General features: G+C 70.2%; 51 protein-coding genes and 2 pseudogenes (1 of these 53 cut by a window edge). 22 read left to right on the top strand and 31 right to left on the bottom strand.

Features of this window, described 5'->3' with window-relative positions; genetic code table 11:
* The 7 genes and pseudogenes from KIK09_RS53080 to KIK09_RS53050 all read left to right on the top strand — a co-directional run.
* A protein-coding gene (locus KIK09_RS53080; protein WP_250575267.1) for a hypothetical protein crosses the window boundary here: on the top strand, window positions 1-105 show its 3' end. The gene continues 336 nt to the left of window position 1, outside the view; only the last 105 of its 441 coding nucleotides appear in the window; the start codon falls outside the window, past its left edge; the stop codon is at window positions 103-105.
* Between the two features lie 135 nt (window positions 106-240).
* Window positions 241-2,106, top strand: a complete 1,866-nt coding sequence (gene dnaK / locus KIK09_RS53075) for a molecular chaperone DnaK (protein ID WP_214327244.1) — start codon at window positions 241-243, stop codon at window positions 2,104-2,106.
* Window positions 2,106-2,726, top strand: a complete 621-nt coding sequence (gene grpE / locus KIK09_RS53070; RefSeq protein WP_214327243.1) for a nucleotide exchange factor GrpE — start codon at window positions 2,106-2,108, stop codon at window positions 2,724-2,726. The genes dnaK and grpE overlap by 1 nt, the downstream gene beginning before the upstream one ends.
* A gap of 15 nt (window positions 2,727-2,741) precedes the next feature.
* The gene (dnaJ, locus tag KIK09_RS53065; RefSeq protein ID WP_214327242.1) at window positions 2,742-3,917 is read left to right on the top strand and encodes a molecular chaperone DnaJ; all 1,176 of its coding nucleotides are present in this window, start codon (window positions 2,742-2,744) and stop codon (window positions 3,915-3,917) included.
* A 4-nt stretch (window positions 3,918-3,921) separates the two neighbouring features.
* Window positions 3,922-4,218, top strand: a pseudogene (locus KIK09_RS53060) (heat shock protein transcriptional repressor HspR); the annotation flags it as partial.
* A 58-nt stretch (window positions 4,219-4,276) separates the two neighbouring features.
* Entirely contained in the window at window positions 4,277-6,850 is a 2,574-nt protein-coding gene (gene clpB, locus KIK09_RS53055; protein ID WP_214327240.1) for an ATP-dependent chaperone ClpB, read from the top strand.
* 225 nt (window positions 6,851-7,075) lie between these two features.
* Window positions 7,076-7,708 (top strand): hypothetical protein, encoded by a 633-nt coding sequence (locus KIK09_RS53050; RefSeq protein ID WP_214327239.1) that lies wholly within the window; start codon window positions 7,076-7,078, stop codon window positions 7,706-7,708.
* Window positions 7,709-7,814: 106 nt separating this feature from the next.
* On the opposite strand, the gene KIK09_RS53045 is transcribed toward KIK09_RS53050, so the two are convergent.
* Window positions 7,815-8,345: a tetratricopeptide repeat protein gene (locus tag KIK09_RS53045; RefSeq protein ID WP_214327238.1), complete on the bottom strand. Its 531-nt coding sequence runs from the start codon at window positions 8,343-8,345 to the stop codon at window positions 7,815-7,817.
* A 161-nt stretch (window positions 8,346-8,506) separates the two neighbouring features.
* Here KIK09_RS53045 and KIK09_RS53040 point away from each other — a divergent pair, with 161 nt between their 5' ends.
* Window positions 8,507-8,842: a hypothetical protein gene (locus KIK09_RS53040; RefSeq protein ID WP_214327237.1), complete on the top strand. Its 336-nt coding sequence runs from the start codon at window positions 8,507-8,509 to the stop codon at window positions 8,840-8,842.
* An 8-nt stretch (window positions 8,843-8,850) separates the two neighbouring features.
* Here KIK09_RS53040 and KIK09_RS53035 read toward each other — a convergent pair whose 3' ends face one another.
* From KIK09_RS53035 to KIK09_RS53020, 4 genes are all read right to left on the bottom strand, one after another.
* Window positions 8,851-9,519: a TetR/AcrR family transcriptional regulator gene (locus tag KIK09_RS53035; protein ID WP_372455826.1), complete on the bottom strand. Its 669-nt coding sequence runs from the start codon at window positions 9,517-9,519 to the stop codon at window positions 8,851-8,853.
* Between the two features lie 98 nt (window positions 9,520-9,617).
* The gene (locus KIK09_RS53030; RefSeq protein ID WP_214327235.1) at window positions 9,618-11,324 is read right to left on the bottom strand and encodes an SDR family oxidoreductase; all 1,707 of its coding nucleotides are present in this window, start codon (window positions 11,322-11,324) and stop codon (window positions 9,618-9,620) included.
* A 41-nt stretch (window positions 11,325-11,365) separates the two neighbouring features.
* Complete coding sequence (locus KIK09_RS53025) at window positions 11,366-12,445, bottom strand: CapA family protein (protein WP_214327234.1); 1,080 nt, start codon at window positions 12,443-12,445, stop codon at window positions 11,366-11,368.
* A gap of 60 nt (window positions 12,446-12,505) precedes the next feature.
* Complete coding sequence (locus KIK09_RS53020; RefSeq protein ID WP_308164832.1) at window positions 12,506-13,330, bottom strand: helix-turn-helix transcriptional regulator; 825 nt, start codon at window positions 13,328-13,330, stop codon at window positions 12,506-12,508.
* Between the two features lie 109 nt (window positions 13,331-13,439).
* Here KIK09_RS53020 and KIK09_RS53015 point away from each other — a divergent pair, with 109 nt between their 5' ends.
* Entirely contained in the window at window positions 13,440-14,825 is a 1,386-nt protein-coding gene (locus tag KIK09_RS53015) for an MFS transporter (protein ID WP_214327233.1), read from the top strand.
* 47 nt (window positions 14,826-14,872) lie between these two features.
* Here KIK09_RS53015 and KIK09_RS53010 read toward each other — a convergent pair whose 3' ends face one another.
* The 3 genes from KIK09_RS53010 to KIK09_RS53000 form a co-directional block, all read right to left on the bottom strand.
* Entirely contained in the window at window positions 14,873-15,352 is a 480-nt protein-coding gene (locus KIK09_RS53010; protein ID WP_214327232.1) for a hypothetical protein, read from the bottom strand.
* Between the two features lie 256 nt (window positions 15,353-15,608).
* Window positions 15,609-15,833 (bottom strand): DUF397 domain-containing protein, encoded by a 225-nt coding sequence (locus tag KIK09_RS53005; protein WP_214327231.1) that lies wholly within the window; start codon window positions 15,831-15,833, stop codon window positions 15,609-15,611.
* A 52-nt stretch (window positions 15,834-15,885) separates the two neighbouring features.
* Window positions 15,886-16,749, bottom strand: coding sequence for a helix-turn-helix domain-containing protein (locus KIK09_RS53000; RefSeq protein WP_214327230.1), 864 nt, complete (start codon window positions 16,747-16,749; stop codon window positions 15,886-15,888).
* 852 nt (window positions 16,750-17,601) lie between these two features.
* On the opposite strand from KIK09_RS53000, the gene KIK09_RS52995 reads away from it, so the two are divergent.
* The 5 genes from KIK09_RS52995 (at window position 17,602) to KIK09_RS52975 (ending at window position 23,099) form a co-directional block, all read left to right on the top strand.
* Complete coding sequence (locus KIK09_RS52995; protein WP_214327229.1) at window positions 17,602-18,252, top strand: hypothetical protein; 651 nt, start codon at window positions 17,602-17,604, stop codon at window positions 18,250-18,252.
* 285 nt (window positions 18,253-18,537) lie between these two features.
* The gene (locus KIK09_RS52990; RefSeq protein ID WP_214327228.1) at window positions 18,538-20,721 is read left to right on the top strand and encodes a molybdopterin-dependent oxidoreductase; all 2,184 of its coding nucleotides are present in this window, start codon (window positions 18,538-18,540) and stop codon (window positions 20,719-20,721) included.
* A 1-nt stretch (window position 20,722) separates the two neighbouring features.
* On the top strand, window positions 20,723-21,334 hold the full coding sequence (locus KIK09_RS52985) for an HD domain-containing protein (RefSeq protein WP_214327227.1): 612 nt from the start codon (window positions 20,723-20,725) through the stop codon (window positions 21,332-21,334).
* Between the two features lie 63 nt (window positions 21,335-21,397).
* Window positions 21,398-22,270, top strand: coding sequence for a Rieske (2Fe-2S) protein (locus tag KIK09_RS52980; protein ID WP_214327226.1), 873 nt, complete (start codon window positions 21,398-21,400; stop codon window positions 22,268-22,270).
* A gap of 28 nt (window positions 22,271-22,298) precedes the next feature.
* Window positions 22,299-23,099 carry an NAD(P)H-binding protein gene (locus KIK09_RS52975; RefSeq protein ID WP_214327225.1) on the top strand — a complete coding sequence of 267 codons (801 nt, stop codon included), beginning with the start codon at window positions 22,299-22,301 and terminating at the stop codon, window positions 23,097-23,099.
* On the opposite strand, the gene KIK09_RS52970 is transcribed toward KIK09_RS52975, so the two are convergent.
* From KIK09_RS52970 to KIK09_RS52955, 4 genes are all read right to left on the bottom strand, one after another.
* On the bottom strand, window positions 23,078-23,314 hold the full coding sequence (locus KIK09_RS52970; protein WP_214327224.1) for a DUF8836 family protein: 237 nt from the start codon (window positions 23,312-23,314) through the stop codon (window positions 23,078-23,080). The two genes, KIK09_RS52975 and KIK09_RS52970, sit on opposite strands and share 22 nt — an antisense overlap.
* A gap of 30 nt (window positions 23,315-23,344) precedes the next feature.
* Window positions 23,345-24,091 (bottom strand): sulfite exporter TauE/SafE family protein, encoded by a 747-nt coding sequence (locus tag KIK09_RS52965; protein ID WP_214327223.1) that lies wholly within the window; start codon window positions 24,089-24,091, stop codon window positions 23,345-23,347.
* Between the two features lie 43 nt (window positions 24,092-24,134).
* Window positions 24,135-25,058, bottom strand: a complete 924-nt coding sequence (locus KIK09_RS52960; RefSeq protein ID WP_214327222.1) for an SPFH domain-containing protein — start codon at window positions 25,056-25,058, stop codon at window positions 24,135-24,137.
* Window positions 25,059-25,144: 86 nt separating this feature from the next.
* Window positions 25,145-25,933 carry an ABC transporter ATP-binding protein gene (locus KIK09_RS52955; RefSeq protein ID WP_214327221.1) on the bottom strand — a complete coding sequence of 263 codons (789 nt, stop codon included), beginning with the start codon at window positions 25,931-25,933 and terminating at the stop codon, window positions 25,145-25,147.
* A 65-nt stretch (window positions 25,934-25,998) separates the two neighbouring features.
* On the opposite strand from KIK09_RS52955, the gene KIK09_RS52950 reads away from it, so the two are divergent.
* Window positions 25,999-26,718 carry an Rv1486c family protein gene (locus KIK09_RS52950; protein WP_308164830.1) on the top strand — a complete coding sequence of 240 codons (720 nt, stop codon included), beginning with the start codon at window positions 25,999-26,001 and terminating at the stop codon, window positions 26,716-26,718.
* Here the strand turns inward: KIK09_RS52950 and KIK09_RS52945 are convergent.
* Window positions 26,699-27,322 carry a response regulator gene (locus KIK09_RS52945; protein WP_250575266.1) on the bottom strand — a complete coding sequence of 208 codons (624 nt, stop codon included), beginning with the start codon at window positions 27,320-27,322 and terminating at the stop codon, window positions 26,699-26,701. The genes KIK09_RS52950 and KIK09_RS52945 overlap by 20 nt on opposite strands.
* Window positions 27,322-28,437: a GAF domain-containing sensor histidine kinase gene (locus KIK09_RS52940; RefSeq protein WP_214327220.1), complete on the bottom strand. Its 1,116-nt coding sequence runs from the start codon at window positions 28,435-28,437 to the stop codon at window positions 27,322-27,324. The genes KIK09_RS52945 and KIK09_RS52940 overlap by 1 nt, the downstream gene beginning before the upstream one ends.
* A gap of 82 nt (window positions 28,438-28,519) precedes the next feature.
* Here KIK09_RS52940 and KIK09_RS52935 point away from each other — a divergent pair, with 82 nt between their 5' ends.
* Genes KIK09_RS52935 through serB form a run of 3 tightly spaced genes read left to right on the top strand, consistent with a single transcriptional unit; the run spans window position 28,520 to window position 31,403 of the window.
* Entirely contained in the window at window positions 28,520-29,176 is a 657-nt protein-coding gene (locus KIK09_RS52935) for an SDR family oxidoreductase (protein WP_214327219.1), read from the top strand.
* Window positions 29,173-30,159, top strand: coding sequence for an S-adenosylmethionine:tRNA ribosyltransferase-isomerase (locus KIK09_RS52930; RefSeq protein WP_214327218.1), 987 nt, complete (start codon window positions 29,173-29,175; stop codon window positions 30,157-30,159). Before KIK09_RS52935 ends, KIK09_RS52930 begins: the two co-directional genes overlap by 4 nt.
* Before the next feature lie 26 nt (window positions 30,160-30,185).
* Window positions 30,186-31,403, top strand: a complete 1,218-nt coding sequence (gene serB, locus KIK09_RS52925; protein WP_214327217.1) for a phosphoserine phosphatase SerB — start codon at window positions 30,186-30,188, stop codon at window positions 31,401-31,403.
* Here the strand turns inward: serB and KIK09_RS52920 are convergent.
* The 5 genes from KIK09_RS52920 to KIK09_RS52900 all read right to left on the bottom strand — a co-directional run bounded on the left by KIK09_RS52920 (window position 31,393) and on the right by KIK09_RS52900 (window position 37,842).
* A complete protein-coding gene (locus KIK09_RS52920) occupies window positions 31,393-33,402 on the bottom strand; it encodes an FUSC family protein (RefSeq protein ID WP_214327216.1) in 2,010 nt (669 codons plus the stop codon). The two genes, serB and KIK09_RS52920, sit on opposite strands and share 11 nt — an antisense overlap.
* Window positions 33,403-33,420: 18 nt before the next feature.
* Window positions 33,421-33,888, bottom strand: coding sequence for a SixA phosphatase family protein (locus tag KIK09_RS52915; RefSeq protein WP_308164829.1), 468 nt, complete (start codon window positions 33,886-33,888; stop codon window positions 33,421-33,423).
* A gap of 515 nt (window positions 33,889-34,403) precedes the next feature.
* A complete protein-coding gene (locus KIK09_RS52910) occupies window positions 34,404-36,719 on the bottom strand; it encodes a sodium-translocating pyrophosphatase (RefSeq protein ID WP_250575265.1) in 2,316 nt (771 codons plus the stop codon).
* 347 nt (window positions 36,720-37,066) lie between these two features.
* Complete coding sequence (locus KIK09_RS52905) at window positions 37,067-37,489, bottom strand: ATP-binding protein (protein ID WP_214327215.1); 423 nt, start codon at window positions 37,487-37,489, stop codon at window positions 37,067-37,069.
* 2 nt (window positions 37,490-37,491) lie between these two features.
* Entirely contained in the window at window positions 37,492-37,842 is a 351-nt protein-coding gene (locus tag KIK09_RS52900) for an STAS domain-containing protein (RefSeq protein WP_020542579.1), read from the bottom strand.
* Between the two features lie 409 nt (window positions 37,843-38,251).
* Here KIK09_RS52900 and KIK09_RS52895 point away from each other — a divergent pair, with 409 nt between their 5' ends.
* The gene (locus KIK09_RS52895) at window positions 38,252-40,750 is read left to right on the top strand and encodes a DEAD/DEAH box helicase (RefSeq protein WP_308164828.1); all 2,499 of its coding nucleotides are present in this window, start codon (window positions 38,252-38,254) and stop codon (window positions 40,748-40,750) included.
* Window positions 40,751-41,323: 573 nt separating this feature from the next.
* Here KIK09_RS52895 and KIK09_RS52890 read toward each other — a convergent pair.
* From KIK09_RS52890 to KIK09_RS52840, 12 genes and pseudogenes are all read right to left on the bottom strand, one after another.
* Complete coding sequence (locus KIK09_RS52890; protein WP_214327214.1) at window positions 41,324-42,928, bottom strand: hypothetical protein; 1,605 nt, start codon at window positions 42,926-42,928, stop codon at window positions 41,324-41,326.
* Between the two features lie 309 nt (window positions 42,929-43,237).
* Window positions 43,238-44,383 carry an IS607 family element RNA-guided endonuclease TnpB gene (gene tnpB / locus KIK09_RS52885; protein WP_214327213.1) on the bottom strand — a complete coding sequence of 382 codons (1,146 nt, stop codon included), beginning with the start codon at window positions 44,381-44,383 and terminating at the stop codon, window positions 43,238-43,240.
* Between the two features lie 59 nt (window positions 44,384-44,442).
* Window positions 44,443-44,526 (bottom strand): annotated as a pseudogene (locus tag KIK09_RS60455) (helix-turn-helix domain-containing protein); the annotation flags it as partial.
* The gene (locus KIK09_RS52880; protein ID WP_214327212.1) at window positions 44,523-45,098 is read right to left on the bottom strand and encodes an IS607 family transposase; all 576 of its coding nucleotides are present in this window, start codon (window positions 45,096-45,098) and stop codon (window positions 44,523-44,525) included. The gene KIK09_RS52880 and the pseudogene KIK09_RS60455, both read right to left, overlap by 4 nt.
* Before the next feature lie 617 nt (window positions 45,099-45,715).
* Window positions 45,716-46,180 (bottom strand): Rv3654c family TadE-like protein, encoded by a 465-nt coding sequence (locus KIK09_RS60450; RefSeq protein WP_308164839.1) that lies wholly within the window; start codon window positions 46,178-46,180, stop codon window positions 45,716-45,718.
* A gap of 229 nt (window positions 46,181-46,409) precedes the next feature.
* Window positions 46,410-46,724 carry a TadE family type IV pilus minor pilin gene (locus KIK09_RS52870; protein WP_214327323.1) on the bottom strand — a complete coding sequence of 105 codons (315 nt, stop codon included), beginning with the start codon at window positions 46,722-46,724 and terminating at the stop codon, window positions 46,410-46,412.
* 754 nt (window positions 46,725-47,478) lie between these two features.
* A complete protein-coding gene (locus KIK09_RS60445) occupies window positions 47,479-47,739 on the bottom strand; it encodes a DUF4244 domain-containing protein (protein ID WP_308164827.1) in 261 nt (86 codons plus the stop codon).
* Between the two features lie 246 nt (window positions 47,740-47,985).
* Window positions 47,986-48,657, bottom strand: coding sequence for a type II secretion system F family protein (locus KIK09_RS52860; protein ID WP_308164826.1), 672 nt, complete (start codon window positions 48,655-48,657; stop codon window positions 47,986-47,988).
* 236 nt (window positions 48,658-48,893) lie between these two features.
* Window positions 48,894-49,595 carry a type II secretion system F family protein gene (locus KIK09_RS52855; protein ID WP_214327210.1) on the bottom strand — a complete coding sequence of 234 codons (702 nt, stop codon included), beginning with the start codon at window positions 49,593-49,595 and terminating at the stop codon, window positions 48,894-48,896.
* Window positions 49,589-50,722: a TadA family conjugal transfer-associated ATPase gene (locus tag KIK09_RS52850; RefSeq protein WP_214327209.1), complete on the bottom strand. Its 1,134-nt coding sequence runs from the start codon at window positions 50,720-50,722 to the stop codon at window positions 49,589-49,591. The genes KIK09_RS52855 and KIK09_RS52850 overlap by 7 nt, the downstream gene beginning before the upstream one ends.
* Window positions 50,719-51,747 carry a septum site-determining protein Ssd gene (ssd, locus tag KIK09_RS52845; protein ID WP_214327208.1) on the bottom strand — a complete coding sequence of 343 codons (1,029 nt, stop codon included), beginning with the start codon at window positions 51,745-51,747 and terminating at the stop codon, window positions 50,719-50,721. The genes KIK09_RS52850 and ssd overlap by 4 nt, the downstream gene beginning before the upstream one ends.
* Before the next feature lie 608 nt (window positions 51,748-52,355).
* Window positions 52,356-53,081, bottom strand: coding sequence for a Fic family protein (locus KIK09_RS52840; protein WP_214327207.1), 726 nt, complete (start codon window positions 53,079-53,081; stop codon window positions 52,356-52,358).
* A gap of 404 nt (window positions 53,082-53,485) precedes the next feature.
* Here KIK09_RS52840 and acs point away from each other — a divergent pair, with 404 nt between their 5' ends.
* The 3 genes from acs to nth all read left to right on the top strand — a co-directional run bounded on the left by acs (window position 53,486) and on the right by nth (window position 57,049).
* Complete coding sequence (gene acs / locus KIK09_RS52835) at window positions 53,486-55,456, top strand: acetate--CoA ligase (protein ID WP_214327206.1); 1,971 nt, start codon at window positions 53,486-53,488, stop codon at window positions 55,454-55,456.
* Window positions 55,457-55,664: 208 nt separating this feature from the next.
* Window positions 55,665-55,904, top strand: coding sequence for a hypothetical protein (locus KIK09_RS52830; protein WP_214327205.1), 240 nt, complete (start codon window positions 55,665-55,667; stop codon window positions 55,902-55,904).
* 440 nt (window positions 55,905-56,344) lie between these two features.
* The gene (nth, locus tag KIK09_RS52825; protein WP_214327204.1) at window positions 56,345-57,049 is read left to right on the top strand and encodes an endonuclease III; all 705 of its coding nucleotides are present in this window, start codon (window positions 56,345-56,347) and stop codon (window positions 57,047-57,049) included.
* The last annotated feature ends 123 nt before the right edge of the window (window positions 57,050-57,172 follow it).

Here is a 57,172-nt window from a genome sequence, read left to right as displayed (position 1 = left end):
AAGTCCAAGGACGTCTCCTGCATCATGATCGCCATTCAGAAGACCACGATCGTGAAGCTCAAGTCCCCGCTCGGCCACCGCAAGCTCGTGGACGGAGCCAAGTAGAAATAGGTCCGTGTAGCCGGGAATGTCGAGGCGCTCAGGCGGGTTGAGTCGAGTAGGCTCAACTCGTTTGACAGATCCACCTGGCATTCGTAGGTTGAGTCCAACCGACTCAACTTTGACTACAAGGACGTACTCATGGCACGTGCGGTAGGTATCGACCTTGGGACGACCAACTCCGTCGTCTCGATCCTCGAGGGCGGTGAGCCCACCGTCATCGCCAACGCGCAGGGCTCGCGGACCACGCCGTCCGTGGTCGCCTTCGCGAAGAACGGCGAAGTCCTGGTCGGTGAGGTCGCCAAGCGGCAGGCCGTCACCAACGTCGACAGGACGATCCGCTCGGTCAAGCGGGAGATGGGCACCAACTGGTCCCAGGAGATCGACGGCAAGAAGTTCTCCCCCCAGCAGATCAGCGCCTTCGTTCTGCAGAAGCTGAAGCAGGACGCCGAGGCCTACCTGGGCGAGAAGATCACCGACGCGGTGGTCACCGTTCCCGCCTACTTCAACGACGCCCAGCGCCAGGCCACCAAGGAGGCCGGCCAGGTCGCGGGCCTCAACGTCCTGCGCATCATCAACGAGCCCACGGCGGCCGCGCTGGCCTACGGGCTCGACAAGGAGAAGGACCAGACCATCCTGGTCTTCGACCTCGGCGGCGGCACGTTCGACGTGTCCCTGCTCGACGTCGGCCAGGAGGACGGCCACGGCTTCGTCGAGGTCAAGGCCACCTCCGGTGACAACCACCTCGGCGGCGACGACTGGGACCAGCGCGTCGTCGACGAGCTCGTCAAGCGCTTCCAGAACGCGCACGGCGTCGACCTGGCCAAGGACAAGATGGCCCTGCAGCGTCTGCGTGAGGCGGCGGAGAAGGCCAAGATCGAGCTGTCCAGCCAGGCCGAGACCAACATCAACCTGCCCTACATCACGGCGTCCTCCGAGGGCCCGCTGCACCTGGACGAGAAGCTCACCAGGGCCGAGTTCCAGCGGCTGACCGCCGACCTGCTCGAGCGGACCAAGGGCCCGTTCCACCAGGTCATCAAGGACGCCGGCATCAAGGTCTCCGACATCGCCCACGTGGTGCTCGTCGGCGGCTCGACCCGTATGCCCGCCGTCACCGAGCTGGTCAAGGAGCTGACCGGCGGCAAGGAGCCCAACAAGGGCGTCAACCCGGACGAGGTCGTGGCCATCGGCGCCGCGCTGCAGGCCGGTGTGCTCAAGGGTGAGGTCAAGGACGTCCTGCTGCTCGACGTGACCCCGCTGTCGCTGGGCATCGAGACCAAGGGCGGCATCTTCACCAAGATCATCGAGCGCAACACGACCATCCCGACCAAGCGGTCGGAGGTCTTCACGACGGCCGAGGACAACCAGCCGTCGGTGCAGATCCAGGTCTACCAGGGCGAGCGCGAGATCGCCTCGTACAACAAGAAGCTGGCCACCTTCGAGCTGACCGGCATCGCCCCGGCGCCGCGCGGCATCCCGCAGATCGAGGTCACCTTCGACATCGACGCCAACGGCATCGTCAACGTCTCCGCCAAGGACCTGGGCACGGGCAAGGAGCAGACGATGACGATCACCGGCGGCTCCGCGCTGCCGAAGGACGACATCGAGCGGATGATGCGCGAGGCCGAGTCGTACGCCGAGGAGGACAAGCAGCGCCGCGAGGAGGCCGAGACCCGCAACAACGCGGACGGCCTGGCCTACCAGACGGAGAAGTTCCTCCGCGAGAACGACGAGAAGATCCCGGCCGACATCAAGACCGAGGTCAACGACTCGCTGGCCGAGCTGAAGAACGCGCTGGAGGGCACCGACACCGACGCCATCCGCACCAGCGCCGAGAAGCTCGCCACCGTCAGCCAGAAGATGGGTTCGGCGATCTACGCCCAGAGCCAGGGGCAGGAGCAGGCCGCTCAGGGCCAGCCCGGTCCGCAGGATGAGCAGGCCAAGGCCGACGAGGACGTCGTCGAGGCCGAGATCGTCGACGAAGACCAGCCGAAGAAGGACCAGTGATGCCGCCGCGTGATAACGGGCACGAGGAGCCGGTGATCCGCGACAAGCGCAAGATCGACCCGGAAACGGGGCAGGCGCGTGGGGCCTCCGCCACCCAGGAGGCCCCTGCCCCCAAGGCTGAGGAGGCACCGGTCGACGGCGACCTGCTCGCCGAGCGGACCGCGGACCTGCAGCGGCTCCAGGCCGAATACACCAACTACCGCAGGCGGGTCGAGCGTGACCGGGTCTCGATGCGCGAGCAGGCGGTGGCCGGCACGCTGGCCGAGCTCCTGCCCGTGCTCGACGACATCGGCAGGGCGCGCGATCACGGAGAGCTGACCGGCGGCTTCGCGAAGGTGGCAGAGTCACTGGAAGCGGTCGTCACCAAGCTCGGGCTCACCTCGTTCGGACAGAAGGGCGACCCGTTCGACCCGACCGTCCACGAGGCGCTGATGCACAGTTACTCGCCCGACGTGACCGAGCCCACCGCGATCGAGGTGCTGCAGCCCGGCTACCGGATCGGCGAGCGGGTCCTGCGCCCGGCGCGGGTCGCGGTCGCCGAGCCCACCGAGCCCTCCGAGCCGGCCGAGGAACCCGACAGCAGCGCATCCCCCGCGTCTGCGGATGACGACGAGAACTAGGACGAAGGGCCGTAGATGAGCACCAAGGACTACCTGGAGAAGGACTACTACGCCGTCCTTGGTGTGCCCAAGACCGCCACCGCCGAAGAGATCAAGAAGGCGTACCGGAAGCTGGCCAGGCAGTATCACCCGGACACGAACCCGGGTGACACCGCCAAGGAGACCAAGTTCAAGGAGGTCTCCGAGGCCTACGACATCCTGTCCGACAGCAAGCGCCGCAAGGAGTACGACGAGGCGCGCACCCTGTTCGGCACGGGCGTCGGCGGCCAGCGGCCCGGCGGTGGCGGGTTCCCGTTCGACTTCGGCGACCTGTTCGGCGGTACGGCGGGCCAGCAGACCAGCGGGGGCGCGGGAGAGCGCCTCGGCGACCTGTTCGGCGGCCTGTTCAACCGCGGTGGTACCCGCACCACCGGCGCGACCACCAGGCCGCGCCGCGGGCAGGACATCGAGTCCGAGGTCACGCTGTCGTTCACCGAGGCGGTCGAGGGCTCCACTGTGTCGCTCAGGCTGACCAGCTCGGCCGCCTGCACCGCGTGCAGCGGCACCGGAGCCAAGGCGGGCACGACCCCCAGGGTCTGTCCCACCTGCGAGGGCACCGGGGCGGCCAGCCGTAACCTGGGCAACTTCGCCTTCTCCGAGCCGTGCCGCGACTGCAAGGGCCGCGGGCTGCTCGTGGACGACCCCTGCCCCGTGTGCGAGGGCAGCGGCCGGGCCAAGAGCACCCGTACCATCCAGGCGCGGATCCCGGCCGGCGTGGCCGACGGCCAGCGCGTCAAGCTGAAGGCCAAGGGCGCGCCGGGAGAGAACGGTGGCCCTGCGGGCGATCTGTACATCCAGACGCACGTCAAGCCGCACGCCGTGTTCGGCAGGTCGGGCGACAACCTGACCATCACCGTGCCGGTCACGTTCACCGAGGCCGCGCTCGGGGCCGAGATCAAGGTCCCGACGCTCAAGAGCATGCCGGTGACGCTGCGGATCCCGGCGGGCACGCCCAACGGGCGCACGTTCCGTATCCGCGGCAGAGGTGTCGCCCGCAAGGACGGCACCAAGGGTGACCTGCTGGCCAGTGTCGAGGTCGTCGTGCCCAAGACGCTGGACGACAAGTCACGCGAGCTCCTGTCGGAGTTCAACACCGCGGCCGCGGGCGAGGACCCGCGGGCGGAACTCATCCAGCGAGCCAGAAGCGAGTAAGCCGATGGACGCCAACTATTTCGACCTCTCAGACGAGACCCCCGTCTACGTGATCTCGGTGGCCGCGCAGCTGTCGGGCCTGCACCCGCAGACGCTGCGGCAGTACGACCGCCTCGGCCTGGTCTCCCCCGGCCGGACCGCGGGGCGGGGGCGTCTGTACTCCACGCGCGACATCATCATGCTCCGCGAGGTCCAGCGCCTGTCCCAGGAGGAAGGCATCAACCTCGCGGGCATCAAGCGGATCCTCGAACTCGAGAACGAAGCCCTGAGGCTGCGTGAGGAGGTCCACCGGCTCAGGGCCGAGATGCGGATGGTGAAGGCGCTCATTCGTTACGAGCTTCCACCGGGGGCCTGAACATATGGAATACAAGCTCACCCAGAAGAGCCAGGAAGCGCTCTCCGGGGCCATGCGGCGCGCCGCCGCCGAGGGACATCCGGAGATCGCCCCCGCTCACCTGCTGACCACGCTGCTCGCCCAGACGGGCGGCACCGCCGTACCTCTGCTGGAGGCGGTCGGGGCCGACTGGAAGACGCTGCGCGCGCAGACCGAGGAGCTGCTCGCGGCGCTGCCGAAGGCGCAGGGCGCCACCGTGAGCGCGCCGTCCAGCTCGCGCCAGCTGCTGACCGTGATCAACACGGCGGCGCAGCGGGCCAAGCGGCTCGAGGACGACTACGTCTCCACCGAGCACCTGCTGGTCGGCCTGGCCACTGACGGCGGTCAGGCGGCCGAGCTGCTCAGGGCGCAGGGGGCCACGCCGCAGGCGCTGCTCGACGCGTTCGAGAGGGTGCGCGGCCACGCCCGCGTCACCAGCGAGACGCCCGAGGACACCTACCAGGCGCTGGAGAAGTACGGCGTCGACCTGACCGAGCAGGCCCGCGCGGGCAAGCTCGACCCGGTCATCGGCCGCGACTCCGAGATCCGCCGGGTCGTCCAGGTGCTGTCGCGCAGGACCAAGAACAACCCGGTGCTCATCGGCGAGCCCGGCGTCGGCAAGACGGCCGTCGTCGAGGGCCTGGCCCAGCGGATCGTGGCGGGCGACGTGCCCGAGTCGCTGCGCAACAAGCGGCTGATCTCGCTCGACCTGGGCGCGATGGTCGCCGGCGCCAAGTACCGCGGCGAGTTCGAGGAGCGGCTCAAGGCCGTGCTGTCCGAGATCAAGGAGAGCAACGGGCAGATCGTCACCTTCATCGACGAGCTGCACACGGTCGTCGGCGCGGGGGCCGCCGAGGGCGCGATGGACGCGGGCAACATGCTCAAGCCGATGCTGGCCCGCGGCGAGCTGCGCATGATCGGCGCGACCACGCTGGACGAGTACCGCGAGCGCATCGAGAAGGACCCCGCACTGGAGCGGCGCTTCCAGCAGGTCCTCGTGGGCGAGCCCACGGTCGAGGACACCATCGCGATCCTGCGCGGGCTGAAGGGCCGCTACGAGGCCCACCACCAGGTGCAGATCGCCGACAGCGCGCTGGTGGCGGCCGCCGCGCTGTCCGACCGCTACATCACCAGCCGTTTCCTGCCCGACAAGGCCATCGACCTGGTCGACGAGGCCGCCTCGCGGCTGCGCATGGAGATCGACTCGCGTCCCGTCGAGATCGACCAGCTCCAGCGCAACGTCGACCGGATGAAGATGGAGGAGCTGGCGCTCTCCAAGGAGACCGACGACGCCTCCGTGCAGCGCCTGGAGCGCCTGCGCAAGGAGCTGGCCGACCGCCAGGAGGAGCTCAACGCCCTGGTCGGCCGCTGGGAGCAGGAGAAGGCCGGGCTGAACAAGGTCGGTGAGCTGAAGAAGCAGCTCGACGAGGCCCGCGGCGAGGCCGAGCGCGCCCAGCGCGACGGCGACTTCGAAAAGGCCTCCCGGGTCATGTACGCCGAGGTGCCCAGGCTTGAGCAGGCGCTGCGCGAGGCGTCGGCGGCCGAGCAGCCGGCCAACGCCATGGTCAAGGAGGAGGTCGGCGCCGACGACATCGCCGAGGTCATCTCCTCGTGGACGGGTATCCCCGCCGGGCGCCTGCTCGAGGCCGAGACGGCCAAGCTGCTGCGCATGGAGGAGGAGCTGGGCCGGCGCCTCATCGGCCAGTCCCAGGCCGTCCAGGCCGTCTCCGACGCCGTACGGCGCAGCCGCGCCGGCATCGCCGACCCCGACAGGCCGACCGGGTCCTTCCTGTTCCTCGGCCCCACCGGTGTGGGCAAGACCGAGCTGGCCAAGGCGCTGGCGGAGTTCCTGTTCGACGACGAGCGGGCGATGACCCGCATCGACATGAGCGAGTACTCCGAGAAGCACAGCGTCGCCAGGCTGGTCGGCGCCCCGCCCGGCTACGTGGGCTACGAGGAGGGCGGCCAGCTGACCGAGGCGGTGCGCCGCCGGCCGTACACCGTGGTGCTGCTTGACGAGGTGGAGAAGGCGCATCCCGAGGTCTTCGACATCCTCCTGCAGGTGCTGGACGACGGGCGGCTGACGGACGGCCAGGGGCGGACCGTGGACTTCCGCAACACGATCCTGATCCTGACCTCCAACATCGGCTCGCAGTTCCTGGTCGATCCCAAGCTGGAGAACGGCGCCAAGCGCGAGGCCGTGATGGGCGCGGTGCGCACCTCGTTCAAGCCGGAGTTCCTCAACCGGCTCGACGACGTGATCCTCTTCGACGCGCTCGGCACCGAGGAGCTGGAGCGGATCGTCGACCTGCAGGTGCGGCGCCTGGCCGACCGGCTGGCCGACAGGAGGCTGACGCTCCAGGTCACGCCGGCCGCCCGCGACTGGCTGGCCATGACGGGCTACGACCCGATGTACGGCGCGCGGCCGCTGCGCCGCCTGGTCCAGTCGGCCATCGGCGACAAGCTGGCCAAGGCGGTCCTGGCGGGCCAGGTCGTGGACGGCGACGAGGTCAAGGTGGATCTCGGCGACGACGAGCTCACGATCGAGCGCGCCGCCTGAGGTTCCCATCCCCCGTGCCCCGGCCGGTCTTGGTACCGCCGGGGCACGCGTGCGCCCGGGCAAAGGAAGCCTCTCCGTTCGGGCAAGCGGCATGTCGCGCCCTGGGCACCTGACTAGCTTCAGCGTTCGTCGGATCACTGAAAACGATCAGGGGGACGTGAAGTGTCATCTCGGAATGTCCGGAGCATCCTTGCGCTGGCTGCTCTGACCGCGGGGGTGAGCTGGATGGCGACGGCTCCCGCGTCCGCCGACGTGTGCCGGAGCAAGATCCTTCCGGCGAACGTCGCCCCCGTCTGCGGGGAGCTCACCAGCGTCCGCGCCGACACCACCTATGGCCGCAGGCTGGCCACCAGGCCGGGCGGCCTCGCCGCGACCACCGACGAGGTGGCCAGGCGGCTGCACCTACAGGGGCTCAACCAGGCCACCGCGGTGCTGAGCCTGGCCGACCTGGGCGGCGTGGCGGCCGCCACGGGGATGCCCGCGCTGCCCATGACCAAGCCCGGCCGGGCGGGGCTTCCCGACGTGTCGAGCCTGCCCGCGGCCCCCGACGTGCCGGGGCTGCCCGCGATGCCAGCCAGACTCGCCGTGCCCGGCGCTCCTGACATGCCGGTCGGGGCTCCCGAGCTGCCCGGCAGGCTCGCGATGGACGAGCTGCCCGACGCCTCCGGCGTGATCGGCGGCAAGGCGCCCATCTCGCTGCCCCAGCCGGTCGGCGGGGTCAAGAACCGGGTCGACCAGACGCTACAGGCGCCCAAGGTGCTCGACGGCGTCAAGTCGGCGGTGCCCGTGCCTCAGGACAAGCCCGGCGGCGTCGTCGGCAAGCTGCTCGGGAGCCTGCACCTGGGCAGCCTGGGCTGAGCCATCGCATCCGCGGGCGTGACGCGCCACCCGTCCGCGGATCTTCCCGTGGAAAGGGCCGCGACCGGCAGGTCGCGGCCCTTTCGGCGTCCCGAGCAGCCTGCGGTCACGAGACCAGCGCGTCGAGCTCGTCCTCCGGCAAGCCGAGATCGACCCGGATGCGGTAGCGGGTGCGCAGCAGAGCCAGGTGCTCGGGATCGTCCTCTTCGCAGGCCAGGGCGGCCTGGGTCGCCCACTCGTGGCCGGCCTGCAGATCGCCGTAGGCGACGAGCGTCTCGGCGATCGTGTGCGCGGTCGCGGTCTTGATGTCGCCCTCGGCGCGGACGGTCTCGATGACCTGCCGCGCCTCGTCGGGGCGTTCGAGCTCGAACAGCGTGTCGGCGATGCCGGCGCGCGGGTCGATGCCGGCCTCGCCGCCGTCCTCCACGGCACGCTGGAAGCAGTCAAGGGCGCGCGCGGGCTGCCCGGCCGCCCTCCACTCCTCGGCGGCCAGCACCAGGATGGATGCCCTGGAGACGTCACCCGACGAGTAGCCGGAGGCGACCTCGTCCAGCCGCCGAGCCAGCGAACTGTGGTCATCTGCCAGAAGTGCCTGCTCGAGCAGGCGATCAAGGTGCTCACGGGTAACATGCGCCACACCGCGAGACTACCGAGCCCGATAGCGCTTTGCCCGGCCAATGCACATCGCCGATCCCGCACAGGTTTGGCAACGTTTCGCACAAGGCTCCTCACGTTCAGCGTGTCTTCGCAGGGCGACGGGCATATAGGCCTCGCGCGACGGCGACGGAGGGGGATGTGATGGGCAGGCACATGACCTTCTCGCTGGCCTGCGTCGTGGCGCTGTCGGCCGTGGTCCCCGGGGTGGCGGGCTATCTCTCGGCCCGGCTGGAGGCCATCGAGTCGGCCGAGCAGAGCCTGCACGCCACCGAGATGCGGCTCAACGCGCGGCTGGCGCGCGAGAGCCGGCACGCGCGGCCGGTGTCGTTCCCCGCGCCGTGCGAGCAGTCGTCGGTCCCCGGCCAGGTGCCTCAGCCGCTGTTCGCGCAGAGCCCCGAGAGCAAGCAGCATCGCAAGCACGCGCGCCTGCCCGTCGCGCCGCCGCCGTCCTGGCTGCAGAACAGCACGGCCGACTGACGGCCCGGCTAGGTGCCCCTGGGCGACCAGGAGCGCAGCTGGCGCGACAGGAAGCCCCTGATCAGCTGCTTGGCCGCCTCGATGATCTCGGGCGAGCCGTCAGGGTCGTGGCGGAAGGCCAGCTTGAGCACCGCGTCGCCGGCCTCTACCGCCACCAGCACCGCCACGTCGAGCTCTTGGCTGTCGGCCAGCCCGAACTCCTTCAGCAGCAGGCCGCGCAGCCGCCCGGCGATGACCGTGTTGTTGTCGGAGTCGGAGTCGAGCAGGTTGAGGTCGACCACGTCCCCGAAGTGCAGGCTGCGGAACCCGGGCACCGAGCGGTGCATGTCGACGTACTCGTCGATGATCGCGTCGACCGCCTCCCACCAGCCGCGGTAGTCCTCCTCCAGGAACCTGGCGCCCACCCTCGAGACGAAGTGCTCCACGTTGCGCCTGGTGAGCTCCTGGGTGATGGCCCGCTTGTCGGGGAAGAACTGGTAGACCGACCCGATGGCCACACCGGCCCGATCCGCGATGCGAGTGGTGGACAGCGCCTCGTAGCCGATCTCGTCGAGCAGTTCGGCGCAGGCGTCGAGCATCCGCTCGACGCGGCGCGCGCTGCGGCGCTGCGTGGGCTGCCGCCGTAGCGGCTTCGGATGCGCGCAGTCGTATTCGTCATCAGTCTGCGGGGAGGACACGAGCATCATCTTCCCCCCAAGTGCGCGATCGTTACCTTCCAATTTCGGGATTTCTCACCGCGCCGATATATCGGTCCATCCAGTAATGCCCGTATTTCTCACCGGCGGATCACACCAGTCAGCCGCGCGAAGGCGCGCATCGCGCCCGGCGACAGCCGCGACAACGCGTATCCCACATGAGCTTCCAGGTTGACCGGCACGACGGCCTCATTGCGATGTACGGCACGCAGCACGTGAGCCGCCACCCGCTCGGGCGGATACCCGCGCAACGCCAGCCCGCGCACGGCCGCCTCCCGCGCCTGCGCGCCGCGGTAGGTGGCGTTGCGCGCGATCGCGGTGGAGACGAACCCCGGGCAGATCGCGGTGACCCCGATGCCCTGACCAGCCAGGTCGGCCCGCAGGCACTCGCTGAGCATCTTCACCGCCGCCTTGGAGGCGGAGTAGGCGGGCAGCGGCCGGGAGGGCGTGAAGGCGGCCATCGAGGCGATGTTGACGATGTGGCCGCCCTCGCCGCGCGCGACCATCTGGGCGGCGAACAATCGGCAGCCGTGGATCACGCCCCACAGGTTCACGTCGAGCGTTCTGCGCCAGTCTTCGAGCGAGTGGTCGAGAAAGCCACCGGCAATCGCGATTCCCGCATTGTTCACGACAATGTCCGGCACCCCATGATTTTTCGCGATATTTCCTGCAAAAGTCTCCATCTGCTCGGCGGACGACACGTCCACCTCGACCGCGTGAGCCGTACCGGCGAAGTCCTTGACGATCTCATCGGCGGTCCTGGCGGCCGTGGCGGGATCCAGGTCGGCGCAGACCACCTCGGCGCCGTGCGCCGCGAAGGCCCGGGCCGTGGCACGCCCGATCCCACTGCCCGCGCCGGTGACCACGACGAGCCGGTCCTCGAAGGCCTTGCGGCCTTCGGCGACGCGGGCCCTGCGCAGTTCCCTGGCGGCGGGGGCGCCCTCCAGGTGGCCGGCGAACTCGGCGATCATCCGGGCGACCACCTCGGGGTGGCTGCGCTGCGCCCAGTGCCCTGCCGGGATCCGGCGGTGCCAGAAGCGCCGCACCCACTGCCCCACCGAGGCCAGCAGGGCGGGCGAGACGAAGACGTCCCCGGTGGTCTCGATGAGCTGCACGGGCACGTCCACGTTGGGGTCGCCGGGCACGCGCATCCGGTTCATCATGTTCGCCCGGTACAGCCACAGCCCGTTGCGCCCGTCCCTGGACAGGGTGTCGGCGGGGTGGCCCGGGCGGGGTTCGATGCCCTCGCCGGCGCGCATGGTCCTGGCCAGCGCCTTGGGCATCAGCGTGCGCCAGGCCAGCTCGGGCAGCACCGGGGTCTGGAAGGCGCCGATGTACCAGGATCGGGTCAGCTGGCCCAGGACCTCGCGCCGCTTGCCGTACCGGAGGAACGCGGCGGCCTGGTCCAGGCCCGGGCCGCCGAAGCTGGTGAAGGAGGCCACCCGCTCGCGCACGCGCGGCCTGGTGACGGCCTCCCAGCACTGCAGCGAGCCCCAGTCGTGGCCGACCAGGTGCACGCGCGGCTTGCCGATCGCCTCCAGGACCGCGACCAGGTCGGCGGCCAGGTGGTCGAAGTCGTAGTCGTGGTGGTCGCGCGGGGCGGTCGAGCGGCCCGCGCCGCGCACGTCGTAGCGGACCACGTGGAAGCGGTCGCGCAGGATCTCGGCCACCTCGTCCCAGACGCGGTGGGTGTCGGGATAGCCATGCACGAGCAGGATGGTCGGCTTGCCGGGGTCGCCCTCCTCGAAGAGCGCCAGCCGTACGTCTCCCGACTCGATCAAGCGCATCGCGACCTCCTATTGGACGGTACGTCCAAATATAGGTCGCCTCAGGGCTTGGCGGCCAGCCCGGCGCACGAGCGCAGCCCCCGCCAGGCTGCCACGGCCTGGGTCCCGGCGGATCCGGTCAGCGGGATCGGCAGGCCGCCCTGGATCTCGGCCGGCGTCCAGCTGTCCTTGAGCACCTTGCGACCCTTGATGGTGAGTGTAAGCACGCCCGTTCTGCCGGTGGTGCCGCGAGTGGAGTTGTAGAAGACGAAGTTGCCCAGGCCGTAGCTGACGTAGGAGTCGTTCAGGTAGCCCGCGCCGAGCAGGATGTGCGCGTGGCCGCCGACCACGACGTCGGCACCGGCCTTGACCAGCTTGGGGGCCAGCGCGAGCTGCGCCTGGTTCGGGCATTTCTGCAGCTCGGTGCCCCAGTGCAGGTGGACGATCACGGTGTCGGCACTCTTGCGGGCGTCCTGCACGGCCTCCAGCAGGCGCGCCTCGTTCTTGGCCGAGGCGAGGCCGGGCTTGCCGGGGCCCGCGGTCCACGACTGGACGAACTCCGCGTCCAGCACCTGGGTGGCCCCGATGATCGCCACCCGGTTGCCGTTGACGGTCCTGGTGAACGGCTTGTAGGCGGCGTCCTCGTCCTTGCCGATGCCCACGACGGGGAACTTCGCCCGCTTGATCGCGGCCAGCGAGTCGGCCAGCCCACCCTGCATGTAGTCCATGCCGTGGTTGTTGGCCATCGACGCCACGTCCACGCCGGCGCCCTTCAGCGCGGCGAAGGCGGTGGCGGGGGCGCGGAAGGTGAACTGCTTGCCCGGCGCGGGGGTGCCACCCTCGGTGATCGCGGTCTCCAGGTTGACCATCGCCAGGTCGGACTTGCGTAACACCTGCGCGATCGGCCCGAGCGCGGTCGCCGGATCGCTCAGCCGCCCGCGCAGCGTCCCCTCGAAGTGCACGTCACCGCCGAAGGAGATCGTGTACGGCCGGCTTTCCCGCACGGGCTTCTTGGTGGGTTTCTGCGCCGGCGAGGTCGCGGACAGGGGTTCCTTCTCCGGGGTATCCGAGCTGGCCGCGGTGCACCCGGTGAGCGCGACGACGGCGGCAGCCAGCACCGGGAGCGGACGGGGGACTCTCATCTGGCGCCGCTTCCACTCGATCCTGCGATTCAGGAGTCGAGCATGCCATGAAATGACCGATTAGGCGTGAGTCATCACCCATCGGAGGGCTGTCCGGGTCTCGTCGGTGACGGGGGTATAAACGATCATTCGGGTGTCCGGCGCGGCCGACCAGGCGAAGCTGGTCGTGGCGAACCGCAGCTCGCCGACCACGTCGTGCTTGTAGATCTTCACCCGGGGCCCCGGATCGGCCACGTCCTGCCTGGCCCAGAGCCGGGCGAACTCCGAGCTGGCCGAGCAGAGCCTGCGCACGAAGTCCTGCCAGCACGGGTCGGAGGCGTACCTGCTGTAAGCGCCGCGGAAGACGGCCACCGCCCGCGGCAGCTCCTGCTCGCGGTTGACCAGCGTGGCGCGCCAGGTGGGCTGGACGAAGGTCTGCCACATCGTGTTGCGCTCGTCGCCCTCGGCGTCCACCACCTCGGGGAACATCGCGGCGTAGGCCGGATTCCAGGCCAGCACGTCGTAGCGGCTGGTGGTGATGGCCGCAGGCATGCCGCCGAGCTGGTCGAGGATCTGCTGGACCTCGGCCGTCACGCGCTCGGAGTCGCGCGGCGAGCGGACCTCGGACTGGCCGGCCAGCCGGTAGAGGTGCTGGCGCTCGGCGTGGTCCAGCCGCAGCGTGCGCGCGATGGCGTCGAGCACCTGCGTGCTGGCGTTGATCGGGCGGCCCTGCTCGAGCCAGGTGTACCAGGTGACGCCGACGCCCGCCAGCTGGGCGACCTCCTCGCGGCGCAGGCCAGGCGTGCGCCTGCGCGGCCCCGGTGCCAGGTCGACCATCTCGGGGGTGATGCGCTCACGGCGGGTGCGCAGGAACGCCGCCAGGTCGGAGCGCTTGTCTGCTGTCACGGTCACCCCTTCACTATGGAGGCACGGGAAGAAGGGTATCCAGGTGGTGCTGATACCAGGATAAAGGGGCACTCGTTACTGGTATCAGGATGCGGCCATCCTTTATGACATGACCGTTACCGCCGCTCCGGTCACACAGCCGGAAAGGACCAAATCCAGCGGACTGCTTCTCGCGATCATCCTCGTCGGGCAGTTCCTGGCCATCCTGAATGTCAACATCGTCAACGTGGCCACCCCCACCATCGAGGCCGACCTGCGCTCATCAGGCGCCGGGCTGCAGATGATCGTGGCCGGTTACACCATTGTCTATGCCGTCCTTTTGATCACCGGAGCCAGGGTCGGGGACCTGTTCGGCTACCGCCGGGCGTTCCTGATCGGGCTGGCCCTGTTCAACTTGACCACCTTGGGCGCCGGGCTGGCGCCGGACACCGGCTCGCTGGTCGCCTTCCGCTTCGCGCAGGGCGCCGGGGCCGCGATGATGATGCCCCAGGTGATGACGCTGATCCAGCGCAACTACACCGGCGCCGCCCGCGGGCGGGCGCTCGGCCTGTGGTCGGCGGTGGTCAGCGGCGGGATCGTGGTCGGGCAGGCGCTCGGCGGGATCCTGCTCGGGCTCGGCGCCGGATGGCGGATCGTGTTCCTGGTGCTGGTCCCGATCGGTGTGGTGCTGTGGATCGCCGGGGTCCGCGTGCTGCCCGCCGACCAGGGCGGCGGCAAGGCCGGATTGGACCCGTGGGGACTCCTCAGCCTTTCCGCCGCGGTGTTGCTGCTGGTCGTTCCGCTGGTGCTGGGGCGGGACCTGCACTGGCCGGCGTGGGGCTGGGCTTCGATGGCGTTGAGCGTGGTGGTGTTCGGAGCCTTCGTCCGCATCGAACGGTGGGTGACCAGCCGCGGCGGGCGGCCGCTGGTGGACGCCAGGGTGCTGCGGGCGCCCGGCATGCGGCCCGGGTTGATGGTGCTGCTGTTCGGGCCCGCCACCTGGGGCGCGTTCCTGTTCACCTCGGCGCTGCACCTGCAGGGCGAGCTACACCTGACGCCGCTGGCCTCCGGCATGATGCTGGTGCCGTGCGCGCTGGCCTTCGCCCTTGTCGGGCTGGGGTGGCCGCGGCTTCCCGCCCGGCTGCAGCGCTCGCTGGTGCCCTACGGGTACGTGGTGGCCGCGCCGGCCTACTTCGGGTTGGGGCTCGCCTCGGGGGGTGGCCTGCCGTACGCGATCCTGAGCGCGCTCATCGGGGCGGGGCTCGGGGTGCAGATCGCGGTGACGAACATGGCGACCCAGCAGGTCGAGTCCGAGTACGCGGCGGACGCCAGCGGCGCGCTGCTGACCGTGATGCAACTCGGCCAGGTCATCGGCGTGGCCACCGTGGGAACGCTGTTCATCTCCCTGAGCTCGGCACACACCGGTTCAGCCTCGATGACCACCGCGTCGGCCCTGGCCCTCCTCGCCGTCCTGGCAGGCATCAGCGCAATCTTCCTGATCCGCCGCCGCGCCTGAAAACACCGCCCGCCCGCGGCCACCCTCGGGTGCCGCGGGCTGCGCCGTCATCTGACCCAGGGCCACGTCCAGGGGAGGCTCACGACCGCCGCGACGATCATGCCGGCCACCGCCTCCGCCCACACGTGCGCGTGGAACCACCGCCACGCCCGCCGCAACCAGGATCCCCAGCCTGTCGCCGGCCCGGCGCAGTGCTGCTGGACCTGCTGCACCACGGCCTCGAGCAGTTCCCGGGGAACGGATCCGTAGGCGCGCACCCGGACCTGTCTGGGCCGGGACTCGCCGCTCACTTCGAGGAGGAATTCGTCGCGCTTGCATTTGATCGCCCATTGCCTGGCGCGCCTGTCCTTGAACGCCGCCCGCAGGCTGTTGTGCGCGATCTCGTCCACCCCGTCGATCCCGACGACGAACGAACGGGGCTCTTTTTTGAGGTCGAACACAAGGTCAACGCCGAGCAGGCATCTCTTCAACGCCTTGCTGTCGGACATCACCCAGTGTTCGTTGAATGACATGAACGGGGAACTCATGCCAACTCCTTGTCGCGAAGATTTCACTCTTCGTATGGCATGAGGGCGTGGGTCGTGGAAACCTCTTAGCTTGGGCGGTCACGCCCGCATGGAGACACCCCGCCGGATCATCTTGATCATCATGGCGCCGGGTGCAAGGATGAGAACCCTTCGACGCTCGAATTGGACCGCGAGCCGAAGTGTGATGAAAGAGGCTGTCACAAGCCTTCTGGAGGGCGGCCCTGACCGGTGTCCACAAACACCTCGGGGCCGTTCTTTATGCGCCGGCCGCCAGAGCGGCCAGGTCGAACTCGCCGTCGCGAGCGCCCGCGACGAACGCGGCCCACTCCTCCGGGGTGAACACCAGGACGGGGCCGTCCTGCTGCTTGGAGTCACGGAGCGCAACGTTGCCGTCCGCGAGGCTGGCGACCTCGACACAGGCCGACGATCCGTTACAGAAGCGGCTCTTGCGCCAAGCCGCCGCCGTGCTGTCGATGTGCATTTTCTCCCCAAATGGGCGAAGGGGCACCGTTGCCCCTTTCAGGTATCCGTCTTCAACGACGCCACATCATGGCCTTGCGCTGGATGAGGACGCGTGACTCGTCCTCGTCGAGCGCTTCGGATCTGATGTGGTCGAAGGCTGTCTCGTATCCAGCCACCAGTGCGAGGTCTTCGACGAATTGAGCGTTGTACAACTGCTCCAGGTATACAACATCGTCGAAATCCTTGAACCTCAGATGGATAAACGCGCCGGTGTTGACCGGATGGAGTGATTCCAGCGGCAACACACGCACGCTCACCTGCGGCAACAGCGATGCCTCGATGAGATGTTCCATCTGCTCGCGCATGACCGAGGGCTCGCCGAAACGACGCATCAGAGCTGACTCCTCCACCACGGCCTGAAAGGCCGGAGGGTCGGGTCGCCTGATGACTCGCTGCTGCCGGTCGAGGCGGGCCTCGACCCTGCTGCGGACACCGCTGTGCGTGATACGCACGATGCCGCGAGTGGCCAGGATGACCTCTCGCGCATATGCCTCGGTCTGCAGGAGGCCCGGCACCACCTGGGGTTCCCAGTGTCGATGAAGGATGGCCTCCGCCTCCAACCCGAGGAATCTTGTGTATTCCTCCGGCAGAGCGTCTTCGTAATCTTCCCACCAGCCCCGTTGATCCGCATCCCGCAACAGGCTGAAGAGTTCCTCAAGCTTCTCGTCGTCGACCTTGTAGAGCTTCCCCATCGCCTTGATGTCGTCGACGGCCGGCATCGTCTTGGCGGACTCGATCCGGCTGATCTTGCTGGCGGACCATCCCAACGACCGCGCGGCCGACGCGCCGGTCAGCTTCCTGCGCTCGCGGAGGAGACGCAACTCCAGGCCCAGCCTGAGTCTGCGAACCGTCGGGCTGCCCTGCACTGATTGCACCGTCCACTCTCCTCGTCGGGAATGAAGGTGTAGCGGGAAAGGGTCGTTTCGAGCCCGGGATTGTGGGCCGTTCCGCTCAATCTTACACTGCAACTTGCACGAGCAGTGCCGCTTGGGCTTGCTTCAAAGCTTCCACGGAGAGACCGTGACAGGCAAGCAAGCCTTCGGCGAGAACCACTGGTTCCCGGATTCCCTCCCGTCTCGTGCGCCTCCGACAGTTCTCGTGCAAGTTGCATATGTAGATGCATCGCAAACGGGCGGGCAAGGTGCGAAGAAAACTAAATCTTCTCTTGCTCAGACTATTGCAGCATCATCGACCCGGGTAGACGATCGAGGCCTGGAGGGAGAGGAGGCCGTGATGACACGGAACCCGGCTCTCCCGATCACGATCGCGAGCGGCCTTACGGGCCGCACCCCCGGCAGCGTCGCCGTTCCCGATAAGAGGAGCTACCCCAGGGAGGCCGCTTGCCGGAAGGACATCGCACGTCACTGAACGCTCATCCGAGCACGAAAAAGCCGGACCGAAGCCGGTCGCTCCGTCGTCGCACGAAGGGCTGCCACCCTGCGACGCCGGTGACCCGGGATCGGTCCGGCAGAAGAAGCCACCTCGAGTAATGCCGCGAAAGGGGTCTTCTATGTACTCACAAGGTACCAAGGGACTCAGCCGAATCAAGTCCCGGATCCGGGAACTCATCGCATGGGCCGACCGCGAACTCTGCGCCGAGGAGGACGAGTTCGCATACCGGCGCGGCTGGACCGTATCGAAGGCGGGATTCGGGGCTCGCCGTTATCGCGATCCCCGCTTTGACCAGCTCAAAATCGGTCCCCGCGTCCCCGAGGAGGTGTCCTGAAATGTCGCCGAGAAACCCGCGTAACCAGATTTACCCGGCGAACGAGGACCTCCCCGGCGCCGGCCGTACCGGGCTGCTGGGCAGGCTCTGGCGGATCCGCACCGAGCTTGTGCTCATCGGCGGCCTGACACTGTTCACGATGACCGCGCTGGCCGCCACCCAGCAGGGCAGATGGATCCCGTTCATCATGCTCACCAGCGCGGTCTCGGTCCCCGCGGTGACCAGGATCGGCCGTAACTGGGTCGTGGCCCACTTCTGGTGCGTGGTGTCCAGGCACCGCCTGCAACGCACCTGCCTGGAGACGACGATGCACACCAGAGCCGGACGCATCCCGCTGGTGCTCTGGATCACGCCCACGACGACCGGCGAGAAGGCGCTCATCCTCACCAGGGCGGGCATCTGCGCCGAGGAGTTCGAGGCCTACGCCGAGGAGATCGCGGCCGCCTGCTGGGCCAGGAGCGTCAACGTCTACCGCCACCGCAGACGCGCTCACCTGCTGATCGTCGAGATCGTCCGCAGGGACGAGGCCCCCGGGGCCACCTCACCCGGCCTCGACCGGCTCTACGGCCGCCGCTCCTGGATGTCGCTCAGATCCGACATCGAGGAGCCGCCCGATCTGCGGACCAGAGTCCTGCTGAAGCAGATCGGCTGAGACCTGGGGCGCGTCCGGCACACAACCGCGGACCCGCCCCAGAGCAAGCCCCGGAGAACGCGGGGGCTCCGGGGCTTCCAAGCTTCCCCTTTCTTGTACGGCAAGCCGCCGCCGCCCGCCGTCGTGTCCTCGTCTTCCTCCCGTACGGCAAGCCGCCGCCCCCGGCCGCCCGCCGTCGCGACTTGAGGGCCCGCGCCCGGCGCTTCGCGGTACGGCGGAAAAGGCGCTTCACTATTGCGGGTCCGCCGTACAAGATGAGTTCAGCCGACGAACTCAGGAGTGGCGATGACGTCGACCGTCCACCGGACCTGTCCCCTGTGTGAGGCCGTCTGCGGCCTGACGCTCACCCTGGACGAGGGCGGGCATGTGACCAGCGTCAGGGGCGATCGGGACGACCCGTTCAGCAGGGGCTTCATCTGCCCGAAGGGGGCCAGCCTCGGCAGGCTCGACGAGGACCCCGACCGCCTGCGCAAGCCGCTGATCCGCGAGGGCGACCTGTGGCGCGAGGCGAGCTGGGAGGAGGCCTTCGACACGGTCAGGCAGGCCCTCGGCAGGGTCGCCGACCGCCGGGGCGTCGGCGTCTACCTGGGCAACCCCAACGCCCACAGCATGGCCGGCCAGCTCTACGCCGCCCCGCTGATCAAGTCGCTCGGCACCCGCAACATCTTCAGCGCGAGCACCGCCGACCAGATGCCCAAGCACGTGGCCAGCGGCCTGATGTTCGGCCACCCGCTGGCCGTCCCCGTGCCCGACCTGGACCGCACCGACTACCTGCTGATGCTGGGCGCGAACCCGCTGGAGTCCAACGGCTCGCTGTGCACCGCGCCCGACTTCCCCGGCAGGCTCAAGGCGATCAGGGCGCGCGGCGGCAAGCTGGTCGTGGTCGACCCGCGCCGCACCAGGACCGCCGCGCTGGCCGACGAGCACGTCTTCGTCCGCCCTGGCTCGGACGCCTACCTGCTGTTCGGCCTGGTCCACACGCTGCTCGCCGAGGACCTGGTCGACATCCGCCACGAGGTCAACGGGCTCGACGAGGTCAGGGAGGCCGCCAAGCACTTCCCGCCGGAGGTGGCCGCCCGCCGCACGGGCGTCCCCGCGGAGACGATCGTACGGCTGGCCCGCGAGCTGGCAGGCGCCAGGACGGCGGCCGTCTACGCCAGGATCGGCACGTGCACCGCCGAGTTCGGCACGCTGGCCCAGTGGCTCGTCGACGTGCTGAACGTGCTGACGGGCAACCTGGACCGCCCCGGCGGCGCCATGTTCCCCAAGCCCGCCACGGAGTTCGGCGCGGGCCGCCGGCCGTACACGACGGGGAGGTGGCGCAGCCGCGTGCGAGGCCTGCCCGAGTGCAACGGCGAGTTGCCCGTCGCGACGCTCGCGGACGAGATCGAGACCGAAGGCGAGGGCCAGATCAGGTTCCTGGTGACCGTGGCGGGCAACCCGGTGCTGTCGGCGCCGCACGGGGCCAGGCTGGACCGGGCGTTCGCGACGCTGGACTTCATGGTGAGCGTCGACCCGTACCTCAACGAGACGACCAGGCACGCGAACGTGATCCTGCCGCCACCGCGGATGCTGCAGGCGGGGCACTACGACTTCGCGCTGCTCGGCTTCGCGGTCCGCAACTACGCCAGGTACTCCCCGCCGCTGCTGCCGCTCGCCGACGACCGGCCGTCGGAGGCGCAGATCCTGGCCAGGCTGGCGATGATCGCCTCGGGGCTGGAGGGCGACCTGGACGAGTTCGTGATCGACCAGATGCTCCGCAAGGCCGTGGACACCCCCGGATCAGGGATCGAAGGTCGTGACATATCCGAATTGCGGGAAATCCTCGAGGGCGAGACGGGAGCCGAACGCAGGCTCGACCTGATGCTCAGGCTCGGCCCCTACGGCGAGTGGTCGGGCAAGGGCGAGCTGTCGCTCAAGACGCTGCTGGACAATCCGCACGGCCTGGACCTGGGCGCGCTGCAGCCGCGGCTGGCCGAGGTGCTCAAGACCGCCTCGGGAGTGATCGAGCTGGCCCCGCCGCAGCTCGTCGAGGACGTGCAGCGGCTGCGCGACCGGCTCGAGGAGGAGCCGCCCGACATCGTGCTGATCGGGCGCAGGCACCTGCGTTCCAACAACAGCTGGCTGCACAACGTGCCCCCGCTGGTCGGCGGCAGCAACACCTGCACGCTGCAGATCAACCCGGCCGACGTGGCCAGGCTCGGGCTCGACGGCCACGCCGTGGTCCGCTCGGCCACCGGCGAGGTCACGGTGCCGCTCGAACCGACCGACACGATCATGCCGGGGGTGGTCAGCCTGCCGCACGGCTGGGGCCACGGCGGCAGCAGCCAGAGCGTGGCGGCCGAGCACGCGGGGGTCAGCGTCAACATCCTGACCGACGAATCGGCCGTGGACGTGCCCTCGGGCAATGCCGTGTTCAACGGCGTTCCGGTCAGCATTTTGCCAACCGGTGTGATCACCGCACATTAGGGTGTCGCGCGTGACTATCGCGCCAGAAGAGGACCGCCTGAACACCCAGATCGCCTTCGCCGTAGAGATCGACAAGTTGAAGCGGGTCATCCGCCGCAATCTCCTGATGGACGGCTCGCGCCGGGAGAACGACGCAGAGCATTCCTGGTATCTGGGCATGCTGGCCTTGGTCCTGGGCGAGCACGCCCCACCGGGGACCGACCTGCAGCGGGTGGTCGCGATGGTGCTGGTGCACGATCTGGTGGAGATCGACGCGGGCGACACCTTCATCTACGATCCGAGCCTGGTGGCCGCCCAGGAGGAGGCGGAGCGGGCGGCGGCCGAGCGGATCTTCGGGCTGCTGCCCGAGAACCAGGCCGCCGAGCTGCGAGAACTGTGGGCGGAGTTCGAGGCCAGGCAGACGCAGGAGGCCCGCTTCGCCAAGGCGCTCGACAGGTTCGCGCCGATCCTGGCCAACCACCACACCGACGGCGGCACGTGGAGCCAGTTCAAGGTCCGGGCCTCGCAGGTGCTGGAGAAGGTGCAGATCATCGAGGAGGGCTCGCCGTCGCTCGGCGCCTACGCCCGCGAGCTGGTCCAGCAGTCGGTCGCGCGGGGTCACCTGTCCGAGTGACGCGGTTGTGTCCCGGGTAGGTGACTTGTCGTGAAAGAGACTGTACGAGCGACACGTCGTCACTTGCGGCGTTTCGTGGGGCCGGTCGGGCTGACCGACCGGCTCGAGAAATCCAAGGCCTTCGACGGGCCGATCCGGGTGCTGGCCAGGGCGGTCCGTTCGAAGCTCCCCCGGGGCCGCATCCGCGACTTCCTGTACGGCGTGCCCACCGGAAAGCCGCTGCACCCGCCGCTGGCCACGGTGAGCCTGGGTCTCTGGGTCTCCTCGACGGTGCTCGACTTCTCCGACACCGATCCCCGGGCGGCCCGGGTGCTGCTCGCCGCCGGGATCGCCTCGGCGGCCCCCACCGCCGCGGCAGGACTCACCGACTGGTCCTCCCTCCACCGCGAGCAGCAGCGCGTCGGGTTCGTGCACCTGCTGGCCAACCTGAGCGCGCTCGGCCTGTACTCCGCCTCGCTGGTCTCCCGGCTGAACGGCGGGCGGGGCCGGGCGCTGTCGCTGGCGGGGCTCGGCGCGGCCACGGTCGGCGGCTACCTGGGCGGGATCCTGGCCTACCGGCAGGCGGCCGGCGCCAACCACGCTCCCCAGGTCGCCCACCTCGTGCCGCTGGGCTGGCACGACCTGTGCCCGATCAAGGACCTGCCCGAGGGGCGGCCGGTGGCCAGGCGGCTCGGCTACATCCAGCTGTTCGTGCTGCGGACCGGCGACGGGGTCACGGTGCTGGCCGACCGCTGCCCGCACCTGGCGGGCCCGCTCCACCAGGGCACGCTGGTCGTGGAGAACGGCGAGGCCTGCGTGGTGTGCCCGTGGCACGGCAGCACGTTCCGGCTGGCCGACGGATCGGTCAAGCACGGCCCCGCGACCGCCCCCGCCCCCTGCTTCGAGACCCGGGTCCGGCGCGACGGCACCATCCAGGTGCGCCCGGGCTTGACCTGAACTTCGCTTCAGGTTCTAGCGTCGGGGTATGAGCAAGATTCTTGTGACCGGCGCCACGGGAAATGTCGGCAAGCACGTTTTCTCCACCCTGGCCGAGGCGGGTCTGGACGTCCGCGCGCTGGCGAGGAACCCCTCGAAGGTGCCCGGCGAAGCCGTACAAGGTGATCTCACCGACCCCGCGAGCATCGACGGCGCGCTCAAGGACGTCGAGAGCGTCTTCCTGGTCTGGCCCGGTTTCGAGGCAGGCGCCGCGGCCCCGGTGATCGAGCGGATCGCCCGGCATGCCCGCCGCGTCGTCTACCTGTCGGCGAACGGGACCTCTTTCCACCAGGACGTCGAGCAATTGATCAGGCGCTCGGGACTGAGCTGGACGTTCCTGCGTCCCGGCGGGTTCGCCGCGAACACGCTGGCGTGGGCCGCGCAGATCCGCGAGGGGGTGGTGCGCTGGCCGTACGGGCAGGCCAAGCGGTCGCTGATCCACGAGAAGGACATCGCGGCCGTGGCCGTGCACACCCTCACCTCGGCAGGGCACGGCGGCGCGGCCTACGAGCTGAGCGGCCCGGCGGTGATCAGCCAGGAGGACCAGGTGCGGACCATCGGCGAGGTGATCGGCAGGCAGGTGCGCTGGGAGGACCTGTCCCCCGAGGTCGCCCGCGAGCACCTGCTGGCCGCCTGGGGCGACCCCGGCTTCGTCGAGGCCGCGCTGGAGGGCTGGAAGGCCTTCGTCACCTCACCCGAGCAGGTGACCGAGACCGTCGAGCGCCTGCTGGGCAGGCCGGCGCTCACGTTCCGCCGGTGGGCGGAGGATCACGCGGGCGACCTCCGCTGATTCTCGTCGGCGGGATGTTCGACCAGGGCCAGGATGCGGCTGGACATGAAACGCGCGGTGCGGACCGAGGTACCGCTGCGTGTGACCTCGCTCACCTCGACCAGCCCGCGTCGTGTGGTCACCTCGACACGCCGACCGGCGCGAGTGGCGACGACCTCGTAGGTGCGCGGGGAGCCGCCCGCGTCGATGACGATCTCCACGCGATCACCCTTCATGTCCAGATTTATACCCAGAAAGGCGGATATTTATCCGTACACCAGTTTGATAATCGCGACGACGCCGACGGCCACGATGACGCCGCGCAGCAGGGGCGCGGGGATCCTGCGGCCGATCCTGGCGCCCAGGACCCCGCCCACGGCGGCGCCCACCGCCACGGCCAGCACCGCCCACCAGTTCACCGGCGCGATCAGGATGAACAGCACGGCCGCCACCCCGTTCACGACCAGCGCCAGCACGTTCTTGGCACCGTTGACGCGTTGCAGCGGCTCGTCGAGGAAACTGCCGAGCAGGCCGATGAGCAGCACGCCCTGCGCCGCGCCGAAGTAACCGCCGTAGATGCCGGCCCCGAGCACGCCCAGCCACAGCCCCACCCCGCCGTGCGTCTTGTGCGGCGACCTCAGCCACCCGTTCAGCTTCGGCTGCACCAGCACGAGCACGCAGGAGATCCCGATCAGGACGGGCACCACGTAGTGGAACACCTTGGGGTCAAGGAACAGCAGCAGCACGCCGCCGATCAGCGATCCCAGCGCCGAGGCGGCGCCCAGCCTGAGCAGCCGCTCCCGCTGCCCCTCGAGCTCGGCGCGGTAGCCGTACGCCCCGGTGAAGGAGCCGGGGACGAGCCCGATGTTGTTGGACACGTTCGCGGAGATGGGGTCGAGCCCGACCGCCACCAGCGTGGGGAAGGTGATCAACGACCCGGACCCGACGACCGCGTTGATCCCGCCCGCCAACACACCCGCGGCGACAACCGCGACCGCTTCCCAAGGACCCATGGGGCAAGACCCTAGGGGACGCGATTTTCGAGATCTTGTACGGCTACCGCTCTTGGGAATCCTTGGGCGGGGAGAACAGGCCGCCGAGGTTCTCCAGGGCCTTGCCCATCTCCGACGGGATGATCCAGATCTTGTTGGCGTCGCCCTTGGCGATCTCCGGCAGGGTCTGCAGGTACTGGTAGGCAAGCAGCCGCTGGTCGGGGTTGCCCTCGTGGATGGCCTTGAACACCATGCCGATCGCGTCCGCCTGCCCCTTGGCCCGCATGGCGGCCGCCTCCGCCTCGGCCTGTGCCCGCAGCACCGCGGCCTCCGCCTCGCCGCGGGCGCGCAGGACGGCGGCCTGCTTCTCACCCTCGGCCGCCAGGATGGCCGCCTGCCGCTGCCCCTCGGCCGTCAGCACCGCGGCCCGCTTGTCGCGGTCGGCGCGCATCTGCTTCTCCATCGAGTCCTGGATGGAGGTGGGCGGGTCGATGGCCTTGAGCTCGACCCTGTTGACCCGGATGCCCCACTTGCCGGTCGCCTCGTCGAGCACCCCGCGCAGCTCGGTGTTGATCTCCTCGCGGGAGGTCAGCGTGCGCTCCAGGTCCATGCCGCCGACGACGTTCCGCAGCGTGGTCACGGTCAGCTGCTCGACGCCGACCAGGAAGTTGGCGATCTCGTAGGTGGCGGCCTTGGGGTTGGTGACCTGGAAGTAGATGACGGTGTCGATGGAGACGACCAGATTGTCGGAGGTGATCACCGGCTGGGGCGGGAACGAGACCACCTGCTCGCGCAGGTCGATCATGTCCTTGATCCGGTCGATGAACGGCATGACCAGGTTGAGCCCGGGATCCAGCGTGCGGTGGTAGCGGCCGAGGCGCTCGATGATGGCGGCCGTGGCCTGCGGGATGATGCGGACCGTCCTGACGACACCGAAGACGACCGCGGCGACCACGACGAGGGCGACGATGAGCTGCGCGGTGGTCATGGCTTCACTCCGGAGTCGCGGGGGCCCGACATCCGAAATGATATTTGCTTTTCTCCCGTAGCGGCCGGTAACCGAACAAAAGCGATCTAGTACGCCCTGGCGTACCAGCGCCCCTCAGCGTTGCGCTCGAGCGTCAACGGCACCCCGAACGTGCGTGACAGGTTGTCGGGCGTCATCACGTGCTCCAGCGGCCCTTGGGCCACCACCGAGCCGTGCCGCAGCAGCAGCCCGTGGGTGAAGCCGACCGGCACCTCCTCCACGTGATGCGTGACGAGCACCAGCGTGGGCGAGCGGTAGTCGCCGGCGAGCAGCGAGAGCCGCCGCACCAGGTCTTCACGGCCGCCCAGGTCGAGCCCGGCGGCAGGCTCGTCGAGCAGCAGCATCTCGGGGTCCGGCATGAGCGCCCTGGCGATCTGCACCCGCTTGCGCTCGCCCTCCGACAGCGTGCCGAACCGGCGGCGGATCAGATGAGCCGCGCCCATCATGTCGATCAACTCGACGGCCCTGGTGACGTCGTTGGAGTCGTACTCCTCGGTCCACCGGCCCATGATCGCGTACGAGGCGGTGAGAACCAGGTCGATGACCTTCTCCTCCGGCGGGATCTTCTCGGCCAGCGCGGCGCTCGCCAGCCCGATCCTCGGCCGCAGGTCGAAGACGTCGGCCTGACCCAGCCGCTCGCCCAGCACCTCGACCTCGCCCTCGCTCGGATACAGCAGCGTGGCGGCCACCTGCAGCAGCGTGGTCTTGCCCGCGCCGTTGGGACCGACGACGACCCATCGCTCGTCCTCGTTGACCGTCCAGTCGATGCCGCGCAGCAAGGCCGCCCCGTCGCGCCTGACGGCGACGTCCTGGAGCCGCAGCACCTGACCACCCATCCCCGAACCTCCCTTGCGACCGCTGGGAACAAACCTATTGCAGGGAGAGCGCTTATCGTGGATCGGTGCCCTCTGAATCACCCATATCCCCCGCCCTGGTCGCCTGGGGGAACGCCTGGCTCCGCGGTCACACCGGCCTCGACGAGGCCGTTGACCAGGTGGAGGCCGCCTGCGGCCCCACCGTCGCGGGCGAGGTGCCGTTGCGCCGCTACCTGGCGGACCTGCGCGCGGCCGGCCTCACCGAACTCCGCCTGGCGCTCCCGGCTCCCGGCGACCCCCTGGGCCTGTCCGGCCCGCCCGCCTTCAACTCGGCCGCCGTCGACGCCGGGGAGGCGGTGATCGCCGTGCTCGCCGACTCGTGCGTGGGGTTGGTGCCCGAGCCTGACGTGCGCGGCTCGTCCTACGTCGGCGTACGGCTGGCCGTACACGAGTCGGGACCCGTGCGGCAGGACCTACCGTCGCTGGCCGAGGCCGAGCGGGAGCTCTCGGCCACCATGCGCTCGGCCACCGAGGCCCTGGCCGGGGTGGACGGGCCCGTCCAGGCTCGTCCTGGCCGCCTCGAGGGCGGAGAGCTGGCTCCCGGCTACCCGGGGCGCGCCCACCGGGTTGCGCAGCTGGCGGGCAGGCTGGCCGCGGTGGTGCGGCTGGCCGACGAGCGCGGACTGACCTCGGGCCAGATCGCCGCCCGCGGCGAGGCGCTGCGCGAGCTCGACCGCGCGGTCCGCAGGGCCCTGGTGGCCGCCCACCACTCGATCTTCGAGCCGGCTACGCCAGACCGTGCCTGACCGCGTACAGGGCCGCCTGGGTGCGGTCCTGGACGCCCAGCTTCATCAGCACGTTGGACACGTGGGTCTTCACGGTCTTCTCCGCCACGGACAGGGCCCTGGCGATCTCCCTGTTGGAGCGGCCCGCCGCGATCAACGTGAGCACCTCGCGCTCGCGTTCGGTCAGCGGCGCGGGGTTCGGCACGGCGGGCGCGGGGCCGTTGCCGCCCATCATGGCCTCGGCCGCCTCGGGGGCGAGCAGCACCTGCCCGCCGTGCACCGCCCGGACGGCCTGCACCAGCGCGGGCGGGTCGACGTCCTTGTACAGGAACCCGGAGGCGCCCGCGCGCATCGCGGGACCCACGTCGGAACGGTCGCTCACCGAGGTCAGCACCACGATCCTGGTGGCCGTGCCGGAGAGCCTGCCGAGGGCGCCGAGGCCGTCGAGCACCGGCATCTTGAGGTCGAGCAGCAGCACGTCGGGCTTCAGCTCTCCGACCAGCTCCACGGCCTGGGCGCCGTCGCTCGCCTCGCCCACGACCTCGAGGTCGTCCTGCAGGTCGAGGAAGGTCCGCAGGCCCTGCCGCACCACGGGATGATCGTCGGCGATCACGATCCTGATCATCAGACACCCACCTCCAGGCGAACCATCGTCCCCGCGCCGGGGGACGAGCCGACAGTCATCGCTCCGCCCACGGATTCCGCCCTGTCACGCATCGAGATCAACCCGAGCCCGCGGCTGTCGGCCTGCTCGAAGCCCCTGCCGTCGTCGGTGATCGTGAGGGCGAGCTTGCCGCCCTCGTAGGCCAGCCGTACCTCCACGTGCGAGGCGCCGGAGTGGCGCAGCGCGTTGTGCAGCGCCTCCTGCGCCACCCTGAGCACCACGACCTCGATCTCCGGGTCGAGCGGCGGCAGCTCGTCGAACTCGAAGCTCACCTGCGAGGGGTAGAGCCGGTCGAGCATCCGCACGTGCTTGCGCAGTGTCTCGGCCAGCCCGTGCCTGTCGAGCTCGGCCGGGCGCAGCTCGACGATCACCGCGCGCAGCTCGGCCAGCGCCTCCCCGGCCAGCTTCTGCACCCGCTCCAGCTCCGCCTCGGCCTTGTCCGGGCTGCTCTTCAGCATCGCCGAGGCCGCCTGCGCGGTCAGCCGCAGCGAGAACAGCTTCTGGGTGACCGCGTCGTGCAGCTCGCGGGCCATCCGGTTGCGCTCCTCCAGCATGGCCAGCTCGCGGCCGCGTTCGTAGAGCCGGGCGTTGATGAGGGCGATCGCGGCGTGCGCGGCGAACAGCGTGAGCAGCTCCTGGTCCTCCTGGGTGAAGCCGCCGGGCGTGCGCTTGTTGGCCAGGAAGATGATGCCGAGCACCTGCTCGCCGTCGCGGATCGGGACGCCGAGGAAGTCCTTCATCACCGGGTGCGCCTTCGGCCACCAGCCGAAGCGGGGATCCTTGCGCACGTCGGCCAGCCGGGCGGGCACGCCCTCCTGGAGCATCGCGGCGAGCATGCCGTGCTGGCGGGGCAGCGGGCCGATGGCGTCCCACTGCTTGTCGGTGATGCCCTCGGCGACGAACTCGGCGAAGGACCCGTCCTCGTCGGGCACGCCGAGCGCCGCGTACCGGGCGTCCAGCAGCCGCTGCGCCGAACGCACGATGACCTGCAGCACCTCGCGCACCGACAGGTGGCGGGTGACGGCGAGCACGGCCGAGCTGACGGCCTGCAGGATCTCGTCTCGATCGGGCGTCACGGACCCACTCTATGGTCCTAGGTCCAAGTGCCCAGACCTGCAGCCCGATGTGCCTTTCCGCCGCCGTTCGTAGCTTCGAGACATGACGAACACCGCACTCATCACCGGCGCCTCCCGCGGTCTCGGCCTCGCCTTGGCGAGGTCGATGGCGGCTGCGGGCTGGAACCTCGTGCTCACCGCCCGCGGGGCGGAGGATCTGCGGCGCGTCGCGTCTGAGCTGGGCGCCACGGCGATCCCTGGCGACGTGACCGAGGCCGCCCACATAGAACGGCTGGCCGACGCGGTGCCCGAGCTGGACCTGCTGGTGAACAACGCCGGCGACCTGGGCGTGACCCCGCTGCCCAAGCTGGCCGGATACCCCCTCGAGGCCTTCAGGGTGGTGCTGGAGACCAACGTGACCGCGCCGCTGGCGCTCATCCAGGCCACGCTGCCCGCGCTGCGCGCCAGGCGCGGGGCGATCGTGAACATCACCTCCGACGCCGCGACCGTCGCCTACGAGGGCTGGGGCGGGTACGGCGCCACGAAGGCGGCGCTCGAGCAGCTGTCCAACGTGCTGTCGGCCGAGGAGCCCGACCTGGCGGTCTGGTGGGTGGACCCGGGCGAGATGCACACCAGGATGCTGGCCGACGCGGTCGGCGCCGAGGAGGCCGCGCAGGCCGCCGACCCAGCCAAGGTGGCGGCGGCGCTGTACGACCTGGTCAGGGCGCGGCCCGCGAGCGGCAGGGTGAGCCTGCAATGACCGCAGCCCTGGACTTCGCGCTGCCGGACACGCTGTCGGCGCACGAGCCGCCCCCGGTCAGGGACGGGGTGCGCCTCCTGGTGTCCGACGGCGAACGCGAACCCACGCACCACCGTTTCCGCGACCTGCCGGAGCTGCTCCAACCCGGCGACCTGCTGGTGGTCAACAACTCCGCCACGATTCCCGCGGCGATCCGGCTCGACCGGCTGTCCGTGCACTTCTCCACGGCGCGGGAGGACGGGACGTGGCTGGTCGAGCTGCGCCGCCGTACGGCCAAGGCCTCCGAGCCGTATCACGGCGGCGAAGCGGGCGAGTGGCTGCCGCTGCCGGGCGGCGCCACGCTGCGGCTGCTCGCGCGGGAGACGCCCCGGCTGTGGCGGGCCTCCCTCGACCAGGACGTCCTGAAATATCTCGACAAGTACGGCGTGCCGATCCGGTACTCCTACGTGCGCCGCGACTGGCCGCTGGGCGAGTACCAGACGGTGTTCGGCACCGTGCCCGGCAGCGCCGAGATGCCCAGCGCCGCGCGTCCCTTCACCGCGGACCTGGTGACCGCCCTGGTGGCCAGGGGCATCGGGATCGCGCCGATCACCCTGCACACCGGGGTCGCCTCGCCGGAGAAGGACGAGCCGCCCTACGCCGAGTGGTACGAGGTCCCCGACTGGACCAGGCGCCAGGTGGAGCACGCAGGGCGGGTGATCGCGGTGGGCACCACGGTGGTCCGCGCGCTGGAAACCGTGGCACACGGCGGGCCCTCCTCCGGATGGACCACCCACCTCGTCACCCCTTCCGCCGGTGTCCGTGTGGTCGACGGATTGATCACCGGGTTGCACGAGCCGCGCTCCACCCACCTGATGATGCTGTCGGCTATCGCCGGCGAACCCGCCCTGACCAGGGGCTACGAGGCGGCACTGCGGGAGGGCTACCTCTGGCACGAGTTCGGCGACTCCCACTTGATCCTGGGGTCGGCTGCACGCGCATAGGACGGGGCACAGTAGCGTGACCTGATGTGGACCAGCGCACGCTCCTGATCACGCTCACCGGCCCCGATCGACCCGGTGTCACCTCGCGCCTGTTCTCCGTCCTGTCCGGGTTCCCGGTCAACGTGGCCGACATCGAGCAGGTCGTCATCCGGGGCAGGCTGACCCTGGGCGTGCTCGTGGCCTACGCGGGCGGCCCGTCCACCGGCACGGGCAGCACGCTCGGCGCCATGTGGACCGCGGTCGAGCGGGTCGCGGAAGACCTCGGGATGGAGGTGGAGCTGTCGACCGGGTCGCAGACCAAGGAGCAGCGCCGCCGCGGCCGCCTGTCGGTCAGCGTGCTCGGCAGCACGCTGTCGCCCGCCTCGGTCGCGGGGATCGCCGGGCGGATCGCCGCCGCCGGCGCCAACATCGACCGCATCGAGCGCCTGGCGCAGTGGCCGGTGACCTGCATCGAGATGTCGGTCTCCGGCGCCGACCCGACCGCGCTGCGCACCGAGCTGGTGGCCGAGGCCGCCGCCCACCAGGTCGACGTGGCCGTCCAGCGCACGGGCCTGTCGCGCAGGGCCAAGCGGCTGGTCGTGATGGACGTCGACTCCACGCTGATCCAGGGTGAGGTCATCGAGCTGCTCGCGGCGCACGCGGGATGCCTGGAGGAGGTCGCCAGGGTCACCGAGGAGGCCATGCGCGGCGAGCTGGACTTCGCCGAGTCGCTGCGCCGCCGGGTGGCGCTGCTGAAGGGCCTGCCCGCCGAGGTGTTCGAGCAGGTGCGCCAGGAGGTCGTGCTCACCCCTGGCGCCCGCACGCTGGTGCGCACGCTCAAGCGGCTCGACTACCACTTCGCCATCGTCAGCGGCGGCTTCACCCAGATCACCGACGCCCTGGTCGAGGAGCTGGGCATCGACTACTCGGCGGCGAACCTGCTCGAGGTCGTCGACGGCAAGCTCACCGGCAAGGTGCTCGGCGAGATCGTCGACCGGCCGGGCAAGGCCCGCGCCCTCGAACGCTTCGCCCAGGAGGCCCGGGTGCCGATCAGCCAGACCGTGGCGATCGGCGACGGCGCCAACGACCTGGACATGATCGCGGCGGCCGGGCTCGGCATCGCCTTCAACGCCAAGCCCGTCGTACGGCAGGCCGCCGACACCGCCGTCAACACGCCCTACCTGGACTCGATCCTCTACCTGCTCGGCATCTCCCGCGACGAGGTCGAGGCGGCCGACGCCGAGGACGGCGTCCTCACCGGGTGACCGCCTGGGCCAGGGCCAGGGCGTCCTTGCTCAGCGACTTCAGCGCCGGGCGGACCGTGACCGCGTGCCGCAGTTGCCTGCGCACCGCGCTCGGCTCGCCCGCCGCCGCCACCTCCATCAGCGAGGTCACCTCACCGGCCAGCTCCGACAGCCCCGCCTCGAGCTCGTCGGCCTCGGGCGGCTCCTTGTCGTCCCGTACGGCCTGGGCCACCGTGGCCAGCCGGTCCGCCACCGCGTCGAGCACCGCCGCCGTGGCGTCGAGCCCGATCTCCGACCCGCGCAGCACGGCCGAGACCAGGATGGCGTCGTCCCGCACCTGCCGGGCGAGCGTGACCGCCTCGCGCAGGTCCGGCGGAGCGCTGCCGCCGGGCTCCTTCTCCAGCCGGTCGAGCGACTCCGACAGCCGGTCGGCCGCCTGCCCCGCCGTCTCGGTCAGCTCGGGGACCCGGTCGAGCTCCCGCTCGGCCAGCGCCCGCACCAGCACGCCGTGCTCGCGCAGCAGGTCCACGATGAGCCCGTGGATCTTGCTCTTCTCGCCTCGGGGCCACAGCACCCGCGCGGCCACCAGCGCCAGCGCACCGCCCGCCACCGTGAGCGCCAGCCGCACCGCGGCGGCCTTCCAGTCCAGCCGGGTTCCGAAGTCGGCCAGCAGCATCGCCAGCGGCGTCGCGAACACCGACCAGTAGGCGTAGCTGACCTGCCGCAGCGCGAACCCGAGCGTGGCGAAGACCAGCACGGTCCCCACGATCGTGTACGGCCCCGGCACCACGGCCAGGATCACCGCCGCCACCGAGGCGCCCACCATGGTGCCCGCCACCCGCAGCACCACCCGGTCGACCGTGTCGCCGTAGGTGGAGCGCAGGGCCAGCATCACGGTGAACACGAACCACTTGCCGTAGTGCTCGTGGAACCCCACCATCAGCGCCATCGCGACCGCCGCGGCGATGCCCAGCCTGCCGGCGTGCTCGGGCTCCTCTGCGCCCAGCTTCCACGAGAAGCGCGGCAGCCGGGCGGGCGCCCTGACCCCGTCGGTGGCCAGCAGCCCGACCGTGCGCACGGCCACCGCGATCCGGTCCAGGCACCGCCGTACCTGCCCGAGAACGGCGATCCTGCGCAGCGAGGCGGGATCGGCACGCTGCCGGGCCCGCAGCCCCGAGATCCACTCGGCGAAGGCCGCCGTCTGCGTCAGGGCCGCGCGGACCCTGGTCGGGTCGCGCAGCGCCGCCGACAGGGCGGACACCACCTTGTCGATCTCGGCCTGGTCCTGGACCGCCTCGGCCCGCAGCACGCGCAGCGCGACACTCTCGTGGAAGATCCGCACCAGGGTCTGCACGAAGGCGTCGGCAGAGCGCGTCCTGTCATCAGTGCTGTGGAAGGCGGCCGAGGCGGTCTCGGCGGCGTCCAGCGCCTTCGAACCGTGCTCGCGACGCTCGACCCACTCATCCTCGGGCAGCGCCAGGCCCTCCAGCATGCCCCCGACCGCCTCGACGGCCTCGTTGAGCGCGTCCTTGAGCGGATCGAGCCTGCGGAAGGGCCACAGCGCCAGCGCCAGCAGGCAGAACACCAGCCCGCCGAGCGCCATCTGCAGCGGCGGCCCAGGACTGGCGGGCAGGCCCGCGTAGAACCCGACGACCGTGGCGAGCACCGGCGGCATCCCGACCAGCCGCCACTGTCCCCCGGCCGCAGCCACCAGGCCCACCACGGCGACGCCCACCCACGGCCAGGGCGCCACCAGCAGCCCCAGCCAGCAGCCCGCCGCGATCAGCACCAGCTTCACCACGAGCGCCCGTGCCCGGGTCCCGTAAGGCTTGCCGTACAGGTCGCCGAAAGCGGTGAAATAGGCGCCCAGGGCCACGAAGACGCCCATGAGCGGCTGCCGGGTCAGCGCCCCCAGCAGGAGCGGCGACGCGATCGCCACCGCGCACAGCAGGCCGTAGCCCCACGGCGGGCGCGCGGGCAGCGAGAAGCCACGTCGCAGCGCGAGCGCGGCCCCCCGCATGGGCTTCTCCCGATGTGTCTAGACCCCCTTGGGATCCCAGCGCGTCGCCAGGCGTCCCTCCCCTGGCCAGAGATCTACCCACGCCGAATCAACCTCGATCACCGCAAATGCGCCCGGTCTGAACGGGTACTCGCCGCCCCCCAGCCCGATCGCCAGCTCGTGGACGGCCGGATTGTGGCCGCACAGCACCACCGTGTCGAGCCCGGGATCGGTCCCCCTGACCAGCTCGAGCAGGTCCTCGGCGTAGGCCTGGTAGATCTCGGTCTCGAAACTGATCGGCCCTCCGGGGAAGGCCAGCTCGGCCGTCTGCCTGGTGCGCACCGACGGCGAACACAGCACCAGGTCGGGCTGCAGCCCCAGGCCGCGGATCTCGTCCCCCGCCCGCCTGGCGTCCGACTCGCCCCGCTCGGTCAGCGGACGCTCCCGGTCGTCCATCCCCGGCACATGCACGGCCTTCGCATGCCGGAACACGATGAGCCTGCGCACGCCGTCACCCACCCTTCGACGCCCAGATGGCGAGCGCGACGATCGCAGCCAGGATCACCAGCATCGCCAGGAGGATGAGCGCCAGCGTCTTGCCGCCGGACGGCGGCCTGTCTTCCATCCGCCCAGTCTCCCATCGCCACCCGCCCCCTACGAAGGTGCATGCTCTTGCGCGGCGCGCCCGCTTGATGAGCGCTCTTGTACGGCATGCCGCCGCCACCGCCCCACGTCCCGCCGCCCCGACGCCATCCCACCACTCCGGCGCCCTGTCCGGCGGCGAGGCGGGACCCCTCGCGCCACGATGACGGAGCGCCGTGACGGCGGGGAAGGATCCCCGACTCGCCGGAAGCGCCGGGCGCGGGCCCTGAGCCGAAGTGCGGCGGGCGGCCGGTTGGGGCGGCTCGCCGTACAGGCCGAACCCGCCGCAACGTGCCGAGGCTCTCGCTGTAGGCAGAAACTCCCCCGGGAAAGAAAACGCCCGCCCTGGCGCGAGGCGAGGGCGGGCGTTTCCGGGATGGTTACGACGCGACCGGAGCGTGCTCGCGGTTGTTGTCGTTGGCGGGCTCGACCGCGGCCGAGCGGCGCTTGGAGATGACGATGGCGCCCACGACGACCGCCACCGCGACGACGGTGACGGCGATGCGGACCGTCGGGTTGCCGGCGTACAGGACGACGGCGGGGGCCACCAGCAGGGCGACCAGGTTCATCACCTTGATCAGCGGGTTGATGGCCGGGCCGGCGGTGTCCTTGAACGGGTCGCCGACCGTGTCGCCGATGACCGTGGCGGCGTGGGCCTCGGAGCCCTTGCCGCCGAAGTGGCCGTCCTCGACGAGCTTCTTGGCGTTGTCCCAGGCGCCGCCGGAGTTGGCCAGGAAGACCGCCATCAGCGTGCCGCACGCGATCGCGCCCGCGAGGAACGCGCCGAGCGAGGGGTAGCCGAGGGCGAAGCCGACCGCGATCGGCGTCATGACCGCGAGCAGACCGGGCGTGGCCAGCTCGCGGAGCGAGTCGCGGGTGCAGATGTCGACGACGCGGCCGTACTCGGGCGTCTCCGTGCCGTCCATGATGCCGGGCTTGTTGCGGAACTGGTCGCGGACCTCGAACACCACCCGCATCGCGGCGCGCCCCACGGCCATGATCGCCAGGCCGGAGAACAGGAACACCACCGCGGCGCCGATGATCAGTCCGACGAGCACGTTGGGCTGGTCGATGCTGAGGCTGAAGGTCGCGAACGAGCCGAGCGCGTCCTTGACCCCCGTGGCGGCTGCCGCCAGCTCGCCCTCGACCGCGGTGCGGAAGGCGCCGAACAGCGCGGTCGCCGCCAGCACGGCCGTGGCGATCGCGATGCCCTTGGTGATGGCCTTGGTGGTGTTGCCGACCGCGTCCAGGCTGGTGAGCACCCGGGCGCCCTCGCCCTCGACGTCGCCCGACATCTCGGCGATGCCCTGCGCGTTGTCGGAGACCGGGCCGAAGGTGTCCATGGACACGATGACGCCGACCGTGGTCAGCAGGCCGGTGCCCGCCAGCGCGACCGCGAACAGCGCGATCGTCACGTTCCCGAAGCCGAGCAGGAACGCGCCGTAGACCGCGCCGCCGATGATGAGCGCCGAGTAGACCGCCGACTCCAGGCCGACGCTGATGCCGGACAGGATGACCGTCGCGGCGCCGGTGACCGAGCTCTCGGCGATCTCCTTCACCGGGCGCCGGTTGGTCTCGGTGAAGTAGCCGGTGAGCAGCTGGATGGCGCTGGCCAGGACCAGGCCGATGAGCACCGCGCCGATCGCGATCAGGCGGGGGCTGGCGGTCGACTGCACGGTGGACCCGGTCAGGCCGCCGAAGCTGTCGGGCAGGTACCAGAACGCGGCACCCGCCACCAGCACCGCGGAGATCGCGGCCGAGATGAAGAAGCTGCGGTTGATGGCCGCCATCCCATTGCGGTCCTTGTCGCGCAGGCGGGTGACGAAGATCCCGATGATCGCGGTGAGCACACCGATCATCGGGACGATCAGCGGGAAGATCAGACCCTGCTCGCCGAAGGCCACCTTGCCCAGGATGAGGCTGGCGACCAGCATGACGGCGTACGACTCGAACAGGTCGGCGGCCATGCCCGCGCAGTCGCCGACGTTGTCGCCCACGTTGTCGGCGATGGTCGCCGCGTTGCGCGGGTCGTCCTCAGGGATGCCCTGCTCAACCTTGCCGACCAGGTCGGCGCCGACGTCGGCGGCCTTGGTGAAGATGCCGCCGCCGACTCGCATGAACATCGCGAGCAGCGCCGCGCCGAAGCCGAAGCCCTCGAGCACGCTCGGGGCGTTGCCACGGTAGATCAGGACGACGACCGCGGCGCCCAGCAGGCCGAGGCCCACGGTGAACATGCCGGCCACGCCGCCCGTACGGAAGGCGATCCGCATCGCCCGCTTCTCGCCGGACTCGCGGGCCGCGGCGGCGACGCGGACGTTGCCCCGCACCGCCAGCCACATACCCGTGAACCCGGTCAGCGCGGAGAACACCGCGCCCACCACGAAGAAGATCGAGCGGCCGATGCGGATATCGGTCTCGCCCGGTAGCAGGAGCAAGAGGAAGGGGATCAGGACGACGAAGATCGCCAGTGTGCGGAACTGCCGCGCCAGATACGCGGAGGCTCCTTCCTGGACGGCCCGGGCGATGTTCTGCATGCGCTCGGTGCCTTGGTCGGCGGCCAGCACCTCGCGCACCAGGCCGCCGGCAACGGCGAGGGCGATGAGGGCGACCGCGGCGACCACGATCACGATGGTGAGATTGTTTCCACTCAGAGCCAGATTGGGCGCCGGCGTCATCGCCAGCAAGTGCCTAAACATCCGTTCTCCTCGGCAAGACTGGTACGTCCTGCCCGGTGGTGCTGCGAATGTCGGCGGGCGGTGCGGCACCAACCGGGCTGTGGGTGCCGCTTCCAGTTGAGTCCGCAGTTATGCCGGATCACCTTGGCCGGTGCCGGGAGTCTACGCAGGGCATGCGTGGATATGAAGGCTCTGGAGCAGGCCTTTTGGAGGAACGTTCGGTTAAGCCCTGGCTATGGGTGGAATCGCACCCTGACAACCGTAATTTCCCTCGGTTTACGGTCGTGACAACACCTAGTTAGGTGTCGACCGTAAACCGAGGTCGGCAGGCATATGAGCAGCCGCCGGCTTGCCATGGGCCCGAAGGCTCAGACCGGGGCGGGCGCGGCCGGCCAGCTCATGCGGATGCGCATGCCCTTGGGGCTGGGGAAAACCTCCACGTCGTCGGCGAGACCGGCGATAACCGCGATGCCGAAGCCGGACGTGAAGGACTCGGAGAGCAGGGCGAGATCGACGGGCTGCTCGTGGTGGGTCTCGTCGCTAGGAGCCTGGTCGCTGACGATGACCTCGAACCGGCCCGCGTCATCGCGCAGCTCGATCCGGATCGGCTCGCCCGGGCAGTGGGCGCGGTGCGCCTCCACCGCCCGGGAACACGCCTCACCCACGGCGAGCCTGACCTCGTCCAGCAATGACTCCTCAACCCCCGTACGGCGGGCGATCGCCGTGGCCACCAGCCGGGCGGTCCGCACGTGCGCGGGGAGAGCGCTGAACGTCAGCTCGACGGTAGCCATCACTACTTGTCTTTGCCGTGAGCTTCCTTGGCCTCGTCGACCGAAGCGTAGATCCCGAAGACCTTGGTCAGACCGGTGATCCGGAAGATCTTCAGGATGCGCTCCTGCGTGCAGACCAGCTCCAGCGAGCCGTCGTGGGCGCGCACCCGCTTGAGGCCGCCGACCAGCACACCCAGGCCGGTGGAGTCGAGGAAGTCGACCTTCTCCATGTTCACCAGCAGGTGGAAGTTGCCCTTGTTCACCAGGTCGATCAGCAGCTCACGCAATCTCGGCGCGGTGTAGACATCGATCTCACCCTCGACCTCCACGATGGTGAGTCGGTCCTCGTTGTGGTGATCCAGCTTCAGATCCACAGATCCTCCAGCGCCTCGCCTGCGAAAGTACCCTTGCGGGCCTGGCAGTCTGGAGCGGGGCTCCCGACCGTCGGACCCTGACGCGCGGCATTCAACCATGCGTCTGGCTTGTGTCTATACGAAATCACGATTCCCGGCGACTTTGCCCATGGATGCCAGACTGGAAACAGTGACTTCTTCCGCTTCCTCCCCACACCGGCCAGGTCCACTCCTCCGTCACCTGCTCGGCGTTCCCGCACGTCATGAGCGCGTCACTCATGTGGAGCATGTTCCAGCACGTCAGGCGGGTCAAGTGGGATGGCCCAAATGGGCCCCTGAACTGCTCGTTACGCGTTCGGCGAACCGAGGCATCTCGGGTCTGTGGCCACACCAATACGAAGCGGCTGACCTCGCCCATCGTGGCCGAAACGTGATCATTTCCACAGGTACGGCATCCGGGAAGTCTCTGGCGTACCTCGCCCCGGCGGTTGCCGCGTGCCTCGACGGCGGCACGGTGCTGTACCTGACGCCCACCAAGGCGCTGGCGGCCGACCAGCTCCGGTCGGTGCGGGAGCTCCGGATCACGCAGCTGCGGGCCGCCTGCTTCGACGGGGACACGCCCTTCGAGGAGCGGACATGGGTCCGCCAGCACGCCAACTACGTCCTGACAAATCCGGACATGCTCCATCGGAGTGTGCTGCCCCGGCACGCCCAGTGGTCGTCGTTCTTCCGGCGGCTGCGGCTGGTCGTCGTGGACGAGTGCCACGGTTACCGCGGGGTCTTCGGCTCGCACGTCGCCCAGATCCTGCGGCGGCTGCGCCGCGTCTGCGCCCGGTACGGCACGCGTCCCGTGTTCTTCCTCGCCTCCGCCACGGCGTCGGAGCCCGGGCTCTTCGGGCAACGCCTGACGGGGCTGGACATGGCGGAGGTGACCGAGGACGCCTCGCCCAGGGGTTCGACCACCATCGCCCTGTGGGAGCCGCCCCTGACGGACCTGCGCGGCGAAGGCGGCGCCCCCGTCCGCCGCACGGCCACCGCCGAGGCGGCCGACCTCCTGGCGGACCTCGTCCTCGCCGACGTCCGCACCCTCGCCTTCGTCCGCTCCCGCCGAGGCGCCGAAACGGTAGCCCTCTCAGCCCGAGCCAAACTCGCCGACACAGCCCTAGCCCTCTCCACACCCCCCTCCAACACCCCCACAACCCCCACCACGCCCCCCACAGCCCCCCTCCCGCCCCTCACACCCACCCCCACCCCACAACCCCACCCAGCGCCCCCCACCGCCACCCCAACACCCGCCAGCCCGGCGACCCCCCTCACCGAAGCCTCGGACACCCCCGACGCCAACCCACCGGAAACCCCCACAGAGGACGCCTCCAACCTCCCGAGCCCCACCGGCCCCACCTCTGGCGCCTCGCATGCCACCCGCACCCCTGGCGCCGGTACGGCGAGCACCCCAACGACGGAACCCAGCGCAACCCACACGGCGCCCAACCCCTCGCTCCGCCCCGCCACGGAAGCCACGGAAACCAGCGACACCCCGGGTACCCCCACGGAGAGCGCCCCCGGAGAGGCCGCGCCGTACATCGAGCCCGAGTGGGTCGAGTTGCCCAACAAGGTCGCCGCCTACCGCGCCGGCTACCTGGCCGAGGACCGCAGGCTGCTGGAGAAGGCCCTGCGGGCGGGCACCCTCATGGGCCTGGCCACCACGAACGCCCTCGAACTCGGCGTAGACGTCTCAGGCCTGGACGCGGTGCTCATAGCGGGCTGGCCGGGCACCCGGGCATCACTCTGGCAGCAGGCGGGCCGCGCGGGCCGCGACGGCCAGGACGCGCTCGCCGTACTGATCGCCCGGGACGACCCCCTGGACACGTATCTGGTCCACCACCCGCAGGCCCTTTTCGGACAGCCGGTGGAAGCCATCGTGCTCGACCCCACCAACCCGTACGTCCTGGGCCCGCACCTGTGCGCGGCCGCCGCCGAGATCCCCCTGACCGACGACGACCTGACGATCTTCGGCGACACGACCGGCGAGGTCCTGGACGGCCTGGTCACCGGCGGCCTGCTGCGCAAGCGCCCCGCCGGCTGGTTTTGGACACGGCGAGAGCGGGCTACCGACCTGGCCGATATCCGAGGCGGAGGCGGCGCGCCCATCCAGGTCGTCGAGTCCTCCACCGGACGTCTGCTGGGCAGCGTCGACGAGCCGTCCGCGCACACCACGGTGCACACCGGCGCCGTCTACCTGCACCAGGGCGAGACGTTCCTGGTCGAACAGCTCGACCTGGAGGAGGGCGTCGCGCTGGTGGCGGCCGCGGAGCCCGACTACTCCACCTTCGCCAGGGACGTCACGGAGATCTCGGTGCTCGCCTCGCTGCGCTCGCGCCCGCTCGGCTCCGGCAGCCTGCACTTCGGCGAGGTCGAGGTGACACGGCAGGTCGTCTCGTACCTCATGCGCCGCCTCCAGTCCGGCGAGGTGCTCGGCGACGAGCCGCTCGACCTCCCGCCGCGCACGCTACGCACCCGCGCGGTCTGGTGGACCCTGCCCGCCGACGAGGTGGCGGCGCTCGCCGACCGGGGCCTCGACCTCGGCGGCGCCGCCCACGCGGCAGAGCACGCCTCGATCGGCCTGCTACCGCTGTTCGCCACGTGCGACCGCTGGGACATCGGCGGCGTCTCGACCGAACTGCACGCGGACACGGGCCTGCTCACCGTCTTCGTGTACGACGGCCACGAAGGCGGCGCCGGCTTCGCCGAACGCGGCTACGCCCGGGCGACGGACTGGCTCACGGCCACCCGCGAAGCCATCGCCTCCTGCGAGTGCGACCGCGGCTGCCCCTCCTGCATCCAGTCCCCCAAATGCGGAAACGGCAACGACCCCCTGGACAAACAAGGCGCCCTCCACCTCCTCGCCACCCTCTTAACCCCCCACTAACGGCCCCCCATCGCAGCGGCAGCCGCCCGCCCCATTCCACACACCACGGCGCCCCCAACCTGGTACGGCAGGCCACCCGCCAAACCTGGTACGGCAGGCCACCCGCCCGCCCGTCACGCCCCAACCGCACCAGGAGCCCGCAAGACACCCGCAGAACCCCGCCCAGGAGGCGTCGTCACGGCGCCCGACCACGCACGGGTCAGCAAGCGTCCCCCTGGACATGCCCGACCCTGGTCGGCGACTGGCGGTAGAACGGCTCGCCGTACAAGATCACCTCAAGCCACCCAACCCCCACACCACCCGACCCCAGCCCCCACAAGAGCCCGCACCTCACGAAAGCCCCGCACTAGGTGGACGCCCGCCCACACACGAGCCCACCCCGCACGAAACTCGCACCATGTGGAAGCCTCGCACCACGCGCGAGCCACCACCTCACGAAAGCCCGCACCACACCCGAGCCCACCTCGCATGGGAACGCGCACCGCGTAGAAACCCACATCGCGCAGAAGCCCGCATCGCGCGAGCCGCACCGCATGGAAACCCGGCACCGGGTGAGATGCTCGCTGCGGGCGGTTAGCTTTCCTCGGAGCGGCGGGCGTAGGCGGGGTCGTCGTCGGCGGCCCAGAAGTCGCCGGGGGCGGGGCGCTCCCAGAAGCCGCTGTCCTCCATCGCGCGCGGCGTCGACGGCAGGTAGTCGTCCCAGCGGTCCTCGATCCGTACGGCGGGCGGCGTCACGGACCCTTCTGGCATCACGGTCACCGCCGAGCTCGGCAGGGCGATCCGGACGGGCTCAGGACGCCCCTCGGGGACGTCGACGGAGCTCAGGTAGCGCGGGAGCGCGGCGGGCTCCACACGCGCCTGCTCGGGCACCTTCGTCCGCGCCTCGTCCTTCGCCTGCGCTTCCTGGGCGTCGCTCGGCCCGGTGCCGGTGGTCCGGGTCTTGGCGACCGCCAGGACGACGGCGGGACGGCGCGGCGCGGTCGTGGTGGGCGGGACGCTCTCGGCGAATTTCGGCCCGTCGCCAGCGGGCGGCACGGCCACCGACGGCGCGGCAGCGGACCCACCGCCGCTCCCGGCCAGGGCCCGGCGGCGCGCCCAGGCTCCGCCGTGCGCGGCAAGCAGCAGGAGGATCAGTCCACCGGCGACATAGAGCCCGTACTGCCCGATGTTGCCCATCGGCGACTCCGACGACTGCGCCTTGACCTGCGAGTCGGCCGGGGTCGTCCCGGTCTTGCTCGAGTCCGGTGTCAGGCCGTCGTTGGTGCCCTCCGTCGCGGTCGGCAGCGGGAAGTTGCCCTTCGGGTCGGTGTTGGGCATGGCCGGCAGCTTGTCGGAGTTCTTGGGAACCGCCCGGTGCGTCGGGATGCCCGTCGGCACCGTGGCCTTCTTGTTGCCGTTGGGGAGGGTCGGCAGGTTCTGCGTGGTCGTCTTAGGAGACTGCTGCTGGTTCGTGGGACTCTTGGTCTTCTTCGGCTGCACCGCCGCCGGTGCCGGGATCGTCACGTACGCCGGGCTCGAGCTGCCCGAGGCGATCGACCCTCCGTCCCCGTCACCCCGGTACGCCTTGACCGTGAATCCGACCTTCTGCCCTTCGGCCTTGGCCGGTACGGCGAGCGTCGCCTTGCACGTGGCGCCGGAGCACGCGCTGTCGGCGCCGAGGCGGCCCACGATGCCGGACTGCGTGGTGGATACCTCGTAGGACTGGAGGTCGGGCTCCGAACCCTTGCTCCAGGTGACGACGATCTTGTCCTTGCCCTGCAGCTCGGCGTTCACGCCACTCGGTGTGGTGGCGGGCCGCTTGAGCTTGAACGTGCTCGTGGAGTAGGTCGATCCGGAGATCTCACCCTTGAGGGTCACGGTGAAGGTGCCGTTCGGCGCGCTGCCCGCGTCGAACGTGCCCGACAACGTCTGGTTCGCGCCGCCGCTTGCGATCTTCTGCTTGGGCGTGGACGGACCCTCGACGTACAGGCCCATGCTGAGCTGCATCATCCCGGTATGCGCGGAGATCGGCACGGAGCCGCTCGTGATCACCTGACCGTCCGACGGCGAGGTGATCTGTCCAGATTCGGCCTCGCGCACCGCGAGCTGGCCGGGCGCGGCCTGCCGCGCCGACACGGCAGCGTGAGCGGTGCCACCGAGCACGATGGCCCCTGCCACGACCACCGTCGCAGCCGTCATCCTGCCAACCACCGTCACGACGCTTCCCTCCATCGAAGGCCTCGCCGCCCGGCCACCCGCTCGGGGCACCCACGCGGCGACCGGAAGTGCAGTCCCCCGGCCGATACGATCAACGACCACCCCCGGCTCCGCACCCTAGCGAGCCGGCACCGGCATCTCCGGAATTCCGCCCCAGACGGCATGGACCGAGGGTAAGCGGCACCTTATGTGAGATATCCAACTCTTGGACACTGCGTCTAAGAAGTCGTGATTCGATTGCGACCTAGCCCCTTCTCCGTTACCTGAAACGTGCTCAAATGTGAGCCCGGGTCAGGCATCCACCGGTTGCCCGGTGACGGTCCCGGTCTGACCCACAGGCGTGGTGCCGGGTTCCTGGATCACCGCCCCGCGCCCAGCACGCTGGGTCTTACCGGGGCTCACACAGGCGTTTACGCTCTCCGCCCCACTGGCGGCGAGATCGAGCAGGTTACGGGCGGCGTTGACGTCCCGATCCAGGACCAGGCCGCAGGCGTCGCAGGTGAAGGTCCGCATCGCGAGGGTAAGGCTTGGCTTTCGCCACCCGCACGCCGAACACGTCTTGGAGGAGGGGTACCAGCGGTCGGCCACCATCAACCGTCCGCCGTTCCAGGTGGTCTTGTAGGTCAGCAGGCGGCGGGTGGTGCCGAACCCCTGATCGGCCACATGCCGGGCCAGCCGCTGGTTGGCCAGCATGCCGGTCACGTTCAGGTCTTCGACGACGACCGTCTCATACCGGGCGGCCAACACTGTGGTGGCCTGGTGCAGCGCATCAGCGCGCACGTTCGCGACACGGGCGTGGTGGCGGGCCAGCCGCGCGGCGGCCCTGGCCCGGTTCCGGCCGCCTTTGACGGTGCGGGAGTGGGCGCGCGAGAGGCGGCGGAGTTTCCGCAGGCCCGCCCCCAGCGGTTTCGGACCCGGAACCTCGACCACCACACCGGTGTCATCGACGCCGGTCAGCAACGTCTTGACGCCCAGGTCCACGCCGACCTTGCTGCCCGGACGGGCATGCCGGGCTGGGACGGTCCGCTCCACCTCAACGGTGAAGGAGACGAACCAGCGCTGCGCCGTCCGCGTCACCGTGGCCGACAAGATCCGGGCCGTCCCGGCCTGGAGGCGGCGGGCCAGCTTGCGCGTGGACTCGAACGTGCCGACCGTGCCCAGCCGGGGCAGGGTGACAGTGCGCCCCTCGCAGCGCATCGCCCCGGTGGAGAACCTGAAGGAGTCCTTGGCCTTGCCCCGCTTCTTGAACCGAGGGAAGCCGAGCTTTCTGCCCTTACGCCGGCCCCTCGTGGACTTGACGTAGTCGCGCAACGCCCGGTCCAGGTCGCGGAAGGCTTCCTGGTAGACGCACTTGGAGTTCTCGCTCCACCAGCCAAGCGCCAGATCTTGCTTCTTGGCGGCGTTCCACTGCTTGTGCAGCTCGGCCGCCGACCACACTTCTTCTCGGCGGCGTACCGGTCGTTGCAGCGGGCCAGGCCCCAGTTGTAGGCGAACCGGGAGGCCCCCGCATGCGAACGCAAGACCCGTTCCTGCGCCGGGGTCGGGTCGAGCGCGAACCGGTAGGCCTGGGTGACATTCACGCGCCGTCTCCGGATGTGGCGGCGGTGACCGCGCGCAGCGCCCGGTTGCGGGCCCCCCGGCGCCCATACAGCCGGGCGCACATCGACGTCAACACCTCGATCATGTCGCGCACCAGGTCGTCGGTGGTTTCGCCCGCGTCGGCCACGACCAGGCGACGACCGTGGGCGGCCAGCGCCGCTTCCAGGTATTCGACGCCGAACCGGGCCAGCCGGTCCCGGTGCTCGACCACGATCACAGCGGCGGCCGGGTCGGCAAGCAGCCGCATCAGCTTGGGGAGGCGGCCGTTCAGACCGGACCCGACCTCGGTCACCGATGCCACCACCGGCAGACCGGCGGTGGTGGCATAGGCGGTCAGCCGGGCGATCTGCCGGTCCAGGTCGGCGCGCTGGTCATGGGAGGAGACCCGCGCGTACAGCGTGGCCGCGCCCGATGCTGCGGCAGGCGGGTTGTCCACGATGATCGTGCCGGTGGGCAGACGATGAGCCGGGACGGGCATTCTGCCCTCCCGGAACCACCGGTATGCGGTCTGCGGATGAATCCCCTGCGACCGCGCCCATTCAGCAAGCTTCACAGGCTAACTCAAACACATGTTCGCTCACGTTCGCTTACATATTCTCGAACTCCAACGAACCCTCACCCTTATTAGCGATCACACCTTTCCCCGCCTACCACGACCGTCCGACTCATGCATCCGCAGCTCGCAACCCCTCACCCGCCTTGCCGCCCCTTCGCAACCTTCGCGAAACTGTCACGACGTAGCCCCAACACCGCCGCTCCTCCAGCGGCCATCTCGCCCATGACGCACACCTCATGCGTGAACCTCCGCGCCGCCGCCAGATGCGAGCCCGCGCCCCACGCGCTGACCGCCGCACCTGATCGCCGGACAACGAGAGTGATCCGAAACGGTGGATCTAACCTCATGCCCACCCGACAGAACTGAACGACCCGCGAACTGCACAAGCCGCGAACCGCGCGATTTGCGGCAACCTCCCGGAGCGGAGCGCCCGGAGGGCCGGAGATCGGACAGTCCCTCGGCAGACACTCATCCAGCCCCGTGCACCTGATCGCCTACGGCAGATTGCGTCGTCACGTGCAGACCGCCAGAAGGCGACTCCGAAGCACCAGGAGCACCGAAGGGAATTGTCCGATCTCCGGCCGACCCGGAGATCGGACCGTGAGGTCTCCTGGTTACGGCGGGAGGGCGGGGGCTGGTTGGGCGGGGCCTGCTCTTGCTCGGCCTGTTACCGTTCGCGGGCCCAGGGCGGGGATGGAGATCGTGATCGAGGTCCACACATCGGCTATCTCGTCGGTGATGGTGCACCGGTCGAGAGTCACGCCGTTCCGACGGGCGAGGTGGGCGGCTCGAGCACAGGCGCCCTCGGGATCGGCCAGCGCAAGGCGAGCGGCGGCCAAGGCGCTCAGGTCGGCAGCATCGTTGACCTTGTGACGAGCAACCCGGACAGCACCCACAGTGGCAGTGATCGTGGCAACCGCCATCAGCAGCGCCATAACCGCCACGCCCCACAGCGTCGCAGACCCGCGTTCTGTATCCGCCGAGGCAGCCCCACGTCCGGTGCCAATGCCACAGTCCGGGCAAGCGGAGCCGGTCCCACGGTCCTTGCCCGTCGAGGCGGTTCCACGACCATCGCACATCGAACGGCCGCCGCCAGTCGAGACGGTTCCACGATCTCTGCCGGTGGAGGCGCTCACGCGGTCCCTGCCGGCGGAAGTGATCCCACGGTCTTTGGTGGCGGTGGGCAAACTTCCTCCCGGGGCTCTGGTTCTATCGGGCGTGCATGGGCTATCTCGGCTGTCTGACCCTTGGACGGTCTCGACCTGGGGGTGGTCGGTGCCTGGGGGTTGGCGGTGCTGGGGCTTGGGGTTAGGGCTCTGTGTCGGTGGTGGCGGTGGCTGAGACTTGGATGGCTGGGAGTGTGGGGCCCCAGGCGGGGTAGACCTCGATTTTGATCTCGATCTTGGTGTGTTCTGGGTCGCGGGTTATGGAGATCTGGGCGTTCGGGCGGGTGGCGGCTTGGGCTGCGGCTCGGACCTGGTCCAGATCCTCGCCACGGGCCGCTGCTCGCGCTGCCGTACGGGCTGCATCGACGCATTCGAGGCGTATCCCTACAACCTGGATCACCCACAGCGCGGCCGCCAGGACCACCACGAGCGCCGGAAGTACCGCGGCCGTCTCCATGGTCACCGAGCCCCGTGAAGCCCGCCCACGCCGCCTCTGAGCCCTTCCAAGCGACACACAGAAAGCCGCCGCAGCCACCCCGCCTGAACTCGCTCCGCCCTCCGCGTGGGATGCCTTCCTCGCGCTCGCCACAGCTCCCGCGTCAGCACCCATGGCGGGCCCCCGTCCTCACGGCCGCCTCGGCGCTCGCGATGAAGCCTGCGTTAGTCGTGGTGGACCCCACGCGGACCTCTGCACTGGAAGCCACCCCAGCAATCGTCATGGCGCCTGCGTTAGCTGTCGTGATGGGAGGACCCATGGGAGCCGCAGCACCGGAAGCCACCAAGCAATCGCCGTGGCGCCCACCCCAATCGTCCCGGAGAGACTTACACGGACCTCAGCACTGGAAGCCACCCCAGCGCTCGCCGTGGCTCTTGCGCCAGTCCTCCCGGAGAGACCCACGCGGACCTCCGTACCGGAAGCCACCCCAGCAATCGCCGTGGCCCTTACGCCAGTCCTCCCGGAGAGACCCACGCGGACCTCCGTACTGGAAGCAACGCCGGCGCTCGTGCCGGAGCGTGCCTCGGTCTCGGTGTTGGAGGTCATGGGGTCTTCAGGGCTGGAGGGCATGAGGTTCTCGGTGTTGGAGGCAGACCGGTCGTCTGCGGTGGAGGTAGGGGATTTCTCGGAGGTTGGGAGTGTGGGGCTTGGTGTGTAGTGGGGGTCGGCCGCCGGGCCGGGGTGGCTCGGCGGGCCGACTTGGTGGAGGGGTGGGTCATCCGGCGGTCTTGAGGGCTCGGTCGATGAGTTTGGCGAGCATGTCGTGGACCTCTGGACTGCTGACCACCTTGAAGAGCAGGGCCGCGAAGGCGCAGGCGGCGATGGTGCCCACGGCGTACTCGGCGGTGGACATGCCTCGTTCCTGGTTGGTGGTCGTGTACATGATCAGGCGGGCCTTCCACCAGTGCCGCAGGCGCGTGGCCATCGACGATGGGCGGGGCTCCGGGCTGGGTGTGCGGGTGAGCAGGTCGTGCATCGGTGCCTCCCGGGTGCTCGGGCGCCGGGTCGTCCGGCGTTTGGGAGTCCAAGGGTCGTCGACGTGGCCATGGCGTCGCGGAGTCGAACGCCGCTCTGTGGACAACCCACCCTCGACCGGCCTGGCCTGTGGATAACCCGCCCGCGACCGACCACTCGGCATCAAGGGCAACAGCATCGGAGCGAGGGGGCCTGTGGAAACTGAGGGCTCTGAGGTCCTGAAGGTCTGAATGCCGGGATCGAGGGGTTACGGGAGGGTGATGGTGGAGGCCAGGCCTGCTACTACCGGGACGATGCCCAGGAGGACGAAGGCTGGGAGGAAGCAGAGGCCGAGGGGGGCTACGGCCTTGATGCCCACGGTGCGGGCCGTTGCGAGGGCGGCCGTGCGGGAGGCTTCTCGGGATTCGTTGGCCAGGCGGGTGAGGGCGTCGGCTACGGGGGCGCCGGTTTGGGCGGAGCGGCTCATGGTTCGGCCCAGGGGGGCCGTGGGTGGGTCTGTGGTCAGGTAGGTCCAGGTGGGGGCGGGATCGGCGCCCAGGCGGAGTTGGCTGCTGATCCAGGACAGGCGTTCGCCGAGTGGGCCTTTGATGGCGGTAGCGACTGTTTCTGTGGCTGTGGGGATGGGGTGGCCGGCTTGGAGGCAGGCGGCCATCAGGTCGGCGGCGAAAGGGAGGTCGGCGGTCAGGCGGGCGCGGGTCTGCTTGGATTCTGGGGATTCGCGGTGGCTGAGGATCAGGGTGGTCACGGTGAAGGCGACCCCGGCGGCCGCGATTCCGGGGATGCCGCCCACCAGGAGTCCGCAGGCGACGGCGATGGGGGTGGCCGTGGTGACCGTACGGCGGTCCGGCTTGCGTAGCGAGGCGAACGTGCGAGCGCTCTGCGCGGCCTTCGTCGGGCCGACGGGGTACGGCGGAGCCACCGGAGATCCGGGTGGGCCGGAGGACGTGGGATCCGGCCGGGTGGCGCCAGGTGGGAGAAGGCGGGTCAGGCGGCCCGCAGCGATCGGAGGTGGGATCCAGAGCCAGGTCGCGGCACAGGCGCAGAGCAGGGCGAGCAGGATCACGACGGGACGACTCCTCACGTCAGGTCACGAATGGGGGTGCGTTCGGGCGGGCAGTGCGCGGGAGGCGATCGGCAACGCACCGCCGACCACGGTCAGGGGGTGACGTCGTGGAGGGCTTGGGTGGTCATGCGGTGGGTCCACCACAGGCCGCAGGCGTCCAGGGCCGTCCCGGCGACCAGGCAGGCCAGCCCGGGAAGGCTGCCGAAGAGGAACCCGAGCGGATGCATCCCCAGCCCCGCCCCCATGAGGAGCCCGAGCGCCGGAAGTACCGCGAGCATGCGGGCCGTGGCACGAGGGCCCGCCAGTTGGGCGGCCACGTCCTGGCGGTGGGACTCGGCGTGCCGCAGGGTCGTCGCCACGCGTTCCACCAGGGCCGCCAGGCCGGCTCCCGCGGTCACGCTGACGTTCCAGCAGGCGGCCAGGCGGCGCAGGCCCTCACCGCCAGCGCCGGGGGCGAGGGCGAGCAAGGCCGCGGACACGTCGCCGCCGTCGCGGGCCGCGGCCAGCAGCGGACGCGGGGACGCAGGGTCGGGGAAACCGACCGCACCCACAGCCCTGGCCATCGCCTCCCCGGGAGTACGGCCGGCGGCCAGCTCGGCGGACAACGCCTGGCACAGCTCGATCGAAGCCCGCCGCCAGACCTCCGCCCGCCGGGAACGACTCGGCCGCCGCACCAGGGACGTAAACCGAAATTTCCGGCGTCCCGGCACCAGCCCCGCCAACCGCACAGCAGCCGCATCCGGCCCCGTCCACACCCAGACGGCCACCCCGGCCAGCAGCGCGACGATCACCATCCCCCCACCCGCTCCCGCAGGGCCGCATACCCGGAGCCGACCCGCATCCCCCCATCCACCCCGAACGCCAGCGCGGGAACCGCCTCAACGAACCCACCCGACCCCCGCCCCAGCAGGCAAACCTCCGAAACCCTCCGACGCCCGCCCGCACGGGACAGGTGGATCACCACATCCAGCGCGGCGGCCAGCTGGCTGTGCACCGCCTCCCTGCTCAGCCCGGCCGCACACCCGAGAGCCTCCAACCGGGCAGGCACATCACCCGCCGCATTGGCGTGAAGAGTCCCGCACCCGCCCTCGTGCCCGGTGTTCAACGCGGCCAGGAGATCCACGACCTCCGACCCACGCACCTCCCCCACGACCACCCGATCGGGCCGCATCCGCAGCGCCTGCCGTACGAGGTCGCGCAGCCCCACCCCGCCCGCCCCCTCGAGGTTGGCCGGGCGGGACTCGAGCCGGACCACGTGCGGATGCGCGGGACGCAGCTCCGCCGAGTCCTCCACCAGCAGGATCCGCTCGCCCGGGTCGGCCAGCGAGAGCAGGGCCGACAGCAGGGTCGTCTTGCCCGTGCCGGTGCCCCCGGTCACCAGGAACGCCAGCCGCGCCGACACCACGGCGGACAGCACCTCGAGAGCAGGACCGTCCACCAGGTCAGGAAGCGAGAACGTGCGCCGCGGCGGCAGCCGGAGCGACACGCACGTGCCCCCCGAGGCCACAGGCGGCAGCACCGCGTGCAGCCGGACCCCGCCGGCGAGCCTGGCGTCCACGTACGGCGAGGCGTCGTCGAGCCGCCGCCCGGCCGCGGCCGCCAGACGCTGGGCCAGCCGCCGGACCGCGCCGTCGTCGGGAAACGTCACAGTGGTCCGCCGCAGGCCGTGCCCGTCGTCGACCCAGACCTCGCGCGGCCCGTTCACCAGGACGTCGGTCACCTCAGGCTCGGCCAGCAGCGGCTCGAGCGGCCCCGCGCCGATCAGGTCGGCGCACAGCGCCCTGGCCACGGCCAGGATCTCGGCGTCGCCGTACACAGAACGCTCGGCCCGCAGCGCCACGGCGACCTGGGCGGCGCTCGGCTCGACGCCCGCCCTGGCCAGCCGTACCCGGACCGCCTCGACCAGCTCGGGAGAGATCATGAGCGCAGCAGGGACGAGCAGAGGCCGCCCAGGACGGTACGCGGGCCGAGCCGGGGCAGCTCGCCGCGGTTGAGCGTGGCCGTGAGCCGGGGCTGGTCGGGGAGGTGACCGGCGAGCGGGATGCCGAGCGAGCCGGTCACCGCCTCCTCGTCGAGCACGCCGGGCCTGATGACGGCCCGCACGTCGGCCGTGTGGCGGCTGACCTCGCCGAGCACCTGGGCGGCGGCCAGCACGCCGCGGACGTCGGCGGTGACCACGAGGTAGGTGTCGTCGGCCCGGCCGAGCGCCTCGATCGCGGCCGGGTCGAGATGGCGCGGCAGGTCGGCCACGACCAGGTCGAAGCCGCGCTGCCCGGCTTCGAGCACCGAGCGCATGGCCTGGGCGGGAATGGCGTGCACCTCGCCGCGGTGGAAGGAGAGCACGGCCAGGTCGCCGAAGGACGGCAGGGCGGCGCGCAACGCGGACGAGCCGACCCTGCCCTCGCGCGAGACCAGGTCGGCCCAGCGCGCGCCGGTGGACTCCTCCCTGCCGAGCAGCGCGTCGATGCCGCCGCCGAGCGGATCGGCGTCGACCAGCAGCGTGCGCAGCCCGTCGGCGGAGGCGCGCAGCGCCAGGCAGGCCGACAGCACGCTGGCCCCCACCCCGCCGCGCCCGCCGATCACGCAGATCACCTCGCCGGAACGCGGCTCGGGCTCCATGGCGTCGGCGAACTCCTCCACCAGCCGCCGCTCGCCCTCGGGGAGGTCGACCACGCCCTGGGCGCCCACCGCCACGCAGCGGCGCCAGACGTCGGGCTCCGCGCCCTGGCGGGTCACCACCAGCACCCTGTCGCGGGCGGGCGGCGCGGCCGCGGCCACCGCCTCGGCCTGGTCGCCGCCGACCACGACCAGCGGCGCGAGGTTCCAGAACGGGCGGGCGTGCGCGGGCGCGTCGCAGACGTCGAGCGTGGTGCCCGCGGCCGCGGCGATGCGGACCAGGTCGTCGAGCAGCTCGCGATCCTCGGTGATGACCAGTGGACGGTTCATGGCCCACACGATGCGCCGGCCGGGCACGGCTGCGGTGAGCCGAGCGGCGTTCTGTGGACAGCCGCGGACCCTGTGGAAAAAAGGGGCGACCCCCGCCGGGGGGGAGAGCGGGGGTCGCCTGACCGGTCCGGCTCCGGGGGGGTAGAGCCGGTCCCGTTTCAGAAGAAAGCTTTCAACACTTGACCAGAGCATGGCAAGGGACTTGCAAAGCTATCCCGTGCACAGTCGCTCCAGTTTCGGGAGATACCCCCGTATGCTGCCCGATCGACTCGAGTTTCGTCGAGGAGCAATCTCGTATTTTCGCCAAGTTTTTTCGCCGCCCCATAACGATCACATAAAGGCGGTTACGGAGCGTGATGGGCGCGGTGGCGGTCCACACCCGGGTAAAGGTCTTGGTGCCAGGGGTTCCCATCAGGGCGAATCCGTCGTAGAAAGGTGACACGGACCACTTGTCCGGGTGCGTCAGCCGGGCACCCACGCGCGACCAGCCGCGGGAGGCGCGTCGAGACGGGCTTGACCCGATCCGACGAATACAGGTGCACGCTTGGTAACCCGGTGTGACGCACCGGCAGACGGCGTCTCTCTCCGAGGCGCCGTCAGCTATGCCCTCAACCCCGCTGGAGCGCCTCGCAGATGGCCGTCGCCTCGCGCACGCCCAGGGTGACCGCTGAGGCACATTGCTGTACCCATCGCGCCACGCCCTCGCGCGTCCCCGTGCGATAGGCCTCCAGCCCCTCCTCGTAGGGCAGCTCCAGATGCCCGACCTCCACGACGGCCAGCGACTTCGGGTCGAGCCCGTACTCCACCAGCGTCAGCCGCTCGGCGGCCCGCGCGACGACCCCGTCGGCGCTCCCGAACGGCCGCACCACGGCCAGCTCCGCGTGCACGATCGCCGCCAGTACCAGCGCCGGCGCCTTGGTGGGCGCCTCGAGCAGCTCGAACAGGCCGTTCATCCGCTCGGGCGACGACGTGGGCCGACCGAGCTCCGACTCGTCCACCAGGCCCGCCGCGGCCACGCTGTGCAACCGCGCGAGCACCTGCCTGGGCGCGCGCCGCCACGTGGACCCCAGCCGCCCGAGCTCCGCGGACGCCCGCAACGCGCCCTGCACCACAGGATCGCGCACCTCGTCCCGCCGCAGCGCGTCGAGCGCCACGTCGGCCCCCTCGATCGCCGCCGACGCCCGCGCGCCGCGCAGCGACGACTCCGCCGAGACGGCGGGGCTCGCGCGCCGCAGCACACGATGCCGGTACAGCCTGTCGACGGCCTGCCGCGCCTCGTCCACCGCGTCCTCGACGCCGGGCAACCGCGCGATGACGGCCAGGGGATCGCTCACAGCTCGACCCTACCGGCCAGTACAGACCTCTCTCCTAAGAGGTACGGCAAGGCCACGCCCACCGGCCGCCCGCCGCACTCCGGCCGGGGACCCGCGACCGGCGCTTCCGGCGAGTCGATGACACTTGCCCGCCGCCACGCCGCCGACAACCCATCCGAGCGCGCTTACGACCCGCCCGCCGTACCGCAGATCAATGGGGGCCCATAATGGACCCCAATTGGCCCGTTCCATCTTTATCGGATTTCAGGATTACAACGGTTTAATCGCAGTTGTCATGCCATCTGGTAAGCGAACCGGTCAGATCGCCCTCAGGTACGGACCTGTCTAGACCTCTTGTGTCCGGAGCCCGTGAGCTGGTGAAGTGAGACACGACCTATCCCATCTGGCCATAGAAGGAGCACGAAGTGGCCCCGGAGACCCCTGGCACCGAGACCCAGGCGCTGTCCAACCTGCTGCAGGAGAACCGCCGGTTCGCACCACCGGCCAACCTGGCAGCGGCCGCGAACGTGACCGCCGCCGCGTACGACGAGGCGGCCGCCGATCGGCTCGCCTTCTGGGAGCGCGCTGCCGACCGGCTGACCTGGGCCAAGAGATGGGACACCACGCTGGAGTGGAACGCCCCCTTCTCCAAGTGGTTCGTGGGCGGGCAGCTCAACGTCGCCTACAACTGTGTCGACCACCATGTTGAGGCGGGAAACGGCGACAAGGTCGCCTACTTCTGGGAGGGCGAGCCCGGCGACAGCCGTACCCTCACCTATGCCGACCTGCAGTGTGAGGTCAACAAGGCCGCCAACGCGCTGACCGAGCTGGGCGTGGGCCAGGGCGACAGGGTCGCGATCTACATGCCGATGATCCCCGAGCTGCCGATCTCGATGCTGGCCTGCGCCCGCATCGGCGCGATCCACTCGGTGGTCTTCGGCGGGTTCTCCGCCAGCGCGCTGCAGAGCCGCATCGAGGACGCCGACGCCAAGCTGGTCATCACGGCCGACGGCGGCTACCGCAGGGGCAACCCGAGCGCGCTCAAGCCGACGGTGGACGAGGCCGTGGCCAACACCCCGAGCATCCAGCACGTCCTGGTGGTGAAGCGGACGAACCAGGAGATCGCCGTCAACGAGCGCGACGTCTTCTGGGACGACATCGTCGAGCGCCAGAGCGACCAGCACGTGGCCGAGCCGCACGACGCCGAGCACCCGCTGTACATCCTCTACACCAGCGGCACGACGGGTAAGCCGAAGGGCATCCTGCACACCACCGGCGGCTACCTGACCCAGACCGCCTGGACGCACCACGCCGTCTTCGACCTCAAGCCCGACAGCGACATCTACTGGTGCACGGCCGACATCGGCTGGGTGACCGGCCACTCCTACATCGTCTACGGCCCGCTGGCCAACGGCGCCACCAGCGTCATCTACGAGGGCACCCCCGACACCCCGCACCGCGGCCGGTTCTGGGAGCTCGTGCAGAAGTACAAGATCACGATCCTGTACACCGCGCCCACGGCCATCAGGACGTTCATGAAGTGGGGCGACGACATCCCCGCGAAGTACGACATGTCCAGCCTGCGGATCCTGGGCTCCGTCGGCGAGCCGATCAACCCCGAGGCCTACGTCTGGTACCGCGAGCACATCGGCCACGACCGCTGCCCGGTGGTCGACACCTGGTGGCAGACCGAGACCGGCGCCATCATGATCAGCCCGCTGCCCGGCGTGACGTCCGGCAAGCCGGGCGCCGCGATGAAGCCGCTGCCGGGCATCGTCGCCGACGTCGTGGACGACCAGGGCAACAGCGTCCCCAACGGGGGCGGCGGCTTCCTGGTGGTCAAGGAGCCGTGGCCGTCGATGCTGCGCACGATCTGGGGCGACGACCAGCGATACATCGACACCTACTGGTCGCGCTTCGACGGCATGTACTTCCCCGGCGACGGCGCCAAGAAGGACGAGGACGGCGACCTGTGGCTGCTCGGCCGCGTCGACGACGTCATGCTCGTCTCCGGCCACAACATCTCCACCACTGAGGTCGAGTCGGCCCTGGTCAGCCACCCCAAGGTCGCCGAGGCGGCCGTGGTCGGCGCCACCGACCCGGTCACCGGCCAGGCGATCGTCAGCTTCGTGATCCTGCGCGGCACAGCGGAGGAGAGCGACGACATCGCCACCGACCTGCGCAACCACGTGGCCAAGACGCTCGGCCCGATCGCCAAGCCGCGCCAGATCCTGGTGGTGCCCGAGCTGCCGAAGACCCGCTCCGGCAAGATCATGCGCCGCCTGCTGCGCGACGTCGCGGAGAACCGCAGCGTCGGCGACGTCACCACGCTGGCCGACAGCACGGTGATGAACCTCATCTCGGAGAAGCTCCCCTCCGCCAAGTCCGAGGACTAGTACGGCGAGCCACCCGAAGCCCGCGTCCCCCACAGGGACGCGGGCTTCTCAGCGCGCAGACCCAGGCCGCCCCGGGCCTCCGATGGGCTGCCCGCGCCGGACACTTTGCAGTCCCATGGAGCTATGAAGCCGCACATCCAGGCACATAGCGGTTATGGGTTGCCTGTTCGCAGCGTTCGCCGGGTTCTTTCCTCGCATCGCGGTAGTCATGATCTGGATCGCTCGACCCGCGTTGGTCAACGCCGCCTTCTCCAGCTGGTTCTTCACGGTGCTCGGCATCATCTTCCTGCCGTTCACGACCCTGATCTACGTGATCCTCTACACCCCGGGGTTCGGCCTGCGTGGCTGGGACTGGTTCTGGATCATCCTCGCCGTCTGCTTCGACTTGGCGCACTGGGCGGCCAACGTCTCGCAGCGTCGCCAGATCCCCGGCTACCCCGGGCACTGACGCGTGGCCCGGAGTGTGCTCGGTCGGGTGGAGCCGGCTCGGCCACCGGGCCCTCGAGCGCCGACTCCAGCACGGTCGTGATCGCGTCCCGGTCGAGGGGGCCGACCTCGATGCGTTCCGCCCCGCCTTCCCGCCAGAGGGAGGTGACCGCGTCGGGGCACGGCTCGCCTGTGCGGACCGTGACGAGCAGCCGCGTCCCGCCCTCGGCCGGCTGGGGCAGCAACGCGGCGGACGCCGCGTCGAGCAGGTGCGCGTCGTCGACGACCAGTGCGCTGCCCGCCACGTCTCGTACGGCCGTGGCCGCCCAGCCGCGGATGCGCCCGATCTCCGCCGCCCGTCCCGCGATCGGCCATACAGGCGACATGGCTGTGAATTCTAGGAGCGACAGGCGCGGCCGAGTGGACGGTCGCTCGGATCGCCGGAGGCTCTACTCTGGCCACATGGCGAAGCCCGAGACACGGCTGGGTTTGGTACGGCGAGCACGCCGGATGAATCGGATCCTGGCGGACACCTACCCCGACGCCCACTGCGAGCTGGACTTCGGCAGCCCGCTCGAGCTCCTGGTCGCGACCATCCTGTCGGCCCAGTGCACCGACAAGCGGGTCAACATGGTGACCCCCATCCTGTTCGCGAAGTATCCGACGGTCGAGGACTACGCCGCGGCCGACAGGACCGAGATGGAAGAGATCATCAAGTCCACCGGGTTCTTCCGCGCCAAGACCAACAGCATCATCGGCATGGCCCAAGCCGTCTGCGACCAGCATGGCGGCGTGGTGCCCGACAAGCTGAAGGACCTGGTCAAACTGCCGGGCGTGGGCCGCAAGACCGCCAACGTGGTGCTCGGCAACGCCTTCGGCGTCCCTGGCCTGACCGTCGACACCCACTTCCAGCGCCTGGTGAGGCGCTTCGGCTGGACCGACGAGACCGACCCCGTCAAGATCGAGCACATCGTGGGCGAGCTGATCCCCAAGCGCGAGTGGACGGTCTTCTCCCACCGGGTGATCTGGCACGGGCGGCGCATCTGCCACTCGCGCAAGCCCGCCTGCGGCGTCTGCCCGCTGGCCGCGCTGTGCCCGTCGTTCGGCACCGGCCCCACGGGCGCCGACGAGGCCAGGAAGCTCGTCAGGTCAGGGCCGTTCTCTTGACGTGCTCCTCCGCATGAATGTGGAGGATTCCTGTGCTGCTTACGCAGCAGCTCGCAGCGCGGGCGCGGGCGAGACTGTGGGACAGGATGCTTGACGCTTCACAGGCCCCGGTATCCCGGAGTC

Source organism: Nonomuraea sediminis (assembly GCF_018531495.1).
GTDB classification, from domain to species: domain Bacteria; phylum Actinomycetota; class Actinomycetes; order Streptosporangiales; family Streptosporangiaceae; genus Nonomuraea; species Nonomuraea sediminis.
This window is presented reverse-complemented; position numbering and strand designations above follow the sequence as displayed.

What these genes read in the sequence shown, in the direction of transcription:
- KIK09_RS52945 (WP_250575266.1), bottom strand. Translation starts at nt 27,322, where the DNA reads ATGATCAGGATCGTGATCGCCGACGATCATCCCGTGGTGCGGCAGGGC.
- KIK09_RS52960 (WP_214327222.1), bottom strand. Translation starts at nt 25,058, where the DNA reads ATGACCACCGCGCAGCTCATCGTCGCCCTCGTCGTGGTCGCCGCGGTC.
- KIK09_RS53015 (WP_214327233.1), top strand. Translation starts at nt 13,440, where the DNA reads ATGACCGTTACCGCCGCTCCGGTCACACAGCCGGAAAGGACCAAATCC.
- KIK09_RS60445 (WP_308164827.1), bottom strand. Translation starts at nt 47,739, where the DNA reads ATGCACGACCTGCTCACCCGCACACCCAGCCCGGAGCCCCGCCCATCG.
- KIK09_RS52920 (WP_214327216.1), bottom strand. Translation starts at nt 33,402, where the DNA reads ATGCGGGGGGCCGCGCTCGCGCTGCGACGTGGCTTCTCGCTGCCCGCG.
- clpB (WP_214327240.1), top strand. Translation starts at nt 4,277, where the DNA reads ATGGAATACAAGCTCACCCAGAAGAGCCAGGAAGCGCTCTCCGGGGCC.
- KIK09_RS52955 (WP_214327221.1), bottom strand. Translation starts at nt 25,933, where the DNA reads ATGGGTGGTCAGGTGCTGCGGCTCCAGGACGTCGCCGTCAGGCGCGAC.
- KIK09_RS52855 (WP_214327210.1), bottom strand. Translation starts at nt 49,595, where the DNA reads ATGGTGATCGTCGCGCTGCTGGCCGGGGTGGCCGTCTGGGTGTGGACG.
- KIK09_RS52905 (WP_214327215.1), bottom strand. Translation starts at nt 37,489, where the DNA reads ATGGCTACCGTCGAGCTGACGTTCAGCGCTCTCCCCGCGCACGTGCGG.
- KIK09_RS52930 (WP_214327218.1), top strand. Translation starts at nt 29,173, where the DNA reads ATGACCGCAGCCCTGGACTTCGCGCTGCCGGACACGCTGTCGGCGCAC.
- grpE (WP_214327243.1), top strand. Translation starts at nt 2,106, where the DNA reads ATGCCGCCGCGTGATAACGGGCACGAGGAGCCGGTGATCCGCGACAAG.
- KIK09_RS53005 (WP_214327231.1), bottom strand. Translation starts at nt 15,833, where the DNA reads ATGCACATCGACAGCACGGCGGCGGCTTGGCGCAAGAGCCGCTTCTGT.
- KIK09_RS52935 (WP_214327219.1), top strand. Translation starts at nt 28,520, where the DNA reads ATGACGAACACCGCACTCATCACCGGCGCCTCCCGCGGTCTCGGCCTC.
- KIK09_RS52970 (WP_214327224.1), bottom strand. Translation starts at nt 23,314, where the DNA reads ATGAAGGGTGATCGCGTGGAGATCGTCATCGACGCGGGCGGCTCCCCG.
- KIK09_RS53040 (WP_214327237.1), top strand. Translation starts at nt 8,507, where the DNA reads ATGGGCAGGCACATGACCTTCTCGCTGGCCTGCGTCGTGGCGCTGTCG.
- KIK09_RS52910 (WP_250575265.1), bottom strand. Translation starts at nt 36,719, where the DNA reads ATGTTTAGGCACTTGCTGGCGATGACGCCGGCGCCCAATCTGGCTCTG.
- KIK09_RS52870 (WP_214327323.1), bottom strand. Translation starts at nt 46,724, where the DNA reads ATGGAGACGGCCGCGGTACTTCCGGCGCTCGTGGTGGTCCTGGCGGCC.
- dnaJ (WP_214327242.1), top strand. Translation starts at nt 2,742, where the DNA reads ATGAGCACCAAGGACTACCTGGAGAAGGACTACTACGCCGTCCTTGGT.
- KIK09_RS52965 (WP_214327223.1), bottom strand. Translation starts at nt 24,091, where the DNA reads ATGGGTCCTTGGGAAGCGGTCGCGGTTGTCGCCGCGGGTGTGTTGGCG.
- KIK09_RS60450 (WP_308164839.1), bottom strand. Translation starts at nt 46,180, where the DNA reads ATGTGCGATGGTCGTGGAACCGCCTCGACGGGCAAGGACCGTGGGACC.
- KIK09_RS52830 (WP_214327205.1), top strand. Translation starts at nt 55,665, where the DNA reads ATGATCTGGATCGCTCGACCCGCGTTGGTCAACGCCGCCTTCTCCAGC.
- KIK09_RS52995 (WP_214327229.1), top strand. Translation starts at nt 17,602, where the DNA reads ATGTCGCCGAGAAACCCGCGTAACCAGATTTACCCGGCGAACGAGGAC.
- nth (WP_214327204.1), top strand. Translation starts at nt 56,345, where the DNA reads ATGGCGAAGCCCGAGACACGGCTGGGTTTGGTACGGCGAGCACGCCGG.
- KIK09_RS52990 (WP_214327228.1), top strand. Translation starts at nt 18,538, where the DNA reads ATGACGTCGACCGTCCACCGGACCTGTCCCCTGTGTGAGGCCGTCTGC.
- KIK09_RS52850 (WP_214327209.1), bottom strand. Translation starts at nt 50,722, where the DNA reads ATGATCTCTCCCGAGCTGGTCGAGGCGGTCCGGGTACGGCTGGCCAGG.
- ssd (WP_214327208.1), bottom strand. Translation starts at nt 51,747, where the DNA reads ATGAACCGTCCACTGGTCATCACCGAGGATCGCGAGCTGCTCGACGAC.
- KIK09_RS52975 (WP_214327225.1), top strand. Translation starts at nt 22,299, where the DNA reads ATGAGCAAGATTCTTGTGACCGGCGCCACGGGAAATGTCGGCAAGCAC.
- KIK09_RS53030 (WP_214327235.1), bottom strand. Translation starts at nt 11,324, where the DNA reads ATGCGCTTGATCGAGTCGGGAGACGTACGGCTGGCGCTCTTCGAGGAG.
- KIK09_RS52890 (WP_214327214.1), bottom strand. Translation starts at nt 42,928, where the DNA reads ATGACGGCTGCGACGGTGGTCGTGGCAGGGGCCATCGTGCTCGGTGGC.
- dnaK (WP_214327244.1), top strand. Translation starts at nt 241, where the DNA reads ATGGCACGTGCGGTAGGTATCGACCTTGGGACGACCAACTCCGTCGTC.
- KIK09_RS53010 (WP_214327232.1), bottom strand. Translation starts at nt 15,352, where the DNA reads ATGAGTTCCCCGTTCATGTCATTCAACGAACACTGGGTGATGTCCGAC.
- KIK09_RS53025 (WP_214327234.1), bottom strand. Translation starts at nt 12,445, where the DNA reads ATGAGAGTCCCCCGTCCGCTCCCGGTGCTGGCTGCCGCCGTCGTCGCG.
- KIK09_RS53050 (WP_214327239.1), top strand. Translation starts at nt 7,076, where the DNA reads ATGGCGACGGCTCCCGCGTCCGCCGACGTGTGCCGGAGCAAGATCCTT.